The organism is Thiocapsa sp. C2-2m (assembly GCF_041903745.1).
In the GTDB taxonomy this organism is placed as follows: Bacteria; Pseudomonadota; Gammaproteobacteria; order Chromatiales; family Chromatiaceae; genus Thiocapsa; species Thiocapsa roseilacustris.
Window position 1 is genome coordinate 1 of record NZ_JBBWVD010000016.1, and the last position, 57,060, is coordinate 57,060.

Annotated in this window: 50 protein-coding genes, 2 tRNA genes and 2 pseudogenes (1 of these 54 only partly in view); 19 read left to right on the plus strand and 35 right to left on the minus strand. The window is 65.1% G+C overall.

Annotation, left to right across the window (positions count from 1 at the left end):
* Nucleotides 1-209 (plus strand): IS4 family transposase (locus AADX97_RS13580; protein ID WP_374234133.1); only part of this gene is annotated, 209 nt, incomplete at its 5' end.
* Here the strand turns inward: AADX97_RS13580 and AADX97_RS13585 are convergent.
* Both AADX97_RS13585 and AADX97_RS13590 read right to left on the minus strand, forming a co-directional pair.
* Nucleotides 160-1,119: an Rpn family recombination-promoting nuclease/putative transposase gene (locus AADX97_RS13585; RefSeq protein WP_374234134.1), complete on the minus strand. Its 960-nt coding sequence runs from the start codon at nucleotides 1,117-1,119 to the stop codon at nucleotides 160-162. The genes AADX97_RS13580 and AADX97_RS13585 overlap by 50 nt on opposite strands.
* 691 nt (nucleotides 1,120-1,810) lie before the next feature.
* A complete protein-coding gene (locus tag AADX97_RS13590) occupies nucleotides 1,811-2,932 on the minus strand; it encodes a helix-turn-helix domain-containing protein (RefSeq protein ID WP_374238812.1) in 1,122 nt (373 codons plus the stop codon).
* 623 nt (nucleotides 2,933-3,555) lie between these two features.
* Between AADX97_RS13590 and AADX97_RS13595 the strand changes: the two genes are divergently transcribed.
* The 5 genes from AADX97_RS13595 (at nucleotide 3,556) to AADX97_RS13615 (ending at nucleotide 10,583) form a co-directional block, all read left to right on the plus strand.
* Entirely contained in the window at nucleotides 3,556-5,508 is a 1,953-nt protein-coding gene (locus AADX97_RS13595; RefSeq protein ID WP_374234138.1) for an amidohydrolase, read from the plus strand.
* A 262-nt stretch (nucleotides 5,509-5,770) separates the two neighbouring features.
* Nucleotides 5,771-6,418, plus strand: coding sequence for a hypothetical protein (locus tag AADX97_RS13600; protein WP_374234140.1), 648 nt, complete (start codon nucleotides 5,771-5,773; stop codon nucleotides 6,416-6,418).
* Nucleotides 6,419-6,517: 99 nt separating this feature from the next.
* Nucleotides 6,518-8,311, plus strand: coding sequence for an amidohydrolase (locus AADX97_RS13605; RefSeq protein WP_374234141.1), 1,794 nt, complete (start codon nucleotides 6,518-6,520; stop codon nucleotides 8,309-8,311).
* The gene (locus AADX97_RS13610; RefSeq protein WP_374234142.1) at nucleotides 8,308-9,312 is read left to right on the plus strand and encodes a GTP-binding protein; all 1,005 of its coding nucleotides are present in this window, start codon (nucleotides 8,308-8,310) and stop codon (nucleotides 9,310-9,312) included. The genes AADX97_RS13605 and AADX97_RS13610 overlap by 4 nt, the downstream gene beginning before the upstream one ends.
* Before the next feature lie 491 nt (nucleotides 9,313-9,803).
* Nucleotides 9,804-10,583, plus strand: coding sequence for a DUF4239 domain-containing protein (locus tag AADX97_RS13615; protein WP_374234143.1), 780 nt, complete (start codon nucleotides 9,804-9,806; stop codon nucleotides 10,581-10,583).
* 791 nt (nucleotides 10,584-11,374) lie between these two features.
* Here AADX97_RS13615 and AADX97_RS13620 read toward each other — a convergent pair.
* From AADX97_RS13620 to AADX97_RS13680, 13 genes are all read right to left on the minus strand, one after another.
* Nucleotides 11,375-11,755: a DUF6398 domain-containing protein gene (locus tag AADX97_RS13620; protein ID WP_374234144.1), complete on the minus strand. Its 381-nt coding sequence runs from the start codon at nucleotides 11,753-11,755 to the stop codon at nucleotides 11,375-11,377.
* 45 nt (nucleotides 11,756-11,800) lie between these two features.
* On the minus strand, nucleotides 11,801-12,325 hold the full coding sequence (locus AADX97_RS13625) for a GNAT family N-acetyltransferase (protein WP_374234145.1): 525 nt from the start codon (nucleotides 12,323-12,325) through the stop codon (nucleotides 11,801-11,803).
* Entirely contained in the window at nucleotides 12,322-12,615 is a 294-nt protein-coding gene (locus tag AADX97_RS13630) for a hypothetical protein (protein ID WP_374234146.1), read from the minus strand. The genes AADX97_RS13625 and AADX97_RS13630 overlap by 4 nt, the downstream gene beginning before the upstream one ends.
* 710 nt (nucleotides 12,616-13,325) lie before the next feature.
* Nucleotides 13,326-13,402: transfer RNA gene (locus tag AADX97_RS13635), tRNA-Pro, on the minus strand.
* A gap of 37 nt (nucleotides 13,403-13,439) precedes the next feature.
* A complete protein-coding gene (locus AADX97_RS13640) occupies nucleotides 13,440-13,814 on the minus strand; it encodes a MerR family transcriptional regulator (protein ID WP_374234147.1) in 375 nt (124 codons plus the stop codon).
* Nucleotides 13,795-14,094, minus strand: a complete 300-nt coding sequence (gene ihfA / locus AADX97_RS13645) for an integration host factor subunit alpha (RefSeq protein ID WP_007194180.1) — start codon at nucleotides 14,092-14,094, stop codon at nucleotides 13,795-13,797. The genes AADX97_RS13640 and ihfA overlap by 20 nt, the downstream gene beginning before the upstream one ends.
* A gap of 4 nt (nucleotides 14,095-14,098) precedes the next feature.
* A complete protein-coding gene (pheT, locus tag AADX97_RS13650) occupies nucleotides 14,099-16,477 on the minus strand; it encodes a phenylalanine--tRNA ligase subunit beta (protein ID WP_374234148.1) in 2,379 nt (792 codons plus the stop codon).
* 211 nt (nucleotides 16,478-16,688) lie between these two features.
* Nucleotides 16,689-17,720: a phenylalanine--tRNA ligase subunit alpha gene (gene pheS / locus AADX97_RS13655; RefSeq protein WP_374234149.1), complete on the minus strand. Its 1,032-nt coding sequence runs from the start codon at nucleotides 17,718-17,720 to the stop codon at nucleotides 16,689-16,691.
* Nucleotides 17,721-17,836: 116 nt separating this feature from the next.
* Nucleotides 17,837-18,193, minus strand: a complete 357-nt coding sequence (rplT, locus tag AADX97_RS13660) for a 50S ribosomal protein L20 (protein WP_374234150.1) — start codon at nucleotides 18,191-18,193, stop codon at nucleotides 17,837-17,839.
* Nucleotides 18,194-18,229: 36 nt separating this feature from the next.
* Entirely contained in the window at nucleotides 18,230-18,427 is a 198-nt protein-coding gene (rpmI, locus tag AADX97_RS13665; protein WP_007194184.1) for a 50S ribosomal protein L35, read from the minus strand.
* A 148-nt stretch (nucleotides 18,428-18,575) separates the two neighbouring features.
* Complete coding sequence (gene infC, locus AADX97_RS13670) at nucleotides 18,576-19,109, minus strand: translation initiation factor IF-3 (RefSeq protein ID WP_374234278.1); 534 nt, start codon at nucleotides 19,107-19,109, stop codon at nucleotides 18,576-18,578.
* 58 nt (nucleotides 19,110-19,167) lie between these two features.
* Nucleotides 19,168-21,087, minus strand: coding sequence for a threonine--tRNA ligase (gene thrS / locus AADX97_RS13675; protein WP_374234151.1), 1,920 nt, complete (start codon nucleotides 21,085-21,087; stop codon nucleotides 19,168-19,170).
* Between the two features lie 124 nt (nucleotides 21,088-21,211).
* Nucleotides 21,212-21,288: transfer RNA gene (locus AADX97_RS13680), tRNA-Val, on the minus strand.
* 92 nt (nucleotides 21,289-21,380) lie between these two features.
* Here AADX97_RS13680 and AADX97_RS13685 point away from each other — a divergent pair.
* The 3 genes from AADX97_RS13685 to AADX97_RS13695 all read left to right on the plus strand — a co-directional run bounded on the left by AADX97_RS13685 (nucleotide 21,381) and on the right by AADX97_RS13695 (nucleotide 24,681).
* On the plus strand, nucleotides 21,381-21,893 hold the full coding sequence (locus tag AADX97_RS13685; RefSeq protein ID WP_374234152.1) for a DUF29 domain-containing protein: 513 nt from the start codon (nucleotides 21,381-21,383) through the stop codon (nucleotides 21,891-21,893).
* 219 nt (nucleotides 21,894-22,112) lie between these two features.
* Nucleotides 22,113-23,636, plus strand: coding sequence for a fumarate hydratase (locus tag AADX97_RS13690; RefSeq protein ID WP_374234154.1), 1,524 nt, complete (start codon nucleotides 22,113-22,115; stop codon nucleotides 23,634-23,636).
* A gap of 13 nt (nucleotides 23,637-23,649) precedes the next feature.
* Nucleotides 23,650-24,681 carry a YhdH/YhfP family quinone oxidoreductase gene (locus tag AADX97_RS13695; protein WP_374234155.1) on the plus strand — a complete coding sequence of 344 codons (1,032 nt, stop codon included), beginning with the start codon at nucleotides 23,650-23,652 and terminating at the stop codon, nucleotides 24,679-24,681.
* Between the two features lie 234 nt (nucleotides 24,682-24,915).
* Here the strand turns inward: AADX97_RS13695 and AADX97_RS13700 are convergent, their stop codons facing one another.
* The 4 genes from AADX97_RS13700 to AADX97_RS13715 form a co-directional block, all read right to left on the minus strand.
* Complete coding sequence (locus AADX97_RS13700; RefSeq protein ID WP_374234157.1) at nucleotides 24,916-25,155, minus strand: acetyltransferase; 240 nt, start codon at nucleotides 25,153-25,155, stop codon at nucleotides 24,916-24,918.
* A gap of 94 nt (nucleotides 25,156-25,249) precedes the next feature.
* Nucleotides 25,250-25,492 (minus strand): BolA family protein, encoded by a 243-nt coding sequence (locus AADX97_RS13705; protein ID WP_374234158.1) that lies wholly within the window; start codon nucleotides 25,490-25,492, stop codon nucleotides 25,250-25,252.
* Between the two features lie 169 nt (nucleotides 25,493-25,661).
* Nucleotides 25,662-29,204, minus strand: a complete 3,543-nt coding sequence (locus AADX97_RS13710; protein WP_374234159.1) for an AAA family ATPase — start codon at nucleotides 29,202-29,204, stop codon at nucleotides 25,662-25,664.
* A complete protein-coding gene (locus tag AADX97_RS13715) occupies nucleotides 29,201-30,472 on the minus strand; it encodes an exonuclease SbcCD subunit D (RefSeq protein ID WP_374234161.1) in 1,272 nt (423 codons plus the stop codon). The genes AADX97_RS13710 and AADX97_RS13715 overlap by 4 nt, the downstream gene beginning before the upstream one ends.
* A 166-nt stretch (nucleotides 30,473-30,638) precedes the next feature.
* Between AADX97_RS13715 and AADX97_RS13720 the strand changes: the two genes are divergently transcribed.
* Nucleotides 30,639-31,706: a RibD family protein gene (locus tag AADX97_RS13720; protein WP_374234162.1), complete on the plus strand. Its 1,068-nt coding sequence runs from the start codon at nucleotides 30,639-30,641 to the stop codon at nucleotides 31,704-31,706.
* 127 nt (nucleotides 31,707-31,833) lie between these two features.
* Here the strand turns inward: AADX97_RS13720 and AADX97_RS13725 are convergent, their stop codons facing one another.
* Genes AADX97_RS13725 through AADX97_RS13735 form a run of 3 tightly spaced genes read right to left on the minus strand, consistent with a single transcriptional unit; the run spans nucleotide 31,834 to nucleotide 34,179 of the window.
* Nucleotides 31,834-32,709: a class I SAM-dependent methyltransferase gene (locus tag AADX97_RS13725; RefSeq protein ID WP_374234163.1), complete on the minus strand. Its 876-nt coding sequence runs from the start codon at nucleotides 32,707-32,709 to the stop codon at nucleotides 31,834-31,836.
* Entirely contained in the window at nucleotides 32,702-33,766 is a 1,065-nt protein-coding gene (locus AADX97_RS13730; RefSeq protein WP_374234164.1) for a glycosyltransferase family 4 protein, read from the minus strand. The genes AADX97_RS13725 and AADX97_RS13730 overlap by 8 nt, the downstream gene beginning before the upstream one ends.
* Nucleotides 33,763-34,179: a 6-pyruvoyl tetrahydropterin synthase family protein gene (locus tag AADX97_RS13735; RefSeq protein ID WP_374234165.1), complete on the minus strand. Its 417-nt coding sequence runs from the start codon at nucleotides 34,177-34,179 to the stop codon at nucleotides 33,763-33,765. Before AADX97_RS13735 ends, AADX97_RS13730 begins: the two co-directional genes overlap by 4 nt.
* A 144-nt stretch (nucleotides 34,180-34,323) precedes the next feature.
* On the opposite strand from AADX97_RS13735, the gene AADX97_RS13740 reads away from it, so the two are divergent.
* Nucleotides 34,324-35,874, plus strand: coding sequence for an ATP-binding protein (locus AADX97_RS13740; protein ID WP_374234166.1), 1,551 nt, complete (start codon nucleotides 34,324-34,326; stop codon nucleotides 35,872-35,874).
* Here AADX97_RS13740 and AADX97_RS13745 read toward each other — a convergent pair whose 3' ends face one another.
* Genes AADX97_RS13745 through mdoH form a run of 3 tightly spaced genes read right to left on the minus strand, consistent with a single transcriptional unit; the run spans nucleotide 35,875 to nucleotide 39,494 of the window.
* Entirely contained in the window at nucleotides 35,875-36,864 is a 990-nt protein-coding gene (locus tag AADX97_RS13745) for a zinc-binding alcohol dehydrogenase (RefSeq protein ID WP_374234168.1), read from the minus strand.
* A gap of 25 nt (nucleotides 36,865-36,889) precedes the next feature.
* Nucleotides 36,890-37,660 (minus strand): FkbM family methyltransferase, encoded by a 771-nt coding sequence (locus tag AADX97_RS13750; protein ID WP_374234169.1) that lies wholly within the window; start codon nucleotides 37,658-37,660, stop codon nucleotides 36,890-36,892.
* The gene (mdoH, locus tag AADX97_RS13755; RefSeq protein WP_374234170.1) at nucleotides 37,650-39,494 is read right to left on the minus strand and encodes a glucans biosynthesis glucosyltransferase MdoH; all 1,845 of its coding nucleotides are present in this window, start codon (nucleotides 39,492-39,494) and stop codon (nucleotides 37,650-37,652) included. Before mdoH ends, AADX97_RS13750 begins: the two co-directional genes overlap by 11 nt.
* A 258-nt stretch (nucleotides 39,495-39,752) precedes the next feature.
* On the opposite strand from mdoH, the gene AADX97_RS13760 reads away from it, so the two are divergent.
* On the plus strand, nucleotides 39,753-41,258 hold the full coding sequence (locus AADX97_RS13760; protein ID WP_374234171.1) for a L,D-transpeptidase family protein: 1,506 nt from the start codon (nucleotides 39,753-39,755) through the stop codon (nucleotides 41,256-41,258).
* Nucleotides 41,255-42,388, plus strand: a complete 1,134-nt coding sequence (locus AADX97_RS13765) for an aminotransferase class V-fold PLP-dependent enzyme (RefSeq protein ID WP_374234172.1) — start codon at nucleotides 41,255-41,257, stop codon at nucleotides 42,386-42,388. The genes AADX97_RS13760 and AADX97_RS13765 overlap by 4 nt, the downstream gene beginning before the upstream one ends.
* Nucleotides 42,389-42,658: 270 nt before the next feature.
* On the opposite strand, the gene ubiG is transcribed toward AADX97_RS13765, so the two are convergent.
* Entirely contained in the window at nucleotides 42,659-43,405 is a 747-nt protein-coding gene (gene ubiG / locus AADX97_RS13770) for a bifunctional 2-polyprenyl-6-hydroxyphenol methylase/3-demethylubiquinol 3-O-methyltransferase UbiG (RefSeq protein ID WP_374234173.1), read from the minus strand.
* Nucleotides 43,406-43,695: 290 nt separating this feature from the next.
* On the opposite strand from ubiG, the pseudogene AADX97_RS13775 reads away from it, so the two are divergent.
* Nucleotides 43,696-43,956: pseudogene (locus AADX97_RS13775) on the plus strand (SulP family inorganic anion transporter); the annotation flags it as partial.
* Between the two features lie 20 nt (nucleotides 43,957-43,976).
* Here the strand turns inward: AADX97_RS13775 and AADX97_RS13780 are convergent.
* Entirely contained in the window at nucleotides 43,977-44,177 is a 201-nt protein-coding gene (locus AADX97_RS13780; protein ID WP_374234174.1) for a hypothetical protein, read from the minus strand.
* 154 nt (nucleotides 44,178-44,331) lie between these two features.
* Between AADX97_RS13780 and AADX97_RS13785 the strand changes: the two genes are divergently transcribed.
* The 3 genes from AADX97_RS13785 to arsD all read left to right on the plus strand — a co-directional run bounded on the left by AADX97_RS13785 (nucleotide 44,332) and on the right by arsD (nucleotide 47,785).
* On the plus strand, nucleotides 44,332-44,565 hold the full coding sequence (locus AADX97_RS13785) for a TraR/DksA family transcriptional regulator (RefSeq protein WP_374234175.1): 234 nt from the start codon (nucleotides 44,332-44,334) through the stop codon (nucleotides 44,563-44,565).
* Between the two features lie 265 nt (nucleotides 44,566-44,830).
* Nucleotides 44,831-46,744 (plus strand): acyltransferase family protein, encoded by a 1,914-nt coding sequence (locus AADX97_RS13790; RefSeq protein WP_374234176.1) that lies wholly within the window; start codon nucleotides 44,831-44,833, stop codon nucleotides 46,742-46,744.
* A gap of 69 nt (nucleotides 46,745-46,813) precedes the next feature.
* Nucleotides 46,814-47,785 carry an arsenite efflux transporter metallochaperone ArsD gene (arsD, locus tag AADX97_RS13795; RefSeq protein WP_374234177.1) on the plus strand — a complete coding sequence of 324 codons (972 nt, stop codon included), beginning with the start codon at nucleotides 46,814-46,816 and terminating at the stop codon, nucleotides 47,783-47,785.
* Nucleotides 47,786-47,889: 104 nt separating this feature from the next.
* Here arsD and AADX97_RS13800 read toward each other — a convergent pair.
* The 5 genes and pseudogenes from AADX97_RS13800 to gpmI all read right to left on the minus strand — a co-directional run.
* Nucleotides 47,890-48,486 (minus strand): annotated as a pseudogene (locus AADX97_RS13800) (ISNCY family transposase); the annotation flags it as partial.
* A gap of 349 nt (nucleotides 48,487-48,835) precedes the next feature.
* Nucleotides 48,836-49,123: a hypothetical protein gene (locus AADX97_RS13805; protein ID WP_374234178.1), complete on the minus strand. Its 288-nt coding sequence runs from the start codon at nucleotides 49,121-49,123 to the stop codon at nucleotides 48,836-48,838.
* A 97-nt stretch (nucleotides 49,124-49,220) separates the two neighbouring features.
* Entirely contained in the window at nucleotides 49,221-50,237 is a 1,017-nt protein-coding gene (sohB, locus tag AADX97_RS13810) for a protease SohB (RefSeq protein ID WP_374234179.1), read from the minus strand.
* 225 nt (nucleotides 50,238-50,462) lie between these two features.
* Entirely contained in the window at nucleotides 50,463-51,302 is an 840-nt protein-coding gene (locus AADX97_RS13815) for a thymidylate synthase (RefSeq protein ID WP_374234180.1), read from the minus strand.
* 3 nt (nucleotides 51,303-51,305) lie between these two features.
* Nucleotides 51,306-52,853, minus strand: coding sequence for a 2,3-bisphosphoglycerate-independent phosphoglycerate mutase (gene gpmI, locus AADX97_RS13820; RefSeq protein ID WP_374234181.1), 1,548 nt, complete (start codon nucleotides 52,851-52,853; stop codon nucleotides 51,306-51,308).
* A gap of 191 nt (nucleotides 52,854-53,044) precedes the next feature.
* Between gpmI and AADX97_RS13825 the strand changes: the two genes are divergently transcribed.
* Both AADX97_RS13825 and AADX97_RS13830 read left to right on the plus strand, forming a co-directional pair.
* Nucleotides 53,045-54,304: a glucose-1-phosphate adenylyltransferase gene (locus AADX97_RS13825; protein ID WP_374234183.1), complete on the plus strand. Its 1,260-nt coding sequence runs from the start codon at nucleotides 53,045-53,047 to the stop codon at nucleotides 54,302-54,304.
* 23 nt (nucleotides 54,305-54,327) lie between these two features.
* A complete protein-coding gene (locus tag AADX97_RS13830; RefSeq protein WP_374234184.1) occupies nucleotides 54,328-55,206 on the plus strand; it encodes an SDR family oxidoreductase in 879 nt (292 codons plus the stop codon).
* 60 nt (nucleotides 55,207-55,266) lie between these two features.
* On the opposite strand, the gene AADX97_RS13835 is transcribed toward AADX97_RS13830, so the two are convergent.
* From AADX97_RS13835 to AADX97_RS13845, 3 genes are all read right to left on the minus strand, one after another.
* The gene (locus tag AADX97_RS13835) at nucleotides 55,267-55,476 is read right to left on the minus strand and encodes a DUF2061 domain-containing protein (protein WP_374234185.1); all 210 of its coding nucleotides are present in this window, start codon (nucleotides 55,474-55,476) and stop codon (nucleotides 55,267-55,269) included.
* A 362-nt stretch (nucleotides 55,477-55,838) separates the two neighbouring features.
* Nucleotides 55,839-56,954: a sulfur reduction protein DsrS gene (locus tag AADX97_RS13840; protein ID WP_374234186.1), complete on the minus strand. Its 1,116-nt coding sequence runs from the start codon at nucleotides 56,952-56,954 to the stop codon at nucleotides 55,839-55,841.
* 21 nt (nucleotides 56,955-56,975) lie between these two features.
* Nucleotides 56,976-57,060 carry the 3' end of a HesB/IscA family protein gene (locus tag AADX97_RS13845; protein WP_374234187.1) on the minus strand. Its footprint extends 230 nt past the window's final position, so 85 of the gene's 315 nt are visible here — the last part of the coding sequence; its start codon lies off the right edge, out of view — the gene reads right to left on this strand; the stop codon is at nucleotides 56,976-56,978.

Sequence of the window (57,060 nt, forward strand, 5' to 3'; positions counted from 1 at the left end):
TCTGCCATCATCAGCGCTCGCCCATCCCGCCGGAGACCCCGCCGAGCCTCGGCGAGGCCATGCGCATGGTCGCCCGGCTCGGCGGCTTTCTCGGGCGCAACGGCGACGGCGATCCCGGGGCCACCGCGTTGTGGCGTGGCCTGAACCGGCTCACCGACATCACCGAGACCTTTGCCATCTTTTACCCCTCGATCCCGGCTGGACCCTGAGGGCTGTGTCCAGTGTGGGTAATAGATAGGCCCAGGCCGGCAGGGGTCCGAAGCGCCGCACCAACTGCCGGCGCAGCAGCCTTGCCTCTCCCCGGGACAATCCTTCCTTGATACCTTGCTGAATCCCTTGCTCCAGTCCCTGTTGTTTCCACTCCTCGGTCCAGGTCTTTACCCGTTCGGCCAACATGGCGCGCATCTCCTGAAGATTGTTGACGTTCGGTAGCTCGGCGCCCGGCACTCGAGCCGGCAGCAGCACGCGCTTGAGCCAGACGACGAAGGCACGGCGCAGACTGTCCTGCTCGGGTGCGGCGAGCCAATCAATCAGACTCGCCAGGACCCTGTCGATATCCTCGGGCCGGCGACTGTTCTCGAGCCGGAACAAGGCGGCGGCGACATTGCGCTGTCCCGCCAGCTCGTTATCGGCAAGCCGCTGCTCGTCGAGCAGCAGATAGCGGATCTGCGGCTGCCATCGGCGCAGCTGCTCGGGTAAGTCCGGCTCGATCAGCGCGTCGAGACTGGTCTTGGCCCACCAGGATTTCTCGCCATTGTAGAGGACGATCGGCAGCACGGGAGGCAGCGGGCTTCCAGAGGGGATCTCGCCGGCGGCGGCCAGGTCCTGATAAAGCAGTCCGACATAAGTCAACAGCCGCACCGCCATGAGGCGATCGACGCTCGACTGAAACTCCAGCAGCAAATAGACGTAGACCCAGCGCTCGCCCCAGCGCAGCCGCCAAATCATGTCGTCCTCGCGCTCGCGTAGGTCGTGGCTGATGCCGATCTCGCTGACGCGCTGTAGGGTCGTGAAGTCCAATTGCTCGACCCAGTCCTCATGCACGAAGCCTCGGATCAAGTCCGCGACCAGATCGCGATGCGAGAACAGGAGCTTGTAGGAAGGATCGTGGTCGGCCATCCGGGAGAGCGGGATAATTCGGTTGTTTCAGAACAATACCCCAAACCGATCCGCATGACAGCGTGCGCGCAAGGCAGATGCCTCAAGAGGGTCGGCAAGCCGCCGCTCAGGACAGACCGCTGCCGGGCAGGTAGATCCTGATAGCGGTCACCTGTCATCTGGCGACCGACGGGCCAGTCGCGACCCAGCGCAGACATAGGTGCTTCCCCTGCCGGGGTCCGCAGTCGAGTGGACAGCGGCCGCTCGCCGAGCCCTTGGGGTGCAGATACTGTCCACGGAATTCTAGTCCGGCGCGAGTGTTCCGCCAGCGGATGCAGTTTGAGCTCAGTTTCGAAGATGGGAAAAGCGAGCACTTCGGTGATGGTTTTGAGCGCAATGCCTCCAGCAGGACCGGGCGCTACACCGTACTGGTGCTGATCGCCACGCTGGCGGCGATCCTGCTCTGGCTCATCGGCGCGGCGGCCGGGGCAGGGGCCGCGCGAGCGGCTGCACACCCGTCGCCGTATACATCGCACATACTCGCGCAGGCTCCTGGCTCGGCCGCTGCTGTAGCCGGAGCCGTGCAGGACGGCCGCCGCAGGCCTGGTCGGTGCCACTAGATCAATGGGTGGCGAACGAGCATGCAATACAGACATGCTCGCCGAGTGACTCGGGCGCTGGTAGGTGGGGATACGTCAGGGTCTGACTTTGCTCACTGTGAGCGAGTGCCGGCCATCGCACTGCCGGCGGGCGGCATCCGACACGTCAAACTGCGCGAGGATGGCAACCCGATGGCGAGGCTGGGTGGCGGCTCCACTGGCGCCCGGGCCAGGGTGACCGAGGGACGCTCTCCGAACAGACGGGCGTACTCACCGGCGAAGCGACCGAGCTGGTAGATGCCGTTCTCTGCGGCGGCGCGTGCGACCGTGGTCTGCTCCGGGTGCGCGGCGAGCAGGGCCCAGCGGGCCGCGTGCAAGCGGCGACGGCGGATGAAGGCTTGGGGCGTGAGACTGAAGGCATCCAGGAAGGCGTACTGGAGGGTACGCTGGCTCACGCCCGCCGTGCGGCACAGCTCGGGCACGCTCACCGTTCGCGAATCCGCATAGCGCAGGTAATCCAGGGCCCGCCGCAGCCCAAGCTCCCGTGCCGGCAGGGACGGGCGCTGGGGCTGATGCGTCAGGCCCTCGGCCAGCCCCGCGAGCCGCCCGAGGAGGTCTTGGCCGACGGCACCGATCGCCGCGGCCTCCCTGGTCACCTCGGGGTGGATCTGGGCGCTCGTCACGGTCGCGGCGATCCATCGGGCAAGCTCGCCCACGCAGGACCGGGCGGCCGGGATGCGGTGCCTCGCCAGGGCTTGGAGCAACCGACCGAGGGGGCCCTCGGGGAGGTTGCTGCGCAGCAGGTCCAGTTCCACCAGGGCCAGGGCGTGCTCGTAGCCGGCGGCGAAGCTCACATCCACACACCCGCCATCGGTGCCCACGAACCCGCTGCCCAGGTGGCGCCGACCCCAGAAATCGGTGCCCTCGGGCAGGCAGATGGGGGCCGAGATAGCCACCATGTTGGGCGGGGTCAGGCCCTGCACCCCGGTGGCGGCCGCGAACCCCGCCCGGTAGATCACGAAACCCGGCGCCTTGAGAAACTCGGTCCGGTAGCCCAGGGGTCCGGCGGAGAGTGGCCGGCAGAGGACCTCCCAGGGCGCCATCTGCCGCTCAAAGACGCTGGGGTCGTTCACGGACACAGTGCCCGCCGCGGCGGGATGGTGCTTCGTGTCGATCGGGTCCGTGCGACCCTGAAGAATCGCGGGCAGCTCGCTTGAACCTGGATCAGGGGCCATGGGCACGGCGTCGGTCCTCATCGCATCGGGTCGGCGGCCTTCGGCGCTGCCCCCGACTCGGCTGGCGTTGGGATTCTTGTGATCGGTGCTGTCGTCGAAATGCTTTACCGCAAGGTTTCTGCGGGCTTGGGCTCCCCCTGGACACGACGCTCGAAAAAACCGGTGGGCGGGGCACGGGCGGCTGATTTGCGAATATTGCACAGAACGCCGTGGAAGCGCAGACCCGTTTGGGTACTATCCGGGGCACACCATCCTGGAGCCCGCTTGCCTGCCGTCCCCCGGGTGCAGCCGAGGATGAGGCACAAGGTCGCGGGTCGCAGGGCGCCTGCGCCGAGCGCGAATCCACGGCGCCGATCCGATCACTGCACCGACGCGTTCCGTCTATCGTGGGCGCAGCACGCCCCTGCAAGGCCGATCGAGGTTCCAGTGGCGTTGTCCATCGGGTGCTTGCGTCGCGGGAACCAGTCTGATCGACTCGATCACTACCGATGGCGCTCCGCACGGGGGCCGTCAGGCTTGCCCCAAACCGTCGCCCAACAGAACCCGAGGCCGTTTACGCCCGCTCGCCTCCAACGTCCACCTCGGCGGCCAGCCGCCGCGAGTCTTTTCAAGGAGACATTGCCATGTGCCAGAGTTCCGGAACGCCAATATACGCCGCCTCGGCGGCCCTCGCGGCCAGCCTCGTCGTCCTGATCGCTGCCACTGGGGCGACGGCCCAGACCCTGACCCTGCAGGAGATGTCGGGCATCGCCGGGGCGCCGAGCGAGGCGACGACCATCTACGTCGCTCGCGAGGTCATCACCATGGACCCGGGCAAGCCACGCGCCGAGGCCGTGGCGGTGCGGGATGGGCGCTTCCTCGCCGTTGGCACCAGGGCCGAGGTCGAGACTGCGGCCGGCCAGGGCGCGAAGGTCGACAGCACCTTCGCCGACAAGGTGGTGATGGCGGGATTCGTCGAGCAGCACGTCCACCCGGTGCTCGCCGCCCTGACCATGAACACCAAGGTCATCTCGATCGAGGACTGGGACGCCATCGACGGCTTCTCGCCCGCCGTGCGCGACGCAAAGGTCTACCAGGCCAAGCTGGCGCAGGCGATTGCCGCCCACCAGGACAAGGCCAAGCCCTTCATCACCTGGGGTTACCACCACTACTTCCACGGCGAGATGTCGCGCGCCCTGCTCGATGAGCTCGCACCGGACTTCCCGGTGATCGTCTGGCACCGCTCCTGCCACGAGTTCTTCCTCAATACCGCCGCGCTCAAGCTGACGGGCATCGACCAGGCCGTCTTCGATGCCTTCACGCCGAGCCAGAAGGCGCAGTCCACCTTCGAGAAAGGGCACTTCTACGAGCAGGGCGCCATCGCCATCCTCGGCAGGCTCGCCCCGGTCCTCGCCTCGCCCGCCCAGTTCAAGGCCGGTCTCGAGTTTACCGAGACCTACTACCACCGAAACGGCATCACCCTGGCCTGCGAGCCCGGCGGCTTCTTCTCCAAGCCCCTGCAGGACGCCATCAACGCCGTCTACGGCGATGAGGCCACGCCCTTCAACCACTGCTTCATGGCCGACGGCAAGACGTTTGCCGCGCGCAATCCCAAGGACGCCAAGGCGCTGCTCGCCGATACCCGCCAGGTCCTGTCCTGGGGCAGCGGCCGAACCTGGTACCTGCCCAAGCAAGTCAAGCTGCTGACCGACGGCGCCATCTACAGCCAGCTCATGATGCTCAAGGGCGGCTACACCGACGGGCACCAGGGCGCCTGGATCATGGACCCGCCGGTCCTCGACTACGCCTTCCAGAGCTACTGGGACGCCGGCTACCAGATCCATATCCACAACAACGGCGATGGGGGCCTGGACGTGCTGCTCGCGAGCCTCGAGAAGGCGATGGCCCGCAACCCGCGCCAAGACCACCGCACCGTACTCGTCCATTTCGGCTTCGCGGCGCCCGAGCAAGTCAGGCGCTGGATCGAGCTCGGCGGCATCGTCAGCTCGAACCCCTACTATGTGACGGCCCTAGCGGGTCGCTACGCGAAGCTCGGCGTGGGGCCGGAGCGTTCCGCCAACATGGTGCCCCACGGCGAGGTGCTGAAGCACGGCGGTTCGCTCTCCTTCCACTCCGACATGCCGATGGCGCCAGCCAAGCCCCTGCAGCTCGTCTGGGCCGCGGTCAACCGCCTGACGGCGGAGGGTGAGGTCATGGGGCCGGACCACAGGGTGCCCCTCGACCTGGCGCTCAAGGCCATCACCCCAGACGCTGCCTACTCGATCCAGCAGGAGGAGGAGGTCGGCTCCATTGAGGTGGGTAAGCGGGCCAACCTCACCATCCTGGAGCAGAGCCCCTACGAGGTCCCGCCCGGCGAGCTGAAGGACATCGCCGTGTGGGGCACCATGCTTGATGGCCGTGTGCAGCCGGCCCCGGCCGCGCCCGCGGCGGCGGGCGTCACGGGGGCGACGGCGGCGACCCAAGACGGCGCCGAGGTCTCGGATGCCGCGATGCGTCACCTCGCCCAGCTCCTGAGCCACAACCACATGCAATGCGCCCTTCCGCGCGACATTCGGCGGATGAGAAGGCCCGGCTGACAAGGGGATGACCATGGGAGCAGAAATCGAAACCTCGATGCCCGGCGCGGCCGCCGCGGTGGTCCCGCCACCCGACTCCGGGTCCGATGGGCCAGGCCCTGCTGCAATCCAACCGCGGGGGGGCGCAAGGGCCCGCGGGCGAAGCCTCCCGCGGTGCGCGGCGGTCGCACTGGCCCTGCTCACCTGCGCTGTCCCCAACCTGTCGCGGGCCGACAACGGGTCCTGGGACCTCTGGCTCGCCCCATACCTCTGGGGCCTGTCCATGAAGGGCAAGGTTGGCGTGGGGCACCTCGAGGCGTATGTCGATGTGCCGTTCTCCGACATCGTCAAGGACCTGGACTTCGGCCTCATGGTCTTCCTTGATGCCCGCAAGGACCGCGTCGGGTTCTTCCTCAACCCCATCGTCTCCCGGGTCAGCAGCGAGGAGACGGTGCACGGCCTGGGGGTCAAGGCGACCAACGACTCGGCCATCGTCGCCGCCGGGGCCTATTACCGGCTCATCGAGACCCATTGGGATGCCGCCGCCTCCCGGCGCTTCATCCTGGAGCCCTATGTGGGGGCGCGCTGGAACTGGCTGCGGGCCAAGATCAAGGTCAACCGCGTCGGCGACGCCGAGGACACCGTCGATTGGCTGGACCCCATCGTCGGGGCCAGGGTGCTCTTCGACCTCAGCCCGCGCTGGGACCTGGCCCTGGCCGCCGACTACGGGGGCTTCGGTGTGGGGTCCGATTGGGCCTGGAACGCCCAGGCCTTCCTCGGGTACCACCTCAAGCTCGGCGGTCACGATGCCGTCCTGCGCGTCGGCTATAGGGCACTGAGTCAGGACTACTCGACGGGTTCCGGGGACGGCCGCTTCGTCTGGGACATCACCCAGCAGGGCCCGGTCCTGGGGCTCGCGGTGCGGTTCTAGGCCCGCTCAGGGCCACCGCAGCCACGGGCAACCCAGGCGCCTGCGCTTCGCCACTCTCAGTTTGTTTCACAATTTGAATCCACCGCGGAGACCCGAGAGATGACCGACAAGATCGACCGACGCGAATTCGTCAAAACCGCCGTCGGGGCCGCCGCCGGGGCCCTGGTCGCCGCCCACCTCCCGGCCGGCGCCGCAGAGCCGCAGGCCGAGGCGCCCCAGGGCGCCGAGACGATCTTCCGTGGCGGTACCATCGTCACCATGGACGACGCCCGCCGGGAGGTGCAGGCGGTGGCCATCGCCGGCGGCAAGATCCTCGCCGCCGGGGACGAGGCCGAGGTGATGAAGACCAAGACCGACGCCACCGAGATCGTCGACCTGGGCGGCAAGACCCTGATGCCGTCCTTCGTCGATGCCCACGGGCACTTCATGAATGCCCCCCAGATCGTCAAGTGGGCCAACGTCTCGGGTCCGCCCGTCGGCCCGGTGACCAAGATCGCCGACATCGTCACGGTGTTGCAGGGCCACGTGAAGAAGCAGGGGATCAAGAAGGGCGAATGGATCATCGGCTACGGCTACGACCGCTCCAACCTGGCGGAGGGCCGCGAGCTGTTGGCCTCCGAGCTCGACCCGGCCTTCCCGGACAACCCGGTGCTGCTCATCCACAGCTCCAACCACGGGGCCGTTCTCAATTCGGCCGCCTTCAGCGCGGTCGGCTACGACGAGAACACGCCCACACCGCCGGGCGGCATCATCAACCGTATCGAGGGCACCAACAAGCCGGCCGGCTTCTTGATGGAGACGGCCTTCCTGCCAATCTTCGGCAGCATGCCCCAGCCCCCAGAGCGCGACATGCTGGACACCCTCGACGCGGCCCAGCAACTCTATGCAAGTGTCGGTGTCACCACCTGCCAGGAGGGCGCCACCCACGCGAAGGACCTGGCCTTCCTGCGGAAGGCTGCCGCCGAGGGCCTGCTCTACCTGGACATCGTGTCGCTGCCCCTGATCCTCGAGGTGCCGGCCCTGCTAAAGGAGTATGCGCCGAGCTTCCAGGGCGGTCCCATGGAGCTGCCCGAGACGACGGCACAGGCATTCGGTCACTACAAGGACCGCCTGAAGCTGCAAGGCCTCAAGTTCATGATGGACGGCTCACCGCAGGGCAAGACCGCCTTCTGGAGCCAACCGTTGCTGACCAAGGGCCCGGGTGGCGAGGAGAACTGGCGCGGCCAGCCGCTCTTCCCGCCGGAGGTAGTGAACAAGGCGATGAAGGAGGCCTACGCCAAGGGCATCCAGATCTTCAGCCACTGCAACGGCGACGCCTCCATCGATATGATGATCGACGGGGCCCAAGCCGCTGGTGTCAAGGCCGATGAGGACCGCCGCACCGTCATCATCCACTCCCAGTTCCAGCGCCCAGACCAGTTGGAGGCTTACGCGGAGCTGGGCTTTTCACCCAGCTACTTCACGGTCCACGTCTTCTATTGGGGCGAGGAGCACGTGGCCAACACCGGGCTCGAACGCGCCTCCTTCATCAGCCCCATGAAGTCGGCAGCGGCGAAGGGACTGGTGTGCTCCAACCACTCGGACTTCTCGGTCACCCCCATGGACCCCATGCGCATGATGTGGTCCGCCGTGGTTCGCACCACCCGCACCGGGCGGGTGTTGGGGCCGGATGAGCGCATCGACCGCTGGGAATCGCTCAAGGCGCTGACCACCAACGCCGCCTGGCAGATTCGGGAGGAGGATCGGAAGGGCAAGATTGCCCCTGGGATGCTCGCCGACCTGGTGATCCTGGACGCCAACCCGCTGACGGTGGAGACGGACCGGATCCTGGAGATCAAGGCGGTCGAGACCTTCAAGGAGGGCAAGTCCGTCTACAAGCGTCAGCCCGCATGACCGACGTTGCGCTCATGGGGCAGACCATGGACCTACCCTTCACCGTCATCGGCGGCTATCTCGGCGCGGGCAAGACCACGCTGCTGAACCACCTGCTGACCAACACCGCGGGGATGAGGCTCGCGGTGCTGGTCAACGACTTCGGCAGCGTCAACATCGACATCGACCTGATCCAAAGCCACGACGGCGAGACCATGAGTCTCGCCAACGGCTGCATGTGCTGCAGCCTGGTCGACGGCTTCGCCCAGGCCATCGGCGAGATCGAGAAGCGGGCCGGGGCCTTCGATCATCTGGTGATCGAGGCGAGCGGCGTGGCCCTGCCGGCGAAGATCGCCCAGTACGGCCAGATGTACCGCCTGCCGCTGGACGGCATCCTGGTGGTGGTGGACGCAGAGCAGGTCCGCACCCAGGCGGAGAACAAGTATGTTGGCGACACGGTGCTGCGCCAGCTCGCCCAGGCGGATCTCCTGATCCTCAACAAGACCGACCTGGTCCCGCCCGAGGACCTGGCGGGGCTTCGCGCCTGGCTCGCCGAGCGCTCCCCGGGGACGCCTGTATTGGAGACCGTCCGGGCCGAGGTCCCGCTGGAGGTGCTGCTCGGTGCCCGTGGCGACCGCGGGAAGGGCCGGGGCCCGGCGCCGGATCAGCAGGGCCACGACCACGCCCACGCCGATCAGGACCACGCTGGCGCCTACCGGACCTGGACCCTGGAGCGCGCCGCCCCCCTGACCCGCGCGGAGCTGGAGGGCTTGGCCGCCGGTCTCGGCAGCGACATCTACCGTGCCAAGGGATTCGTCCACCTCGCGAACGACCCCGACCGCCGCCAGGTCTACCAGCAGGTGGGGGCCCGCTGGTCCCTTGAGCCCGGCGCCGCCTGGGGCGCAAGTCCGGGTCGCACCCAGTTGGTCGTCATCGGCCGGGCCGGGGCGGCTCCACCCGAGGCCCTCGGTAGGCTCTTCGCGCCCGCCATCCCGGTTACATCGGCAACGAGAGCCTGTTAAGGGGAAGGGCGGCTTCACGTCACAGGGCAGCCACCCACCAATTCCCGGCCAATGGCGGTTGTGGCCGGCTGAGCGAACCTGACCGGCCTGGAAACGAGCCCGTACGCGTTTCCGCCCGCCAAGTTGAAAAGCACCGGATTGTGGGGAAGGATGACCTACGGCAACCTCCGGCCGGCCTCGGCGCGCCCCAGGGACTGCCCCTGGCCTCGTGAGCGCCGAGGTCGTGCACTCGGCGATGCAAGCACTGGCCAAGCGCCCAGCCAAGAACTCCTGCTCTGGCGCGATTCGGCGACCTACTCGGCGGATAAAAGCGCGAAGCTGGCCAGGGGTTCGCCAGGCGACCGGGGTCGAAACCTCGACGCCCCGCGTGACCCTACGGGCAGCCAGCGCGACCGGACACTCGGCAAGCCACGGTGGTCGGGTCGCAGGTGTGTTCCCGGGCCGACGCGTCTGGCGGAGTTCCCGATCAACCAACTTCGGATCACTTGCATATGAATATGATCGTCATGGCGGCCATCCTGGCACTGGGCCTCGCGATCGGACTACTGGTTTTCCAGGAAGTCGGTCGGCGGCTTGGCGCAGGGCGTCTGGCGCGGGACCCCGATGGCGCTCAGGCTGGAACGGGGGTCGTCGAAGGCGCGGTATTTGCGTTGGTGGGCTTGCTGATCGCCTTCACCTTTTCGGGGGCCGCCACGCGGTTTGATCAGCGCCGGGACCTTATCGTGCAGGAGACCAACGCGATCGGGACTGCCTATCTGCGGCTCGACCTCTTGCCAACCGACGCGAGATCCGCCCTCCAAGAGGATTTTCGACGCTATGTCGATGCCCGCCTAGACGCCTATCGGCAACTACCGGACATTCAGGCCGTCGTGGCGGGCTTGGCCAAGGCAACAGCATTGCAGAATAAGATCTGGACGCAGAGCGTGAGCGCTGGGCAGCGTCCAGACGCCGCACCGGACGCCATTAAGCTGCTGCTGCCCGCCCTGAACGACATGATCGATATCACCACCACCCGAACGCTCGCGGCTCAGATGCACCCCCCGCTGGGCATCTACCTGATGCTAGTTGCTCTGGCCCTCGCCAGTGCCTTGCTCGCGGGGTACAGCATGGCTGGCGGGAGATCGCGCAATTGGCTGCACATGATCGCCTTTGCCGTGGTGATGGCCATGACCGTCTACATCATCATCGACATCGAGTTCCCGCGCATGGGTATGATCCGGGTCGATGCCTTCGATCAGGCCCTCGTTGAGCTGCGAGCGGCGATGACCTGAGTGGGCGATGTTCGCTCCAGCCAACCCGATGTGCACGCGGTCTTACCGAAATGCACCGCTGATGCAGAATCTGGTGGCAGCCCTGCTGCCAAATCCTGACAAGATCCGCGGCGGGACGGGGCATGCGCCCCGTCCCGAACGTTTATTCCATCGCTGACCGTTGGCATGAGCCCCCAGTCCGGAGAAAGTGACAATCTGTGGCTACGGGCGCAGGTCGCTTCGACGGGCAAGTTGCTGCGCTGGCTGCTGGGGGCCGGGGACAAGGTCTCGGTGATCGGGTCCGCGGACCTGTGCCGCGTGGTAGCGGCGCGGCGGCGAAGATGGCGGCCATGTATGGCGCCGGGTGAGGGCTCCATGTTGATCGAGGGCATTGTCTTCGGCGCCCCATGGCCGGCCCGCGCGCCCCCTGGCCTATACTCCCCCCCTTCCAGCGCCGGTCCAGTTTCGGACCGCCGGGGTTGCTGCCCGAGCGACACTTCAGTCTAAGGTCCCGTCATGCCAGATCTAAAATACCAGGGACAGACCACGTTTTCTGAGCCATATTGGCAGATCGAGAAGATCAGTGTCGGCGAGCTGTTTTCGCGGTCAATCGGACGTGCCCGGCCTCGCCTACGGGCTTTGCGGGGGGATGATTTCGTGGGGATACCTCAGGGGCTGTCCCGGTTTACCGTTTAACGTGGTCTGTCCCGGTTTACCCAGTCGAGTGGGCGGCGGACACTCGCCATGGCCATGAGTTACGTATACTGCCCCCGGAATTCGGCCCCCGGAATTCCTGTGTTTGGAAGACATGCTCATGGCAGATAAGGGATCAACCCACGCCGAAACGTTTCCTCCTGCACCTCTCGGGGAGCGTGCCGAACGTCCACGAGAAAACCGTTCACCCTGATCAGCCATGCCATGGGGTTATTCGCGAGTTGGCTCGGAAGGGTCCACTGGGGATCGACCTGCCCAGACTTCAACAACGTCAGGATCGCTGTCGATTTTGCCGAACCGGTGCTTGCGCTGAGGCCGAAGTGTGAGCACAAGTCATCCGCGCGCATGAATGGCATCTGACTTTTATCGAACAGGAAGTTGACCCGACCCCATCGCGTAAACAATCCCGCAGGCCCAACCCAAGTCTGGAGCTTGCCCGTGACCAACGGTGAGGCGGTCCGCGACCAGGAAGCCGGCAAAACCGCGGGCGGGCGGTCGGTCGGCGAACTATGCCCGAGAGTAGATCACTGATCCGCTGGGGGTGGAATCGCCGACAGAGGCAGAAACATCGGCGTCGGCTCCGGGCGATCAAGTAAGGCGCCCTCGAACGTGAACAGCGGCTCGAAGCCGTAGGTAAGGTAAAATCCCATGGCCTCAGGCTTCGCGTCGACGACCACACCGACACACCCGATCTCGTCGGCGGTGCGGCTGGCGAGGTTCAAGGCGAACCGCAACAACGCCTGGCCGATCCCTCGGCCCTGAGCCTGCGCGGAGACCGCTAACCGCGCCACTCGCAGCACCGGCAACGGATACCGCGGCAGCCGACAACGACGCTCGGCCGGGAGGGCGTCGATCTCGATCTCAGATGGCGAGACGGTGACGAAGCCAAGGATTTTGTCGCCGTCCACAGCGACGTAGGTCACGCCGATGTGGTGGCGAAACTGGTTCTGGCCCGCAAAGCGATGGAAGAACCGGTCGAGATCCGGGTTACCGCTGGAGAACTGGCCGCGGTCATCGCCGGGCACTAATGCCCGGATCTGAACGCTCATGAGGTTCCGTCGCGCTCGGGCTCCGAATCCTCGGCGAAAAGCTCACGCATGGCCCGATTGGGCCCTTCCCGCGTCGCCAGCCGTTCCAAAAGGCGCTCCCCCGACTCGGCGGTTACAACGAGCCGCGGCGGCACCAGGGCGTCTTCCGGGAGTTCGCTGAGCGCCTGCAGGTGATGCAGAAGAGCCTGTTCGATCACGAATCCCTTCTTCAAGCCCCGCGCACGGACGTAGCGTTCGAGACGATCCCGGGTTTCGGGGGAGATGTTGGCGGAGATTTGGGTCACGTTCATCTTGATCGTCGTACGCCCTACATAACTGTGGGGAAGTCTAGCATGGCATGGCAGGCAGGAATGCCAAGAGCCGCCCGGCGGGGGTCCCAGACATGGGGCATGGGTTCATTGGGCGGTTCCAGGTCAGCCCAGATGCCCACGTGGTCGGACATCGAGCCATTGTGCTCAGCGAGGCCCGGCCGCGCCAGACCAGATGGTAGGGCGGTGTCCAACCCACTGCTGCCGCTCAGTCCGCAGACCTGAGCGGGTGGTTTGGGTCGTGACCGGCCTATCGGAAGCGTCACCCCCAGCGTCGGCAATGCGCGTAGAAGAGTCACTCGACTTGACTTGTCGTGCGGCGGCTTATGGCCGACTCCAGGCTATCGCCGTACCCCACCCGAGTGACCGTTGCTGGGGCAAAGTGATCGGTCGACTGGCTCGGCTCGGTGGCCGGTCTGGGTCGAGAACGGACCGCCGCCTCTCTGCCGGTGCCGCAGTGCGGAAAGATCGGCGGAAGTCAGGTGAGCGAATCTTAGAAATCCGTGACGAGATCATGTTGGAAACAACAAGACGGGCCTATTCGTGCGGATTCCTGCTGTCGTCATCTGATCTCAGAAGTGCCGCATGTTAGGTCAAGCAGGGTTGCCGATCCATCACGCGACTACAAAATAATTTCTCGGCAGATCACGAAAAACGGCTAGCTGATTTCCCAGCTAACCGCTTGTTTTTATTGGTCGGGGCGAGAGGATTTGAACCTCCGACCACCTGAACCCCATTCAGGTGCGCTACCAGGCTGCGCTACGCCCCGATAAGACGGGCCATAGTAGGTTGAAGCCCTTCTGGTGTCAACGTCGCAGCAACTGAAGGACGTCTTCAAGTTCTGCACGCATCTGGCGTAGGATCTGGTGGGTCTGGCTGAGGTCCTGCTTGGCGCCCTCCCCGCTGAGCTGCAGACGGGCGCCGCCGATCGTGAAGCCCTGCTCGTAGAGCAGGTTGCGGATCTGGCGCACCATCAGCACGTCGTGACGCTGATAGTAGCGACGGTTGCCGCGGCGCTTGACCGGTTTGAGCTGAGGGAACTCCTGCTCCCAATAGCGAAGCACGTGGGGCTTGACGCCGCAGAGCTCGCTTACCTCGCCGATGGTGAAGTATCGCTTTCCCGGGATCGGCGGAAGATCGCCGGGGCCGTTGTCCTCGCCCTTATCGGTCGGTTCCAGCATAGGCCTCCACTCGCTGTTTTAGCTTTTGCCCCGGACGAAAGGTCACCACGCGCCGCGCCGTTATCGGGATCTCTTCTCCCGTTTTGGGGTTGCGGCCGGGACGTTCCTTCTTTTCGCGCAGATCGAAGTTGCCGAACCCGGAGAGCTTGACCTGCTCGCCGCGCTCCAAGGCCGCGCGAATCTCCTCGAAGAACATCTCAACGATGTCCTTGGCCTCACGCTTGTTCAGGCCAAGCTCATCGAACAGGTGCTCGGCCATATCGGCCTTGGTCAATGCCATGGGGTCAGTCCCTCAATCTTGCGCCAAATTCCGAAGCGAGGCGGTCTAGAATCCGCCTCACGGTGTCTTCAATGACAGCATCTGTAAGTGTCTGAGAAGAAGCCTGTAAAATCAATCCAAGAGCGAGACTTTTTCTGCCCGATTCAATGTTTTTGCCGGTGTAGAGGTCAAATAAGACCAGATCGCGCAGCAGCTCGGTCTCCTTGGCCCGAATGCAATCCGCAATCGCAGCGTAAGTCACCGCTTCGTCGACGATGATCGCGATGTCACGACGAATGCTCGGAAAGCGCGAGATCGACGCGTGTTTGGGCAGGACACCGACGCTCAGCGGCGCGATATCCAGCTCGAACAGATAGGCATCGCCCGTGATGTCGAGCTGTGCGGCCAGGCGCGGATGAAGCATGCCGAGCAGGCCGATGGCTCGGCCGTCACATTCCACGCTCGCGGTCTGACCGGGGTGCAGTGCCGGATGCGTGCCGGGAGCGAAACTGAAGCGCCCCGGTGCGCCGGTCAGTGACAGCAGGGCCTCGACGTCCGCCTTCAGATCGAAGAAATCCGACGCGCGGCTCGTCAGGCTCCACTGCTCCGGATCCGGGCTCCCGACGATGAGACCCGCGAGACCCTGCGTCTGGGTCAGACCGGCAGTGCCGATCCGAAAGCGCAGACCGGACTCGAAGATCCGCACCCGCTCCTGTTGTCGCGCCTGGTTGTAGCGCGCGGTTTGGATCAAGCCGGGCCAGAGGCTGGTGCGCATGGTGGAGAGCTCGGCGCTCAGCGGATTCGCAAGGCGCAACACCTCCTGCTCGGGGTCGACCAACGTCTGAATCTCGGGGCTCACGAAGCTGTAGGTGATGACCTCGTGAAAACCGCGATCGACCAGCGCGAGACGCGCGCGATCCAGGTCGAAATCCGTCTCCGGGGTGGATCCCGTCACCGAGGCAGAGCTCGCATGACTCACCGGGATTCGATCGTAACCGTAGATGCGGCCGATATCGGCGATCAGGTCGACCTCTTGAACCAGGTCGAAGCGGGCACTCGGCGGCGTGACGAGCCACCCCTCGGCGGTCGGCTCGGTATGCATGCCGAGACGGGTGAGGATGTCGAGGATGACCTCTTCCGACAATGAGAGTCCGAGCACTTGAGCGATGCGCCCGGGACGGAGCGTCAGCGTCTCGGACCTGGGCAAATCGGCCTCCGAGAGCGCCTCGACCACCGGACCCGGCTCGCCCCCGACGATCGCGGTCAAGAGTCGGGTCGCACGCTCGATCGCGCGGATCTGGAGGCCGGGATCGACACCGCGCTCGAAGCGATGCGACGAATCCGTGTGCAGACCGTAGGAGCGCGCCTTGCCGCTGATGGCGAGCGGCGCGAAGAAGGCGCTTTCAAGCAGCACGTCGCGGGTCTCGGGACCGACCGCGGTCTCGGACCCGCCCATGATCCCGGCCAGTGCGACGGCGCGGCCGGCATCGGCGATCACCAGGGTGTCCGCGCGCAGGGTCGCTTCCTCGCCGTTGAGCAGGGCGATGCGCTCGCCCTCGGCGGCCATGCGCACGCGGATCTCGCCGTCGAGCTTGGCGAGATCGAACCCGTGCATCGGCTGGCCGAGCTCGAGCAGGACATAGTTGGTCACGTCGACCACCGGGCTGATGGCGCGGATCCCGCCGCGGCGCAGGCGCTCCTGCATCCACCAAGGCGTAGTCGCGCTCGGATCGATGTTGCGGATGATCCGGCAGACATAGCGCGGGCAGGCGGCAGGCGCCTGGAGCTGTACCGGAAGGGACTGGTCGTGCACGGGCGCGACCGGCTGGATCGCGGGCGTCGCGAGCGGCGCTCGATTGATCACGGCGACCTCCCGTGCGAGTCCCGCAATGCTGAGACAATCGCCTCGATCCGGGGTCAGATCGACCTCGATGCAGTGGTCGTCGAGCGCCATCCAGTCACGGATGTCTTCGCCCACCGGCGCATCCGCCGGTAACGGCAGGATGCCCTCGGAGGACTCGGCAAGGCCCAATTCTTTGGCCGAGCAGATCATGCCGAAGGACTCCACACCCCGCAGCTTGGCCTTCTTGATCTTGAAGTCGCCGGGCAGCTCGGCGCCGACCGTCGCGACCGGGACCTTCATGCCCTCGGCGACGTTGGCGGCCCCGCAGATGATCTGGAGAAGCGCGTCCTCGCCGAGATCAACTCGACAGATCCGCAGCTTCTCGGCATCCGGATGGGGTGCGACGGACTGCACCCAGCCGATTCGCACGCTGCTGAAGACCGGAGCCGCGGGCTCGACCGCGTCGACCTCGAGACCCGCCATGCTGAGCTGGTCGGCCAATTGTCGGGTATCGACCGGGGGATTCACCCACTCCCGCAACCACGCCTCGCTGAATCGCATCTGCTGCTGCCCTGTTCTCTAATAGTGGTTAGTGGTTAGTGGTTAGTGGTTAGCCGTAGGTTGGGCAAAGCGCAGCGTGCCCAACCCGCGCCCTCATCGCAGGGATCAGTTGGGCACGCTGCGCTTTGCCCACCCTACAGGTTCATGGTGGTTTTGAATCGTTCCTTAGTGGCTAAAACGACTATGGATTGAAAGAGGTTGACGCCGAATCTCATGAAAATTGGCGCAGATATCTCAGATCGTTCTCAAAATTTAGGCGGATGTCGTCGATTCCGTAACGAAGCATCGCCAAGCGCTCCACCCCCATGCCGAAGGCGTAGCCCAGATAGCGATCGGGGTCGATGCCGACGTGCCGAAACACCTCCGGATAGACCATGCCGCAGCCGAGCACCTCGAGCCATCCGGTCTGCTTACACACCCGACAACCGCTGCCGCCGCAGATGACGCACTGGATGTCGACCTCGGCCGAAGGCTCTGTAAAAGGGAAGTAAGAGGGTCGGAAGCGAAGCTCCAAATCCCGCTCGAAAAAGTTCCGCAAGAAGTCGTAGAGGACACCCTTGAGGTCGGCGAAGCTGACCTGCTCGTCGACCAGCAGACCCTCGACCTGGTGAAACATGGGCGTATGGGTCAAGTCCGAATCGCAGCGATAGACGCGACCCGGCGCAATGATCTTGAGCGGCGGCGCCTGCTCTTCCATCACCCGGATCTGGACCGGGGAGGTGTGGGTGCGCAGCAGCAGCTCGGCATCGAAATAGAAGGTGTCGTGCATCGCCCGCGCGGGGTGGTGCTCCGGGATGTTGAGCGCCTCGAAGTTGTGATAGGCGTCCTCGACCTCCGGCCCTTCCGCGACGGCGAACCCGGCATTGGCGAACAGGCGCTCGATGCGCCGCATCGCGCGGGTCACGGGATGCAGTCCGCCGGGCCGCCGGCCGCGTCCGGGGAGACTCACGTCAATCCGCTCGGCGGCGAGGCGCGCGGTGAGTGATGCCTCTTCCAAGACGACCTTGCGCCGGTCGATGGCAACCTGGACCGCAACCTTGGCCTGATTGATCTCCTGACCTGCTGCGGGTCGCTCATCGGCCGGCAGCGTGCCGAGCTGCTTGAGCAGCGCGGTCAGCTCCCCGCTCTTGCCGAGATAGCGCACGCGCACTTGGTCGAGACCGGCGAGATCGGCCGCGGCCGCGATGGCTTCGAGCGCAGCGGTCTGCAGTGCCGCGAGACCGAGTCCGATGTGTTCAGCCATAGTCGAGTCTTCCGGCTGGGTGTCTGGTCCGCCGCGAGGCCGTGAAACGAAAAAGGGAAAGACCGGGGCCTCTCCCTCTTATATCGCCGCGAAACCCGGGCGAGAAAGGAAACAGCTTAGGCCAGTGCGGTCTTCGCTTGATCGGCCAGCGCGGCAAAGGCGACGCTATCGTGATAGGCGATGTCGGCGAGCACCTTGCGATCGACATCGACCCCGACCTTCTTCAGCCCGTCGATGAAACGGCTGTAGGAGAGACCGTTCTCGCGCGCGGCGGCATTGATGCGCGCGATCCAGAGCGTACGGAATTGGCGCTTCTTCTGGCGGCGATCGCGGTAGGCATATTGACCGGCCTTGATGACGGCCTGCTTGGCGACCCGATAGACCTTACTGCGGGCACCGTAGTAACCCTTGGCCTGATCAAGGACCTTTTTGTGACGAGCGTGGGCGGTAACACCCCGTTTAACGCGTGGCATTCTTTGACTCCTGGGATTCGTTCAAGCGCAATGCGATCAGCAGTATGGGATCATCCGCAGCGCGGCCCGCACATCCGCCTTATGGAGCCGCTTGGGCGCACGCAATTGGCGCTTCCGCTTGGTGCTCTTCTTGGTCAGGATATGACGCCGATGAGAGGAATTGCATTTGACCGAACCGGAGGCAGTGCGCTTGAAGCGCTTCGCCGCCCCGCGATTTGTTTTCAGCTTGGGCATGGGTTTTTTACTCCGCGATTTGCCGAATGATTGTATTGCGACGCCTGTCGAGCCGAGGTTTTTTCAAGACGGCATCTGTCATATCGACCAATGCCGTCTCCTTGAGACACTCAGTGTGATTCGCCCGTTGGCTTGACGATGCGCGTCGCTATTTCTTTTTGGGGCCCAGCACCATCACCATTTGGCGTCCTTCCATCTGGGGTTGTTGCTCCACGATGCTGAGGGCTGCAAGGTCGTTTTCGATCCGCTTCAAAAGCTCCAGGCCGAGCTCCCGGTGCGCATGCTCGCGCCCGCGAAACCGCATGGTGACCTTGCCCTTATCCCCTTCGTTGAGGAAACGCGTCAGGCTGCGTAGTTTGACCTGATAGTCTCCTTCGTCCGTTCCCGGACGAAATTTCACTTCCTTGATCTGAACCTGCTTCTGCTTTTTCTTGGCTTCGTTCTTCTTCTTCTTCTGGTCGAAGAGAAATCTGCCGAAGTCCATGAGACGACACACCGGAGGCTCCGACGTCGGAACGATCTCCACAAGATCGAGGCCCGCTTCCGTGGCCATCTCCAGTGCCTCGCGCGTATTGACGACTCCGACCTGGTTTCCGTCCGCGCCGATCAGACGCACTTCCGGTACGTTGATCTCCTTGTTGACGCGGTTTCTCTTTGGTGCAGCGATAGCAGGTTCCTCCAAAAGCACTGATAGACACGACGCGCACGACGCACTCGCGGCCCCTTGGTTAGGCCGGGCGTCAGTGGGTCCGGTTCGCGATCTCTTCGCTCAGACGGTCGATAAAGGCATCGAGCTGAAGGATTCCGAGATCCTGGCCCGCGCGGTCGCGAACGGCAACGGAGCGGGACTCGACCTCCCGATCACCGACGACGAGCAAATAGGGTACTCGTTGCAGGGTATGCTCGCGGATTTTAAAGCCGATCTTCTCGTTTCTCAAGTCCGTCTCGACCCGGAAGCCTTTACTGCGCAAGGTCTTAGAGACATCTTTGACATACTCCGCCTGCCGATCCGTGATATTCATCACGATCGCTTGGGTCGGCGACAACCAAACCGGCAATTGACCCGCATAGTGTTCGAGCAGAATCCCGATAAACCGCTCCACCGAGCCCAAGATCGCGCGATGGATCATCACCGGGACCTGCTTGCTGTTGTCCTCGGCGATGTAGTGCGCACCCAAGCGTCCGGGCATCGAGAAGTCCACCTGGATGGTGCCGCACTGCCAGGCGCGACCGATACTGTCGTGCAGGGTGAACTCGATCTTGGGGCCATAAAAGGCACCCTCGCCCGGCTGCACCTTGAAGTCCAGGCCCTTCGCCTTCAACGCCTGGTCGAGCGCCGCCTCGGCCTTGTCCCAGAGCTCATCGCTGCCGACGCGCTTCTCCGGCCGCAGCGAGAGAGCCAGATCGATCTCGGTGAAGCCGAAGTCACGGTAGGTCTCGAAGACCATATCGATTAGGGTCGCGACCTCGTCCTGCAGCTGCGCCTCGGTACAGAAGACGTGCGCGTCGTCCTGGGTGAACCGGCGTGCCCGCATCAGCCCGTGCAAGGTGCCCGAGGGCTCGTTGCGATGCACCACACCGAACTCGGCGATGCGCAGCGGCAGATCTCGATGGCTCTTGAGACCCTGATTGAAAAGCTGGATATGACCGGGACAGTTCATCGGCTTGATCGCATAGTCGCGATCGTCCAAATGGGTCGTAAACATGCCGCCGGCGAACTTGTCCCAGTGACCCGAGCGCTCCCAGAGCGAACGATCGAGCACCTGCGGGGTCTCGACCTCTTGGTAACCGTACTCGTCGAGCTTCTCGCGCATGTAGCCTTCGGCGAGACGGTAGATCACCCGCCCCTTGGCATGCCAGAAGGCCATACCCGGCGCCTCGTCCTGGAAATGGAACAGATCGAGCTGTTTGCCGAGCTTGCGATGATCGCGCTTCTCGGCCTCTTCCAAACGATGCAGATAGGCCGCCAGCTCCTTCTTGTCGCGCCACGCGGTGCCGTAGATGCGCTGTAGCATGGGGTTCTTCGAATCGCCGCGCCAGTAGGCACCGGCCAGCTTCATCAGCTTGAATCCGTTGCCGAGCTTGCCGGTGCTCGGCAGATGGGGTCCGCGGCAGACGTCGAACCAATCGCCCTGGCGGTAGACGGAGACCACCTCGCCCTCGGGGATGATGTCCTCGATGATCTCGACCTTGTAGTGCTCGCCGAGATCGGCGAAAACCTGTTTGGCCTGCTCGCGGTCCCAAACCTCGCGAACGATCGGAAAATCCCGCTTGACGATCTCGTGCATGCGCACCTCGATCGCATCGAGATCCTCGGGTGTGAAGGGCTCGTCGCGGGCGAAGTCGTAGTAGAAGCCGTGCTCGATGGCAGGGCCGATGGTCACCTGCGTGCCGGGATAAAGCTCCTGCACCGCTTGGGCCATCACATGCGCGGCGTCGTGACGCAACAGCTCAAGCGCCGTCTCCTCGTCCTTGGCGGTGACGATCGCCAGCTCGGCATCCCGCTCCATGACAAACGAGGTATCCACCAGAACGCCGTCGACCCGACCAGCAAGCGCGGCCTTGGCCAGGCCGGCTCCGATGGAGGCGGCGACGTCCCGAACGGAAACAGGGGAATCGAACTGACGCTTGGAACCATCTGGCAGGGTCACGACGGGCATAACGAAACCTTCAAGGTGCTCAGTGGTGATCGATACGAGGGATCACATGAAAAAACCGCCAGCTTCAGCGCGGTGACGCCGACGTGAGTCGAGCGGCCAACGGCCGGAGCTGGCGGCTGATGTTTGGTAGGCGCGATTGGACTCGAACCAACGACCCCCACCATGTCAAGGTGGTGCTCTAACCAACTGAGCTACGCGCCTGTCGCTGCGAGCCCGGAATAATACAGCCCCCAACGATCTTTGCCAAGTCCTTTTTCATCGACCCTGGGCTGCCTGTATGGAGGTTCGGAGCTATGCTTCACTCGACCAACCCACAAGGCGATGCCCGAGAGCACTCCGACATGACACGCGCGGCAAAGATCAACACACCCGCCACCTCGCCCGACACCGACTTTCATGCTTGGGCGCTCCAGACGGCCGAGGCCATTCGTGCACGGCGATTTGCAGGGATCGATTGGGATGCCGTTGCCGAGGAGGTCGAGGATATGGGACGAAGCGAACGGCGTGCGCTGGAGAGCCGACTGGAGGTTCTCTTGGCGCATCTCATCAAGTGGCGATTCCAGCCCGAGGCGCGATCGAGCTCTTGGACCGGCACCATCAAGGAGCAACGACGCAAGGTACAGCGCCTGCTGACTCAGAACCCGAGCCTACGTCCACGGCTTCCCGAGATCGTGGCGGAGGTCTACGGCAGCGCCCGTGCCATGGCCGAGCGCGACACCGGGATCGACGAATCGACCTTCCCCTCATCCTGCCCGTGGAGTCTCGGCAAAATCCTGTCGGAATCCTTCCTGCCCGATCACGGCTGAAGCAGCGACCCGCCTCCTCGTCCGGATCCGAGCGCTTTTGCCTTGTCGTGCGGGCCCGCGTCGAACCCGGCTCGAAGCTCTTTGCTATCCCCTATACGCACCGGCTTTTCCGTTTTCAGGTCGCTAAGTCACTGTTCAAAAATTTGTTTCCAACCACCCACAACTATCCACTATCCACTATCCACTGCGTTGATGTCCGAAACGAGGCGCCGCAAGAACATGACCATCATCCGCGAAACCGATTTTGTCCAAAGCATCGCCGACGCGCTGCAATTCATCTCCTACTATCACCCGCACGACTATATCCAAGCCCTGACTGCGGCTTACGAGATCGAGGAATCGCCGGCCGCAAAGGATGCGATGGCTCAGATCCTGGTCAATTCCCGGATGTGCGCGGAGGGTCACCGGCCGATCTGTCAGGACACCGGCATGGTCGTGGTCTTTCTGAAGATCGGCATGGAGGTGCGCTGGGACGCGACCATAGGGATTCAGGCGATGGTCGATGCGGGCGTGCGCAGAGCCTACAGCCATCCCGACAACGTGCTGCGCGCATCCATGGTCTCGCCCCCCATCGGTGAGCGCAGGAACACGGGGGACAACACGCCGGCCGTCGTGCATGTCGAGCTGGTGCCCGGCGATCAGGTCGAGGTGCGTCTGGCGGCGAAGGGAGGCGGCTCCGAGAACAAGGCGAAGTTTGCGGTCTTGAACCCGAGCGAAAGCCTGGTCGACTGGGTGCTCAAAACGGTTCCGACCATGGGTGCGGGTTGGTGCCCACCCGGAATGCTCGGGATCGGGATCGGCGGATCCGCCGAAAAGGCGATGCTGCTCGCAAAGGAGTCGCTGATGGAGCACATCGACATCCACGAGATCAAGGCGCGCGGGCCTGCGAACCCCATCGAAGCACTGCGCCTGGAGCTGCACGAGAAGGTCAACGGGCTCGGCATCGGCGCGCAGGGTCTCGGCGGGCTCACCACGGTGCTGGATGTGAAGATCCTGACCTATCCGACCCATGCCGCCTCGCTCCCGGTCGCCATGATCCCGAACTGCGCGGCGACGCGACATCTGGAATTTACGCTCGACGGCTCCGGGCCGGTTGCGCTCGTTCCGCCGAGCCTGGACGATTGGCCGGCGATCACCTGGGACGCGGCCGCCGGGGCGCGTCGCGTCCATCTCGACGGCCTGACCCGCGAGGAGATCGCGACCTGGCAGCCGGGCGAGCGTCTTCTGCTCTCGGGCAAGCTGCTGACCGGCCGGGATGCCGCGCACAAACGCATCGCCGATCTCCTGGATCGGGGCGAGCGCCTGCCCGAGGGTGTGGATCTCACCAACCGCTTCATCTACTACGTCGGCCCCGTCGACCCGGTGCGCGACGAGGTCGTGGGTCCGGCCGGACCGACCACGGCCACACGGATGGACAGGTTCACCGACCAACTGCTCGAACGCACCGGACTGATCGGGATGATCGGCAAGGCCGAACGCGGTCCCGCGGCGATCGACGCCATCAAGAAGCACGGCGCCGTCTATCTGATGGCCGTCGGCGGCGCGGCCTTCTTGGTCGCCAAGGCGATCAAGTCGTCGCGACTGATCGCCTTCGAGGAGCTCGGGATGGAGGCGATCCGCGAATTCGAGGTCGAAGACATGCCGGTCACCGTCGCCGTCGACAGCCGCGGCGAATCCGTGCATCAAACAGGTCCGGCCAAGTGGCGGAGCAAGATCGGGTTGATCCCAGTGCAGATCATCTAGCGGAGGTGGTTTAGTGGAATCCTATCGCGCATTCCGGATCCATCAAGACGCGCAGGGTCACCGCGCCGGCATCGAGACGCTCCAGAAAAAGGCCCCCGACACGGACGAGGTCTTGGTGCGGGTCACCCATTCGAGCGTCAATTACAAGGATGCACTCGCCGGCACGGGACGCGGCAAGATCCTGCGCACCTTCCCGCTGGTCGGCGGGGTCGATGCGGCCGGCATCGTGGAGCAATCCAACGATCCCGCCTACCGAGCCGGCGATGCGGTCGTAGCCACAGGTTGGGGCCTGAGCTTCGACCACGACGGCGGCTATGCCGAGTCTCTGCGCGTGCCTGCGACCTGGCTGACCCCGATTCCGGTCGGGCTGGACCCGCGCTCGACCATGATCATGGGCACCGCCGGATTCACCGCGGCGCTCGCGGTGCACCGAATGCAGGTCAACGGTCAGCGACCCGAGATGGGCCCGATCCTGGTGACGGGCGCAAGCGGCGGGGTCGGCTCCATGGCGATCGCGATCCTCGGCCGACTCGGCTACGAGGCGGTCGCGCTCTCGGGTAAACCGGAGCTTGCAGACTGGCTGAAGGCGATCGGCGCCGCTCGCATCATCGGGCGCGATGCACTGGCCGAGGCAAAGCGGCCGCTGGAGAAGGCCCTCTGGGGCGGTGCCATCGACAATGTCGGCGGCGAGATCCTGGCACAGATCACGCGCACCACGGTCCCGAACGGGAACATCGCCAGCATCGGGCTCGCCGGCGGCCATCTGCTGGAGACCACCGTGATGCCCTTTATCCTGCGCGGGGTGAGTCTGCTCGGCTGCAACTCGGTGGATGTCCCGCAGGCGCTGCGCACCGAGCTGTGGGGTCATCTAGCGAGCGACTGGCGCCCGGCCGACCTGGACCTGCTACTCGGAGAGACCGTCGATCTGGATGGTCTGCCACGGGTCTTCGAGGAGATACTCGCGGGTAAGACGCACGGGCGGATCCTGGTGCAAATCGCGCCTCTGTCTGGCGCGGATGGCGGCTCAGGCGCGAAGAACGCGTAGGGCCGTAGGATGGGTAGAGCGAAGCGACACCCATCCTCCCCGCGCCAACGCCCCAAGAGAAGCGGACGGCCCCGTAGGTTGTGCCGAGCCGTGCGAGGCATAACCAACCGTTGGCGAACGTTGTGCTTCCTAGCGTCAGCACAACCTACGGACTGAATTCGTGCACCGGCAATGTAAAGGCGCGCAGGACGCGCAGACGAGGGCCCGAGCATGCTCGGGCCACTCTGCATCCGTTCAGGATGCCTGCTTGTAGTAGTGGTGAATCTCGTCGTCGCGATAATGGCTGTCGGTCCAGCAGCGCGGCAGCGACTCGTCCGAGATGAACATCAGCTCGGCCTTGTCGAACGTCTCCGGCTCCTGGGCCTCTTCACCATAGTGATAGCGCCCGACGATCTTCGGGTGCATCGGATTAAACAGGTCCCGCTGACTCAGGACCTCGAGCATCTTGCCGGTAGTGCGATGCTTGAGAAACATGGCTTGACCTCCTGCGCAAGGGATTGATCCGTCGTCTTCAAGTATGACACCGGTTCGGCCCTTGACAAGGTCCGGCAATGCCCTCCGGCTCGCCTCAGCCACCTTGCTCGGCCGATTGCGCCGGGGTCAAGGTCTTGATCGACAGGGCGTGCAGCTCCCCGCTTGCGATCTGCGGCTTGACGGTATCCATCACCAGACGCTGCTTCTTGATCGGCGTAAGGCCCTCGAAGAACTCGCTGACGACGACGGCATCGAAATGGCTCCCGTCTCCGGAGACCTGGACCACGGCGCCGGGGATGCCCTGGCGGATGAGTTGTGCAACTGCTTCGATTTCCAACGGTAACTCCCGATAGCCTGGATTCCTGTTGACGACCCGGCGAGCCGGCGCGGTCGCGCGCTCGCCGCCAAGCCTGGTAGATAGGGCTTTCCAGTCACGGAGCAAGCACAGGAGCCCGCCACGCGGCATGGGCGACGCTACGCCGAGCCCGCAGACCGGCCAGCGCGCACTACCCCAAACGGTGGACCCAAACCCGCTCTTCGCCCGGATCGAGCTGCCGGGCCTGGGCGATGTCGCGGCCGTGGTGCGTGAAGAGGATCACCTGCGTCTTGGCCGAGAAGTCGGCCAGGGTCGCGAGTGTGGCGAGCGCGCGCTCGTCGTCGAACTGGATGAGGATGTCGTCGACGACGAACGGCATCGGCTCGGCGGCTTGGAGATACTGCTCCAGGTTGGCAAGGCGCAGCGCCAGATAGAGCTGATCGCGGGTGCCCGTGCTCATCGCCTCCACGCGCAGTCGCTCGCCGCTGTTGCGCAGACCGACCAGAACGGGCTGGTCGGCCTCGTCGAAATCGGTCTCGACCGCACTGAAGGCACCGCAGGTCAGGCGCGCGAAATAGCGGCTGGTGCGCCCGAGGATCGGGTCGCTGTTTTGGCGGCGGAAGCGCTCGATCTCGTCGCGCAGAATGCGCGCACCGAGCTTGAGGCGGACATACTGCTCGGCATGGGTGCGAATGCCGGCGAGGAGCTGTTGGGCCTCCTCGGCGAGTGCGGCGGCGGTGCCCTCCCCGCCCATCGCCTTAAGCGCACGATCGGCGTCGGCCTTCTCTTCGATCAGCGCGCGGTGCGCGGGACGCAGCTCCTGCTCGAGGCGCGCGTCGATCTCGGCCAGCCGCATGACGACCCGATCCTGATCGACGGCGACCGCCTCGTGTGCGAGCGCATCGATCCCGAGGCCGTCACCGGCGCGCATGAGTGCGCGCTCGACATCCGCAAGCTCGGCGGCAAGTCGCCGTCGGTCACGGACGCGCTCCTCGATCAGCGGCAATTGCTCCGGCGCGTCGCACGCGGCCTGACGACAGAGCTCCGCGAGGACGCGATCGGCCGCCGCGATCGCCGTCTCCGACTCGCGAATCTCCTCCTCCGTGCGATTCGCCTGGGCACGCAGCTCGTCGAGTCGCGTCTTGATGGCGCGTTGCTCGTCGAGCCGCGCATGCAGCGTCAGGATCGCCTCCGCCACCGGACGATCCAGCAGATCGACCGCAAGCCGACCGAGACATTCACGAGTTTGGGCGACAAAGGCCGCGGCATCCCGATCGATGCCGACAATGCGCGACCTCAAGACCGCCCCGGCCTCGACCTTCGTCACCGCATCCGCAATCACCTGAAGATCGTCCGAGACATCGCCCGGGCCGGCATCCGGCGCGAGTCCGAGCTCGGTCATGAGGGCGGTCCAGTCCGTCTGCCATGCGGCGTGCGCGGTCTCTGCATCCGACAGATCGCGGCTCAGGTGTCGAGCACGCCCCTGCAGCTCCGCGACCTCATGCTCCAGCGCAAGACGCGCACGCACGCCCTCCTCCGCGGCGCGCAGTCGCCCCTCGGCCAACCCGATGAGTCCGCCGAGCTCAGTCGTGGTCAGCCCCGTGGATCCGAGGTCGAGGGTCGCGTCCGGGGGGCCGAGTGCGCGCAGGAGCGCCGCGCGATGCGATGCCCGCACCGCCTCGCGGGTCGCGATGCGTTCGCGCAGCTCCTCGGCCTGACCGATCCGCTCGCGAAGCCGCGCGGCACGCGCGAGCCAGGGCAGCATCTCGGCCGGCGGGAGCGGGGTCAGGCCGCAGGGCGACCAGAGCCCATGCCATGCCTCCTCGGAACGGGTGACAGACAAGGTCAGCTCGGCCAGTGCGCGCTCGGTCTCGTCAAGCTCACGCTGCGCGGCCTCCAGTCGTGCGCGGGTCGTCGCCCGGTCATGGACGCGCCCGGCCTCGCGACGCAGCCGATCGGCGACCTCGTCGGCCCCGGCCAATGATCCCTCGAAGGCATCCGCGAGGGGGGTTTCGACGTCGTACAGCCGTGCCTCGGCGCCGACATCCTCGCCGCCGAGCCATGCCCGCTTCACGAGCGACCAGCCCCGATCGCGATGCGCGCGGGACTGCGACAGATCATCCTCGGACGGCACCGAGCCGCTCAGCTCCAGCACACGCAGGACCTCTTCGCACCTTAGTCGCTCGCCACTCACCTCCGAGCTCTTCGCCTCCAAGGTCTGCCTTTGCTCATTCAGCGCGCGGGTGTCGTCCGCGAAGCGTCGCAGACTCTCCTCGTCCGGGAGCGGTGCAGCGAGCAGATCGGCCAACCCGCCCGACCAGAGCCCGAGTGCGGACAGCCCCTGCTCGCACGCCTTCATCTGTGCCGCCAACGCCAGGCGTTCCTCGACAAGCGTTTGATCCAGGTCGCCGGTGCGGCGCGCCGCATCGAGCGCGGTCTGCAGATCGGTCGAAACGACCGCCGGGGGCAGCTCGGCAAGCGCCGCGGTGCGCAACCCGAGGCGCTCTTGCGTCTCGGCGAGATCGGCACGGGTCTTGGCGAGTGCGTCGATCACGGCGGCCTTGCGGGCGCCGAGCTCGGTCGCACGGCGTCGGCGCGCGAGAAGCGGCTTCAGTCGGCTCACATCGGCAGGAACAGGCCCCTGCGCGAGGTCCGGCCGCACCTGCAGCAGCAGCGCGCTCGCCTCGGATTCTCGGCGCACCAGCTCGGCGACCAGCTCGGTGCGATCCTGCGCGGCCTTGCGATAGCTGCCGAGCCGCTCGCGCAGGTCGTCGATCGACTCGGACTCCCGAAGCAGATCGTCCGAAACGGCACCGCTCAGCTCGCGAACGAGCACGCGCAACCCGTCAAGCCGGTGTTGTGCATTGGCCTGGGCTTCGGCGGCGCGGGCCAGTTTCGCGACCGACTCCTCCCGGCGTGTGGCGAAATCCTCGGCAAGCACGGGCACGACGCCGATCCCCTCCACCTGCTCCCGCAGCCGGGCCATGCGCACCAGATCCGGGAGCGTGCGCCGAATGCGTTCGAGCCGGCTGCGCTCGAGTGTCATCTGCGCGATCTCCGTGTCCATCGCCGCCAGCTCTTGAATCGCCCGATCGAGCGACGCCTTGGCCTGTTCCCAGTCACGGACCGAGAGGCTCGCATCGCGCACGCGGCGTTCGGTCTCGCCGAGCTCGCCGATCAAGGCATTGATCCGCGGCTTGGATGCGCGCGGCAGAAAGAGTCCGTTGGCCTCTTGATCGAGTCGATCCAGAACCCGGTGAACCGCAGTTGCGCCGAGCGCGGTCCCGAACAGCGCCTCGGCCTCCCTGCCCCGCTCTTCGAGCAGGGTTTGGCCGCCGCCGACCAGGCTTTCGTAGTCGACCCCGAAGAGGCGCTCGAACAGGCCGTCGTCCACCTCGCCCAGGAAGGGCAGCAGCGCATCCTCGCCGATCGCCTTTCCGTCCGGATCGAGCAGGGTGCTCTTGCGGCCCTTACGTCGGAGGAATGCAAGCTCCTCCCCGTCGTGGTTGCGCAGACGCCCGCCGAGACGCAGCTCTTGCTTGCCGTGTCGAAAGTCATCGCGGGTGCGCTCCTGGATCCCGAAGAGCAAGCCCCGCAGTGCACGCAGGGCCGAGCTTTTTCCGGCCTCGTTGGGACCGAAGACCAGGTGCAGGCCCTCGCAGCCGCCGCTCAGATCGAGACGGCGGTCGGTGAAGGGGCCGAATGCGCGCAGGTCCAGCTCCAGGATCTTCATTCTTCGTGCTCCGGGCCGGCGCCTTGCCCACGCAGCCGCTCCACCAGGAGCGCCTTCACGTCCTCGAGGCAGCCGGCGAGATACTCGGGGTTCGATGGATCGAACGGATCATCGCCGCCGCGTAAAGCGGGTGGCAGCTTAACGGCCAGCGCCTCGACCTCCTCGCTCAGTGCGGAGAGACGCTCGCCGTCGACCTTCAAGGCGTGGATGGTGCGCAGCAGGCCGCCGAAGGCATCCTCGCGCGACAGCTCTGAGACCGGCGACGTTGGATGTGTCTCGACGACCAGTTTCTCGATCCAGACATCCGCCAGGCCCCCGGAGGAGACCAAGGCGCGACACTCGTTGAGCAGGCGCTCGTGCTCGGCATGCAGACGCGAATGGATCGGACTGCGTCCGGTCAGGCGCAGGCGCGTGGCGAGGAGACGGCCCTCGGCCGCGTCCGACGCCGCGGCGAGCGAATGCTCGACCAGCGGCAAGATCTTGTCCAGGCTGCGCACGTCGGTCACATTCACCGGGCAGATCGTCCAACGCACGACATCGAGCGCCCGCGGCTCGATCTCCACGACCTGGCCCTCCTCGACCCGCACCAGGGTGCAGCCTTTCGGCCCCGTCTCGCGGATATGGCGGCCCTGGATGTTGCCCGGAAAGACAATGAAGGGGTCATCCGCGATCAATTCGCGCTGGTGGACATGCCCGAGCGCCCAATACTGGTACCCTTTTGCTCTCAAACCATCCAGGGTGCATGGTGCATAAGGCTCATGGCCGGGTCGCCCGTCGAGCGAGGTGTGAAGCAACCCGATGTTGAAGAGTGCGGGATCGCCTTGCGGATAGGCCCGGCTCAGGTCGTCCGTCACCGCGCGGCTCGGAAACCCTTGACCATGGATGGCCACCCCGAGGTGCTCGAGGACCCAGGTCTCGGGCGCCCGTGTGGCGAAGACCGAGAGATTCGGCGGCGGGCGCAGCGCCCGGGTGATCTGGCTTGCAGCATCGTGGTTGCCGGCGATCAGGAAGACCGGGATCCCGTGATCGTTGAGACGACCCATCTGGCCGGAAAAGAAGAGTCCGGTGTTGTAGTCCCGCCAGTCCCCGTCGTAGATGTCGCCGGCCAGCAGAACGAAGTCGACCGATTCCTCGATCGCGAGTGCGACCAGATTCTCGAAGGCCCGGCGGGTCGCGCCGCGGATCTCCTCGACCGGTGCGCCCTCGTAGCGCTCGAGTCCACGCAGCGGGCTGTCGAGATGCACATCGGCGGCATGCAGGAATCTCAAGGCGACCTCCTCGTTCCGTGGGTTTTGGTCCCTGTCACCGAGGGTGCGTCGGCGGCGAAGACCGATTCGCTCGGCTCGATTTCCAGGTGCGCAGCGCCATATCCGCGGAGTGCGCTTGCCGTTCAACCGCGTGTTCCGGGATCAACTCAACCAGAAGAGGCCGCCGATGATCCGCTCCAAGATCACTCAGCGCGAGCGATCCGATCCGCCGCCGCATCGGCACGACACCGACTCCGCTCGCGCCTGGTCGCTGATTCTGAGTGCCGCACGACTGGCGCGCAATGCCGCCTGGTCACTCGAGCATCCGCTGGCCTTGCGTGCCGGCCCCGACGGACGGGTCTCGCCGGTCGACCCGGGGCATCGCTCGCAAGCGGATCTGCTCTGGCTCCCTCACGCGGGCTGGCGCGCCGGAGATCGGGAAGCGGATCGCACCGAGGTTGACCATGACGAGGATCCGGCGCTCGCACTCTTCGATCTCTATCTTCCTTTGTGCCGCCCGCATCCGGGTCCGGTCGAGGTCATCGCCCATCTCGGTCAGAGCATCGACGGCTACATCGCCACGGCCGACGGGGATGCCCGCTTCGTGACCGGCGAGGCCAATATTCGCCACCTGCACCGCATGCGTGCGCTCAGCGACGGCGTGCTGGTCGGGGCCGAGACCGTCGCCGCGGACGATCCGCGCCTGACCACGCGGATGGTCCCAGGACCGAATGCGGTACGGGTGGTCTTGGACCCGCGACGACGTCTGTCCTGCGAGCGTCATCTGTTCAACGACGGCGAGGCCGAGACACTGCTGTGTTGCGATCGCGCCCGCATCCGGCCCGGCGAGAAACACCACGGGCAGGCCGAGCTGATCGGGGTGCCGGCCGAGTCCGACGGGCTCGATCTGGGTGCGCTTTTGAACGCGCTCGCCGAGCGGGGTCTGCGCAGGATCTTCATCGAAGGCGGCGGGGCGACGGTCTCGCGATTCCTGCAGGCCGGGCGGCTGTCGCGCCTGCAGATTGCGGTCGCCCCGCTCGTCATCGGCAGCGGCCGGCCGGGTGTGCGACTGCCGCCGACCGAGCGCTTGGCGGATGCCTTGCGCCCGGCGACGCGCCTCTTTCGTATGGGCGAGGATGTGCTTTATGACTTCGAGCTGTGCGCGGGAGCGCCTGATCATTCCCCCGATGCGCCACCCCAAATTACGATCAACGAAGTTGCAATCAGCCGAGCGGAACTCTCCCGCATCCGCTAGGCCCGCGGCGGGATGGCGAGAAGCGGCGTAGGTTGTGCCGAGCCGTGCGAGGCACAACCAACCGTCGGCGGAAGTTGTGCTTCCTATCGTCAGCACAACCTACGAACGTGGTTTTCTCGGAAACCGCCTAAGCCCGCCGCGGGATGGCGAGAAGATCGCGATGACCGACGTTGATTCGGGAGCAACCGCGCTCGACGGCGGCGAGCCGAACCGCCTCCCAGTGGACGATCGCCGCCTGATCCGATGCGGGTACCTCTTCGCGGGCTGCACTGGACCAGCCGCGGATCAGGGCCGCCTGCAGCTCCCGCTCCGAGCGCCGGATCCGCCAGTCGCTCGTCCGCACCTCGACCCAATAACCCTGCGCGGCCGCCAGGATCGCCAACCGACCGTTCGCGCTCGGTCCCAGGGCCGGGCCGAATCCCTTGTCGCGACCCTGGTGGCGATTCACCGCCTCGATCACCTCGCGATCGAGGCTCAGGGCGGGCTCGAAGGCGACACGGCCGTCGTAGGTCAAGGCCGTTAGGATCGGCGCGCGGACCTTCGCGCACTGCGAGACCAACGCGGCGAGCCAGGTCTCCGACACCAAGTCGAGCAGCGCCGAGGCGGTGACCAAACCGATGCCTTCGATCGGAAGCTCGGCCGAATCGCGCGCGAGGTCGAAGCGACGGGTCGCCAGCGTGCAGGTCAGGTCAGGCTCGGCCCCCGTGACCCGTTGATCGGTCCCGTCCCAATCAAACCCCGATGTCTGCGCCCAGGCTTGGGTCTCGTCCGCCAAGCGATCCAAGAGCTCGGCATCGGCATCCAGGCAGAGCCATGCTTGCGCCCCTCCCAAGGCCGGCGCCAAGGCACGCAGGTTGGAGCCGGTGCCGCACCCCAGGTCGAGCACCTTCAAAGGCGCTATCTTCGGAAGATGCGGACGCAACAAGACCGGAAGATCCGGCGCGCGGGCCCGCCGATCCGCAGGCCCGCGCAGTCTCAACCAAGCCACGTCGAAGTCACCCATTGCACACCTCGTCGAGGACGTCCATGAAATCGCCGCTCGCATCGTCCCATGAGCGCAATCGAGAGCGCGCCGACCGCGCGCCCGAAGCAAGCCCGGCGCGGAGTCCGGGGTCGTGGAGGACCCGCGCCAAAGCGGTGCGAAGCGCCGCAGGATCGTCCGGCTCCACCAAGAGCCCCGAATCCGCGGGCACCAGGTTCGGGATCGGCCCGATCCGGGTGCTGACGATCGGCAGACCGCGCGCCAGGGCCTCGGTTAGGACCATCCCGTAGCCCTCGAAGCGCGTCGGCAGGACGAAAAGGTCGGCCCGATGATAGAGCGCCGCGAGACGAGACTCCTCGACCTCGCCGGTAAATCGAACGCGCTCGCTCAGGCCCAATTGCTCGGTCAAACGCTGCAAGGCCGTGCTTGTCGCGGGACAACGGGTCAGACTGCCGACACAGTCGAGCCGCCAGGATCGGTCCGCCAGAGCGGCGAGCGCCTGCAGGAGGATGTCGTGGCCCTTACGAGGTGTCATGGCGGCGACGCACAGCAGGTTCGGCTCGGACGCCCCGGAGCCGACTGCAAGAGGTGCGGCATCCGTTCCGGGCTCCACCACTCGGATCCGGGCCTGCGAGACCCCGTAATCGCCGGCGAGCAGATCCGCGGTGGCGCCGCTGGTCACCACGATCAGACGCGCAGCGGCCAGGGCAGCGGTCTCGCCGATGCGCAAGGCTTCGACGCGCGTCGCGGCGAGTCCTGTTTCCAAGGCGAGCGGGTGATGGACGAGCGCGATCAGACGCAAGCGCCCTCGATGGCGCGCGGCACTCTCGCCCAGCAACCCGAAGGCCAGTCCATCGACGACAACCCCGGAATCGTCCGGGATACCGGCGAAACAGCGATCCGCATCGACCAATGCCTCGACAGTCGGCCGAGGAAAGCTGTCGTCGAGACGCTCGATCTTCACCGACCGGCCTGCATTGATCAGGCCGTCGATGATCCGCCGATCATAGCGATAACCGCCGGTCGCTGTGCTCGGATCGCCCGGGATCAGGAACCTGAGCGGACCCGAAGCGCTCACGGGCGCGCCGGAGGCGGCAGCTCCGACGCATAGGCCGCCCAAGCGACGTGTGACTCGTTCAACTGCACGCGCATACCCGTGATTGCACGGGCACCCTCGCCGAGCGCGCCTGCGCTCAATTGCGCGGCCATGCGATCGAAGATGACACGCGCGAGGAATTCGGTCGAGGTATTGCAGCCTTGAAAGGCCGGATCCTCGTCCAGATTCCGATAATCCAGATCGGCCAGAAGCGTGCGCAGTGTTTGGCTGGCGAGCCCGATGTCCACCACCAGCCCGTCCGCGTCCAACTCGGGACGACGGAGCTCGACATCCACCACATAGGTGGCCCCGTGCAGCCGCTGTGCCGGTCCGAAGACCTCCCCTCGAAAACTATGCGCGATCATGATGTGGTCGCGAACACAGACGCTGTACATGCTGTCTTCTGCCCCGGTTGTTGTACACGCAGAAAGAATAACCGAAACGGCGTCCGTCGGCTCAGTGATCCGCGGACGAGATCCGCCCGGGATCCGTAGGGGTATCATCCGGACCATCGACAGAGTCCCGACCGGAGTGCAGCCATGCCGCGCAAGACCTTGCCCATCGGTATCCAGACCTTCCGCGAGATCCGCGAGGAGGACTATTACTATGTCGACAAGACCGGATTTGCGCTGAGACTCATCGAAACCGGCAAGTATTACTTCCTCGCGCGCCCGCGCCGATTCGGCAAATCGCTGTTTCTCGACACCCTGGGCGAGCTGTTCTCCGGCAACGAACCGCTGTTTCGGGGGCTGTACGCGCATGAGCGCTGGGACTGGGGACGGCGCTTTCCGGTGGTTCGATTGAGCTTCGCCGACGGGGTGATCCGCAGCCGCGCGGAGTTGGACGAGAAGATCGGCGAGCTGCTGGACGAGAACGCGCGGGACCTGGGTGTGGAGATGACGCATCGCAGTCTCTCGGGGCGATTCTCGCAACTGGTCCGCCTCACCGCCGAAGCGCACGGCGAGCGCGTGGTGGTGCTGGTAGACGAGTACGACAAACCGATCCTGGACAACCTACTCCAGCTCGAACCCGCCCGCGAGATTCGCGACGGTCTGCGCAACATCTATTCCGTGATCAAGGGATCGGATGCCCACATCCGCTTCGCCTTTCTCACCGGCGTGTCGAAATTCAGCAAGGTGAGTCTCTTCTCGGGTCTGAATAACCTCAACGACATCACGGTCGATGCCCCCTATTCGGCGATCTGCGGCTACACGGAGGCCGATCTCGACAGCGTCTTCGCGCCCGAGCTGGCAAATCTGGACCGCGACCGGATCCGCGCCTGGTACAATGGCTACAACTGGACCGGCGAACCGGTTTACAACCCCTTCGATCTCCTGCTGCTGTTCGACAAACACGAGTTCCGTCCCTGGTGGTTCGAAACCGCCACGCCGACCTTCCTGGTCGACCTGCTCGCCGCGCGCCACACCTTCCTCCCCCGGCTCGAAGGCCTGCTCACCAGCGAGCATCTGCTTTCATCATTCGATGTCGATCACATCGCGACCGAGGCCCTCTTGTTTCAGACCGGGTATCTCACCATCGACGCCGTTGTGCCCGTCGGCGATATCCTCCGATACCGACTGCGGTATCCGAATCAGGAGGTCCGTGCCAGTCTCAACGGGGCCCTGCTCGAGCAGCTCACCGCGCGCGACCCCGCCACCATCGAGCACGGAACGCGGCTCTACTCCCTGCTCCTAGCCAACGACTTCCCCGGATTGGAGCAACTCTTCGCCGCTTTTTTCGCCGGCATCCCGGCCGACTGGTACCGCAACACTCCGATCGCCCGTTACGAGGGCTACTACGCCAGCGTCTTCTACGCCTATTTCGCCTCGCTTGGACTGGACCTGACCCCGGAGGACACCAGCAATCAAGGTCGGCTCGATCTCGCACTGCGTTTCAACGGCCAGGTCTATCTTTTCGAGTTTAAGGTGGTGGAGCTGGTCCCGGAGGGGCGCGCGCTTCGGCAGCTCAAGGATCGTGGCTATGCCGAGAAATACCGCGCCTCAGGTCAGCCGATCCATCTCGTGGGCGTCGAATTCAGCCGCGAGAAACGTAGCGTGGTCGGATTCGAGGTCGAAACCCTTCGCGCTTGATCATGGATACCGGATGCGATGCATCAGCACATCGCCCGGATCCGTTGCCAAACGTACCTGCAAAGCCGGCAGATCGTCGAACGCATCCTCGCCGCTGATCAGGCCGTCCAATGCTGGATCCGTAAGCAGTGCCAGCACAAGACCGAGACGCCGCCGGTAATCCCAACGTGCACGCTGTGCGGTGGCGACCTGACCGACTTGGGAGGAGCGCAAGGTCAGGCGGCGCCGGTGGAAGGCCGCGCCGAGCGGCAGGATCACCTGCTTGGTGCCGTACCAGCTCAGCTCCAGGACGGTTGCCTCGAAGCCGGCCAGCGCAAGCGCCTGCTCCAAACCCGCCGAGGCGCCGCTGGCATGGATGACGAGGTCGGCATCGCCGCGCGCATCCGCGGGCGCGGCAAAGTCGACGCCGAGCCGCTCGGCGATCTCGGCGCGGCGCGGATTGATGTCGATCAGCTCGACCCCGCAGCCCGGGATACGCGCGGCCAACCAGGCGCAAAGCACGCCGACCGACCCGGCGCCAATGACGGCGATGCGATCGCCGATGCGGGGTGTGGCATCCCAGAGCCCGTTGACGGCGGTCTCAAGGTTCGCCGCCAAGACCGCACGTCCCGGCGGAACCGCGTCGGGGATCCGATGCAGAGCCTCGAGCGGGACGCAATAGGCGTTTTGATGCGGGTAGAGACAGAAGACCGTCTGCCCGATCCAGTCCGGCGGACCGGCCTCGACGCGGCCGACGTTGCAGTAGCCGTATTTGACCGGCCAAGGGAAGTCGCCGGCCTGAAAGGGTGCACGCATCCCGGCGTACTCGCTCGGCGGGACCTCGCCGCGCAGAATCAGCGCTTCGGTCCCGCGACTGATGGCCGTGTAGAGGGTACGCACGAGCGCTTCACCGGGGCCGGGCGGCGGAAACGACTCATCGCGAAGCTCGCCTTGCAGGGGGCCGGTGACCCAGTAGGCGCGGGCACACGTCGGGGCTTCTCGCTGCGACAACGTTGGGTTCGATCGGCTCGCGCTCCTAATCGACTCGCCGGGCATAGATGTCTCCCGAGTTGGCGGTGTGCGGCAAGGTATCGAGCCAGCGGCCGATCGCGGCTGCGTCGACCCAGACGTCGTGGACAAAGATATAGGACTCGCCGAAAACGGCGTTGAACCGCGCATAACCCAGCCTCGAACACTCGGCCAAGGCGCTGCGTGCGACGTCCTTCTGGATCGTCGTGAATTCGAACGACAAGGCATCGACCGGCCGGGTCAATCCGCCGAGGACCTCGGCCTCGTAACCCTCGACATCGATCTTGATGAAACGCGGCATGCCGTGGCGCTCGATCAGATCGTCCAACCGCGTGCAGGCGACCTCGATCGCGCCGTCCCAATACTGCGCCTCCCACCCCGGCGCATCCCGCGCCGCCGAGATGAAGCCGGTCGAGAGCGTGCTCACCGTCGGGTTGTCGCGGTTCAGGCGCAGATCCGCCCGACCAGACGCTCGCCCTACCGCCGTCGCCTCGATCCGCACCGCCGGGTCGCGTCCGTAAAGCCAGCGCAGCGTGCGCACCAACATCGGCTGCGGCTCGACCGCCAGCACGCGGGCGCCAATCCGCCGAAAGCAGCCGATCCGATCGCCGACATGACTGCCGATGTCGAAGGCCAGATCGCCCGGGGCGAGAAAGGCGCGATAGAAGGCGTCCATACGGGACCGACGTCGATGCAGATAGTAGATCCTCAAGGATCGCACCACGCCGAGGGCGGCCCGCAGGCCATCCCTCCGGGCGGAACTGCGGTCAGTCGCCACCGATCGAATCCGCCGCAACCTGATCCGTTGCCGGCACATGCGCTCGTTGCCGGTCAACCGCGGGAAGCCCGAGCGATTCGATCAAGGCCGGCGGATCGACTTCCTCCGGGATCCGCCAGAGACCGATCCGCGCCAGCCAGGCGCCGAGGGTCGGCCAGGCGGTCAGCACGGCGATCGGCACGGCGAGCAAGGCGCCGAAGATGAAGGGAGAGACGAGAACCGCCCCGGCGGCGTCGGTCGAGATCAACCAGAGCATCGCCGCTAGCCCGAAGAGGGTCTGCGGCCAGAGCCGCCGCATGGCCTGCGTGACCTTCAGGCGATGGGTCTCGCGACGCTGCGGTGACCAGACGATTGCCTTGCCGAACAGGAGTCCGCCCATGAAGAGGGTATGCGCCAAGGCCATGACGGGCGCGATCAGGGTCGAAAAAATGATCTCGCCGATGGCGCCGGCCGTCAGACGGAGGCCGCCGCCGAACTCGGCGCGCCCCTGTCGGGACAGCAGCAGGCTGCCCAGGGTTGCGAGCTTCGGCGCGAAGACCATCGTCATGACGAGAGCGAAGATCGACCAGCCGAAGATCGGATCGAACATCGGGCCGGACTCGGGCACGCGTCCGATCTGCAAGGCCGCAAGCGTCATGAAGAGGACCCATGCCGGCGAGCCGATGAACATGAGGATCGCCAGCACCAACTGGACCCGCCCGATCGGGTGAAGCCCCGGCGTTCCGAGTAGGCGAAAATACTGCAGGTTGCCCTGACACCAGCGCAGATCGCGTCTGATGAACTCGATCAAGGTGGGCGGATTCTCCTCCCAGCTTCCGCGCTCTTGCGGCAGCACCCGCACCGCATAGCCGGCCCGACGCATCAGCACCGCCTCGACCTGATCGTGGCTCAGGATCCAACCGCCGAGCGGCGGGCGACCCGGCAGCGGGTCGAGTCGACAATGCGCGCGAAAGGGCTGCACGCGCAGGAGCGCGTTGTGTCCCCAGTAAGGACCGCTGTCGCCTTGCCACCAGGCACTGCCGAGCGAATAGGAGCGCATCCCCAGACGCATCCCGAACTGGAAGATCCGTGCAAAGGCGCTCGTCGACGGCAATCCGACGACCAGGCTCTGCAGAATGCCCAGACGCGGGTTGCGCTGCATGATGCCGACCATGCGCAGGATCGTCTCGGGCGCCATCAGGCTATCGGCATCCAAGACCAACGCGAAATCGAACCCGTCGCCCCAGCGTGTCATGAAGTCCTGAATATTACCCGCCTTGTAACCGAGATTGTCCGGCCGGCGCCGATACCGGATGCTCGTCAGCGGCGACCAGCGCTCCCGCAAGCGCTGCACCCCCGCCTCTTCGGCCTCGATACATTCAGGCCACGTGGAGTCGCTGAGAACGAAGATCTCGAATGCCTGTCCATAACCCGAGTGCTGAAGACCCTGAATCATGAGATCGAGATGACGCACGACCCGCTCCGCATCCTCGTTGCGGATACAGCTCAGGATCGCGGTCTTGGCGATGACCGCATTCGACGGATCGACCTCGAGGCGACAGACTGCGGCGGCCGGGTCGCGATGTCGACGCATCAGAGCAAAACCGACGACGGCATTCCAGAAGCCGATGACCGTCCATGGCAAGGTCAGCCCGAAGCACAGGGTAAGAATCGCATCGAGAAGGTCGAAGCCGCCGCTCGCCAGGGTGGCGACCATGAGGGCGACAGCCAATAGGATCGTAGCGACGACCGCAAAGAAGAACAGGGCACGCCGACGCGAGATGATCGCCGCAGCGGCCTTCACGCCTTCCGGGTCGGTGACATGCGTAAGGGGAGAGGCGCGATCCGTCAGCATCCGATACTCCGTATGAGCCGCCGCCACATCAGCGGGCTGGAGGGTTTATGTCACCGGTCTCAAGGCATTCGGGCCGCGACCGCATGTCGGCTCGGACAGCAAACCTCCTCGCCATGAGGCTAGGTCGGTACAATGACGAGGAAGTCAAGAAACGACCGATCGGCGTGCCCTTCGACCTGCATCGCGTTATCCTTCACCTGAATCGACCCATCGCAATGTCCCGGGCTTGGTCGGGACCCCGGCAAAGAACACGACGCTATGAGCCAGATGCAACGACGGGGCTTGCCCCACGCCTTCTCCCTTTCCATCAAGGCCCTGGGTGCCTGCGCGCTGCTTCTGACCCTCACGGGTTGTACGGAGCTGGCACGCTTCATCGGCAAGGCCGATCAGAAACCCGAAGAGCCGGTCGTCGCCGAGCAGCCGACACCTGTGCAGACCGAGGAGCGGGTCGAAGGACCCGTCGAGAAACCGAAACCTTCCAAACTCTACGAGTGGAACGGCGACGGGCGCAAGGTCTCGCGCATCGTCATCGATACGGACAAGCAGAGGGCAAGCTTCTTCGTCGGCGAGGACGAGATCGGCTGGAGCACCGTCGCCAGCGGTCTGCCCAAACACCCGACGCCGACCGGCAAGTTCGCCGTCATGGAGAAGGTCGAGAACAAGCGCTCGAACCTCTACGGAAAGGTCGTGAAGAACGGCAAGGTCGTCCGCTCGAACGCCAAAGCGGGCCGCGATCCGATCCCGGCAGGCGCGCGCTTCGAAGGCGCACACATGCCCTATTTCATGCGCCTGACCTACGACGGGATCGGTCTGCATGCAGGACCCATTCCGCGCCCCGGTCAACCGGCCTCGCACGGCTGCATCCGTCTGCCGAGCACGCTCGCCCCAGTTCTGTTCAAGCATGTCTCGCATGGTACGGAGGTCACCATCGTCGGATCCGGACCGAGCTACGGCAACTATATCGAGAAACAGCGTGTCGCCGCCGCGCGCACCAAACGCGAGGCTGAGCAGCGGCGGATCACCCAGGCCAACGCAGCAGCGGCGGCAGCGACCAGAGCCGAGGTCACGCCTGCCATGGCAAGCGCCGCGCCCGCGCCGGCAACGGCGGAACCTCAAGCCAATTCACGCCCGACCGAACAGGCGGCGGCGAACCCAGCCGCCGCACCGTCGCAGGCATCCGATGCGGGTGCTCCGGCTGCCGATCCAGCCGCCGCGCCGCCGCCATCTGCGCCTGCAACCGCGCCTGAGACATCGACCGCGTCTGCCGCACCTCGCGACCCGAGCCCGACAGCCGGTGCGACGGCGGCCGAGACCCCGCCGGCAACGTCGGTCATGACTGCGCCGGCCGCAGCGACTGAATCGCCCGCGAGCGCATCCCGAACCCTCGCGGAGCCGGCCGCCGGGCCCGCACCTGAGCAGGCAAGAACGGAACCCAGCCCGGCTGCGCCGCCGGAAACCAAGACAACAACCATTGCGGAGACGGCATCAGCGGCCGATGTCGCAAGCCCGCCGCCACAGTCGTCGACACCGACACCGGCACAGCAGGCAGCGACACCGGCACAACAGGCACCGACACCGGCGGCCCCCGCGGCAGCCCCGGAGCCGGCTCCTGCACCGGCGGCCGAGGCACCGCAGAGTCCGCCCCCCAGCGGCAGCGCGACGTCGCCGGCTCCCGCACCTGCCGCACCGCCTGCCGCACCCGCAGCGCAGCCGGCCCAGGCGCAGCAGGCGCCGGCTGCCGCGGCACCGGAGAGCGACGGTTGAGTCTCGCCCCGAACGAATTCAACCTCGACCCGACCCTTTGCCACCTGAATCACGCGGCCGTCGGACCTTGGCCGCGGCGCGCGGCGGAGGCCGTCGCACGGTTCGCCGAGGAGAACGCTCGACTGGGGTCGCTGCATTATCCGCAATGGCTGGCGACCGAGCGTCGTCTGCGCGAGCGCCTGGCGCGTCTCGTCGGAGCCGAGTCGGCGGCGGACATCGCCTTGGCGAAGAACACCTCCGAGGCACTCTCGATCATCGCCTACGGTCTATCGTGGCAACCCGGCGACGAGATCGTCGGGATCGCGCAGGAGTTTCCGTCCAACCGGGTCGTCTGGGAGTCGCTTGCGGCCCGTGGGGTGGTCTGGTCAGCGCTCGACCTGGATGAATCCACCGATCCCGAGGCCGACCTCTTCGCGCTCTGCAACCCGCGCACCCGCATGATTGCGGTCAGCTGGGTGCAATACGCGCGCGGCCTGCGGCTGGATCTGGAGCGTATCGGCGCCTTTTGCCGCTCCAACGGCATCCTTTTCTGTGTCGATGCCATCCAGGGCCTCGGCGCCCTGCCCTTCGACCTCACGCGCACCGACGCGGACTTCGTCGTGGCCGACGGACACAAATGGATGCTGGGTCCGGAGGGCGTCGCCCTACTCTATGTTCGCCCCTCCCTGCGGCACAGGCTCACGCTGCACCAGTTCGGATGGCACATGCTCGAGCACTCGGGAGATTTCGATCGCCGGGACTGGCAGCCCGCCGAAGACGCGCGGCGCTTCGAGTGCGGTAGTCCAAACCTACTCGGCGTTCATGCGCTCGAGGCCAGTCTCTCGCTGATCGAAGAGGTCGGCATCCAGCAGGTCAGGGATGAGCTGAAGATGCGGACTGCCTACCTGATCGAAGCGATCGATCGACATGGCTTGGAGCTGCTGTCGCCGCGTGCGTCCGAGCGACGCGCAGGCATTGTCACCTTCCGAGTCCCCCGGACACCCTCGGCGGCGCTGTATGCCGGGCTGATGGAGCGCAGGGTTCTCTGCGCCCAACGCGGCGGTGGAATTCGCTTCTCGCCTCACTTCTACACCCCTTTCGAGGTCATCGACCGAGGTCTTGAAGAGGTGCTCGCGATCGCTGCGGGTTAGGCCGCAGCGGCCTTCGGCTTGATTTGCAAAGGAGGCAGGAACACAGTTCCCTTGCCGAATCGATTGATCGCCGTGTTTCGGACCCACTCAGGTGCGTCGGCGTATAATCGGATGTAGGTGAACCCGCAGTCCCCCCGAGACACGGAGGCGACCCAACCCTCGAACTCGTCTTCTCTGCACATCTCCCATCCTCCAAACCCGATCGATCCCGAAAGGGATTCGTCTCGGCAACCCGTATCGGACAAGATCGCCCCACCTTTTGTTTCGCCGTCAGCGACGTCGCATGAACAATATATAGTTCACCCCCATCCAGCGTGTATAGCTGAAGACGCGATTGAAGGGATTCACTCTGACACCCGTGCGGTCCTTGACATCGAACTCCTTCCCCAGCAACGCCTCGACCTCCCCGGGAGGGACCAGCTTGCGGTAGTGATGCGTGCCTTTGGGGAGCCAGCGCAGTACGTACTCGGCACCGACGATGGCCACGATGAAGGCCGCGACCGTTCGATTGATCGAGGCTATGAACATCACCCCGCCGGGTCGCACCAAACGGCCGCAGTCGGCGAGAAAATCGGGGAGATGCTCGACGTGCTCGATTACCTCCATGTTCAACACCGCATCGAACAACTCCCCGCCGCGCACCAGGTCCTCGGCCGTGCCCAAGCGATACTCGATCTCCAGACCGCTCCACTCGGCGTGGAGCTGCGCCACGCGCACGTTTTTCTCGGTGATCTCCAGGCCGGTCACCGAGGCGCCGAGCCGGGCCATGGACTCGCTGAGGATGCCACCGCCGCATCCGATATCCAGTAGCCTCAACCCTTCGAACGGTCGCTCGTCCTGCGGGTCGCGTCCAAACGACGCAGCGAGGTGCCGGCGAATGTAGTCGACGCGAAAGGCGTTGAGACGGTGCAAGGGCCAGAACGGACCCTCAGCATCCCACCAACGGTGCGCGAGTCGCTCGAAGTAGGCGACCTCGTCCGGATCGATCGTGGGCGCGCTCAGATGCACGACGCTCATTTTCCAGCTCCTTTTGATCTCTAATTAGTGGGCGAGATCGTGGTGACCGCGCGGGATTCCAACGGGACAGGTCCACTGATAGATGGCAAGAGGAACAGCTTTGCGAGTAGAATCGCGCGACCGCTTCAAGACACCCATGCTCGCCCTCCGGAGCCCTCCGCCGATGTGGGTATCACGCGCAAACCGAGTCCCCGGACTCTCGCCGTTGTTCACGCGATGCCGCGCGCCCGGTGCTTGCGTCTTCTTCACGACCTTTAAGGTCATCCGATCGCCTCCCCCCGGACAGCCGAGCGGCCTTCGCGATCGCGACCATCACCGCCTTCGTCGGCGGCCGGCCAGGCATGATCTCGGGTGCGACCGCGGCGATGGCCCTCCAGATGGTGACCCTGGTCAAGGACCACGGCCTGGAATATCTGCTGGCCGCAACCATCCTGACCGGGATCTTGCAGATCCTCGCCGGCGCGCTGCGCCCGGGCAACCTGATGCGCTTCGTGTCGCGCTCGGTTATCACCGGTTTCGTCAACGCACTGGCCATTCTCATCTTCATCGCGCATGAAGGCCGGCTGCGTGTCTAGGTCATCACGGGCCAGGTCTTCTTTGCCTCGGCCGACCGTTTCGTGGCCTCGTTCGACTGCGCGAGCGCGCCATCGGCGTCCCGGCGCCGGATGCACGCCAGCGTTACGGTGATCTGGAGGAGGTCCTGCTCGAGCAACAACCGGGGGTGCGCTTGTTCGTGCTCGGTCGACGCGAGAAATCGGCCGAGACGACGCAACGTGATCTCGGCCGCAACGTCGAGCGCATGGTGCGCGCGCTGAAGGAGCCAAGTCGCGTGATGATTGCCTATGACGGCGGCAGCATAACCCGGCGCGGCGTGGAGATGATCGCTTCCAGCCCCCCTCTTCCTGGGGTTGCCGATCCATCTGCTGGTGTCCGGCGAGCCTCGCAAGGACGGCCCGCGCCAGCTGGAGTGGGCGAAGACGACCCTGGAGGCCAGCGGGCTCGAGGTCGCGGCCGCACTGGCACGGATCGACGCGGGAACCTTCGGCCTCTGCTGCCTGTGTCGCGACCCATTGGACACCGAGCGAATCGACTCAGATCCGGCCGTGGTCTATTGCGCGGACTGCGCGGAGGAGCGTGAGCTGGAACGCGGGCAGTGCTGATTCTCTGTCGACCGACGCGGCTCAACCGCGGCTTAGGTGATTTCCGGGGACAAGCACACCGATTGCGCATGCCCGGAAGACCTGAAGGGCTGTGCGTGCGGAAGGGCTATGTGTGCGAAGAAATTCGCACCTACAGTCCGGTAGCTCTTTTCCCGGCAATCACCTAAACCCGATTGGAGGACAACCCCGTCGAAGCGATCGAGCCGAGATTCAAACCGGTCGGGGACGGTAGAGAGCATCGGCTGCGCCGGAGGGCGCATTCCGGATGATCGAGTCGCACCCTTATCGCGCCGACATCGACGGGTTACGCGCCCTGGCCATCTTACCCGTGGTGCTCTACCACGCCGACGTCCCGGGGTTCGGGGGCGGCTTCGTCGGGGTCGATGTCTTCTTCGTGATCTCCGGCTACCTGATCACCTCGATCATCGCGCGTGAGCTACAGACGGGCTGCTTCTCGCTCGCGCACTTCTACGAGCGACGCGTGCGGCGCATCCTGCCGGCCTTGTTCGCGGTTCTGCTGGCCAGTGCACTGGCGGCCGCCCTGATCCTCTATCCCGGCGATGCACGCGGGTTCGCCCGCTCGTTGATCGCCGCGACTCTTTTCGTCTCGAGCATCTTCTTCAATCGCGAAAGCGGCTATTTCGATCAGGATGCCGAGCTCAAGCCCCTATTGCACACCTGGTCGCTCTCGGTCGAGGAGATCTTCTATATCCTCTATCCGCTCCTGCTCTGGCTGGTCTGGAGCCGAGGTCGGATGACTCGAATCGCACTCGTCGGCGCGATCGCCGCGCTCTCCTTCGCGGCCTCCGTGATCGCACTCCGGCTCGACCCTGACTCGACGGCCGCCTTCTTTTTGCCGCATCTTCGCGCTTGGGAGCTGCTGATCGGCGCGCTCGTGGCTCTGGCCCCGCTGCGTCTGCCGCGCGGGAGGGTCTTCTCCGACCTGATCTCGATCCTAGGCCTGATCCTGATCGCCTGGCCCGTCCATGCCTATTCGCAGGGCACCGTCTTCCCCGGGCTCGCTGCCCTGTCGCCCTGCCTCGGCGCGGCGCTGCTGATCGTCGCGGGCCAGCGGCGGCCGTCGCTGATCGGACGGGGTCTGTCCTGGCGGCCGATCGTCCTGATCGGCCTGATCTCCTACTCGCTCTATCTCTGGCATTGGCCGATCTTCGTCTTCGCGCGCCACCTGATGGGTCCGGACCTATCGCTCGGGGTGTCGCTGCTGCTGGTGTCGGCAAGCCTGATCTTGGCGCTCCTCTCATGGCGGTTCATCGAGCGCCCTTTCCGGGGCCGCTCCGGCGTCCTGCCGCGGCCCCTGCTCTTCGGCGCAGCGGCCCTTGCGGCCGTGATCTTCGTCGGCATTGGCGTGCATGGCGAGCGCACGGACGGCTGGCTCGGCCGTTATCCTCCGGAGCTCGCGACCATCCTCGCCGCCACGGATGACCGCGATCCGCGTCAACCAGAATGCGAGAGTGTCCGCGCCGATACGGCCGGCTGCCGCTACGGCGATCCGGACGCCCCTCCGGTCGTCGCGCTCTTCGGCGACAGCCATGCCGCGACCTACGCGACCCTGCTTGGCGAGCTCGCGCTCGAACGCGGAACCTCCGTACTGAGCCTGGCGATGCCGATCTGCCCGCCGGCCCTGGGCTGGCAAGGCGAGCCCTTGTCCTGGCGGGAGGATTGCGAGCGCTTCCAGCAGCTCGCACTGGAGCGAATCATCACGACGCCGAGCATTCACACGGTGGTGCTCTCGGGCCGCTATCGGATCTATCCTTTCGATCATCCCGACTCAGGACTCATCGAAGCCATGGACGCCGCCATCGACGCCCTGGCCGCAGCCGGCAAGCGGGTCGTGCTGGTCTATCCGGTGCCCGAGCCCGGCGTGGATGTCCCGAGGGTGCTGGCCGAAGCCTTGTTGGAGGGGCAGGATCCGGAAGGGGTCGGTCAGCCGCTCGAGCAGCTCATGGAGGATAATCGGTGGGTCACGGCTGCCCTGGATGGCCTCGGCGCGCAGACGCCGCTGATCCGTCTCCATCCGCATCGGATCCTGTGCCCGGACGGCCAATGTCTCTTCTACCGCGACGGGCAGGTGCTCTACTACGACGACAATCATCTGAGCGTGAGCGGGGTGCGCCTGTTGCGACCGCTCTTCGCGCCGTTGTTTCGATCACCGAGATGACCACGCTTGATCCTGCGTCGTTTCCGGATCCGCCCGGAAACGATTTCAAACAACCCCTGGAGGCACACCATGACACACATCCAAGTCTTCGACCCCGCCCTCTGCTGCAGTACCGGCGTCTGCGGCGTCGATGTCGATCAGGCACTCGTCAGCTTCTCGGCCGATGTCGAATGGGCGAAGCAGAACAGCGCCCGGATCGAGCGGTTCAACCTCGCGCAGGAACCGCTGGCCTTCGCGGAGAACGCGGTCGTGCGGGGCTTCCTGGAACGGTCCGGTCAAGAGGCTTTGCCGCTCTCGGAGTTGACCAGGGACTACGACCACATCGTTTTCGATACGGCACCGACCGGCCACACCATTCGATTGCTCCACACGCCCGGTGCCTGGAGCGGCTTTCTCGAAGCCGGCAAGGGCGACGCCTCTTGCCTCGGCCCCTTGGCGGGGCTGGACAAGCAACGCGCACAGTACAGTGCCGCTGTCGATGCCTTGGCCGATCCCGAGCGGACCCGCTTGGTCTTGGTCGCCCGCGCCCAGCAGGCGACGCTGCGCGAGGTCGCGCGGACGCATGAAGAGCTCGCGGCCATCGGCCTGAAGCAACAGTACCTCGTCGTCAACGGCGTGCTTGCGGACACCGCAGCCGTGAATGCCGACGGGGCCGGGACCGGGGCCGACGCCCTGGCGGCCGCCATCGGTCGGCGCGAGCAAGAGGCGCTGGCGACGCTTCCGGACGTGCTCAAAACCCTGCCCATGGACCGCATCGCGCTGAAACCCTTCAATCTGGTCGGGCTCGACGCCTTGCACGGCTTGTTGACCGACACCGTACCGATAGACGCCCCGGAGGAGATCGAGGCGCCACCGCTGGAGGCCCCCGATCTGTCAACCAGAGCCTCGCGGCCGCGCGGACCCGATCGTCCTTGCTGCGCCGACGCGCCGCGAACGAGCGCGGGCAGATCGATGCGGTGGCCGAGCGGCATTCGCGGCGCTATGCGGTCGTGGCGCTTCAAGAGGCCGAGCCGATCGGTGCTGAGCGATTGCGACGTCTGACGAACACATCCGAGGAGCGCGCGACCAATGAGGACCGGATCGAGCCTGCGCAGTACAGCGCAACGTGAAGGATGTCGCGGGCGAGGCGCTCACATGATCTTGGCCTTGCGCGCGGCATCGTCGAGCAGGTTGATATCGGTCGGGTAATGGACCTGGGTCTCGACCACGAAGGAGTCACACCGCACCGCGAGGGGATCGTCCGGGCTTGTGTTGACCAGGGCATGGCCGGCACCCACGACCGCTTGGTTGATGCGGTCGAGCAGCTCGGGCGTGAACAGGCTCAGGTTGTCTTTGAGCGTCTGCAGGCTGTCGGTCGTGTCGTCGGCCCAGTCGGCATGGCCGAGCATCTTGCGCAGGGTGGTATGTTGGTTGGCCAGCTCGAGAATCCGATCGTCGTCGGCATTGAGCCCCAAGCGCAGCACCCCGAGCCCCGGGATCGCCCACTGCGACAGACCGGGTCAGCCGGTCTCGGGACGCGCCTTGCCGTCCTCGCCGCCGCCCGGCGGGCGCACCTCGGCGAGGATCGCGAACACCGGCTCGCGCACCTGCGGGGTGGTGTAGAGGTGCTGCAGTCCACGCACGAGCTGCGGGATATCGTCGCGCGAGCGCAGATCCAGAACGACGGCGGCGATGTCCTCCTCGCCGAGTTTCAATTGCGGATCGATCACGTTGCGCATCGCGGTTCGAATCACGACGTTCATGAAGACTCATGGCGTGCCTCGGCAAAAATCCGCCAAAATCGCCCTCGAGTCATCGGGAAGTCAATAGGTTAGCGCCTTCCCTGCCCCTCTCGATCGAAAATCGGCATGATCTTCGATCATGGGAGCATATTATAACCCACTGTTCGGAAATAGAAAACGTGGTTTCTGTTCAGGCACTACTTACCTCGCCACCAGACCAATGGGTTGCTAGCGACCATGAGGGCCTGCTCGCCGGTGGTGCCGGCAGGGGATGAGGTCGTGGGGGTACCTCAGGGTCCAGCCCCGGCATTTGCGTTTTACCGCTCCCTTGGCCCCGCGCCCAGACTCCGAGGTTTTTTCACCGCCTCTCTCATTGGTCGCACGCTGCCGTCGCGACCTCGTTCGCCAGACCTCGCCCCACGGCGATCAAGGCCGGCTCCAGCGTCGCTCCTTTGCCGGCGTGGCGGGGATCGACTAGACGCCGCGCCTCCCCCGCGTTGATCCCCGGCCGCCGCGCAAGCTCGCCGAGGCTCAATCCAAGCTGCCTGAGCATTGCACGCAGGGTGCCGGTCGTCAGCTCTTCCTTGGGGTTGCGAACGATGGCGTCCCGCGACGGTAGATCCGGCCCTTCTGTTGGCAGGAGCTTCGGACGGCGCATGGGCCGCATCAACCCCCCCAACCGTCGCCGTCCAGCGCGTGGTATTGCCCTCAAGCATGGGCGAGGATCTGCCAAGGGCGCGGCTCGAGACGAAACCTCAGCTCGCGTGGCGCCAGGTTGCAAAGGCGCCGTCAAGGCTCGCTCGGATACTCGAGAGGAGTCGCTCAATCGGCTTTTTGCGGGCGCTGTATTTGAGTTTGAGGAGATCCATATCGTCGGTCGCGGCGAGGAGAAAGTCGTCGCTGGTCTGGATGGCATCCACTAGACCGAGCTCGACCGCACGTTGACCGTGCCAATACTCGCCGGTGGCAACGCGGTCGAGATCGAGCGTGGGGCGATAGGTCGCGACGAACGACTTGAAGAGTGCATGTGTCTCCTCCAACTGCTCGCGCAGCTTTTGGCGACCCTCGTCAGTGTTCTCGCCAAAGACGGTCAGGGTACGCTTGTACTCCCCGGCGGTGTGCAGCTCGAAGTCGACCCCGTAGCGTTCCAGCAAGCGATGAAAGTTGGGCAGCTCGGCGAGCACGCCGATCGAGCCGATCACCGCAAATGGCGCGGCGATAATGCGCTGGGCCACACAGGCCATGAGATAGCCCCCACTCGCGGCGACCTTGTCGACCGCGACCGTCAGCGGGATCCCCTTCTCGCGGATGCGGGCCAATTGCGACGCGGCCAGCCCATGATCGCTGACCAGGCCGCCCGAGTTGTCCAGACGCACCAGGACCTGATCGCCCTCGCGCGCATCCATCAGGAGCGTTGTCACCAACACCCGCAGCGCACCAACCTCGCTGGCTCGGATGTCGCCGTTGAACTCGATGACAAAGAGCCGCTTGCGATCGGCATGTCCCTCCTTCTCGCGGGCCTTCTCTTCTTTGTGCTCGGCCTTGCGGTACGCCTTGAACGCCTTCTTCGAGAGCGAAAATGCCTTCAACTCCGAGCTCAGCTCGCGATAGCGCTGGTTGAGATCGGTAATTTCCAACTGCTCGGAATCGCCGTGGCCGCCGTGTCGAAGCCGTACGGCAAGGATCAGCAACACGGCGATTCCGAGCAGGATCGTGATCGTCTTGGCCAGAAACAGTCCGTACTCAAGCAGGACTTCAATAAGTGATTCCATCAGCGGCAACTCCTCGCCCGGAAAGTTCGTGAATGTTGCGCAAGGCCGCGCAACACAAAAGACATCCTTCAGAAACCAACACAACCCGCCATCCGATCGCCCACCCCGCGCCAACAGCCTGATCCAGATTGAAACATCCTGAATCGCGCAGCTCAGTCACCGCAAGAACGCGACAATGCCACACCCCGCTCAAGCCAACCATACCGCTCCGAGCGCGATTCAGCCTCAGACTGCAATAGGGGCGCGAATCCCGGGGTCCGGCTCATACCCAAGAATCTCGATATCCTCGAAGCAATAGTCGAACAGGGTGGGCGGACGACGCAGCAGGCGCAACTGCGGCAGCGCCCGAGGCTCGCGCCCGAGCTGCTCGAAGACGATATCGTCGGTCAGATGATTGCGGTAGAGATGCAGGTCGCCAAAGGTGTGGATGAATTCGCCGACCTCCAGATCGCACTGATGCGCGATGAGATGGGTCAGCAAGGCGTAGCTCGCAATATTGAAGGGCACGCCGAGAAAAAGATCGGCGCTGCGCTGATAAAGCTGGCAGGAGAGCCGCCCCTCAGCCACGTAGAACTGGAAGAGACAATGGCAAGGGGCAAGCGACATGCGCCCGGCATGGACGTTGTCGCGCGGACTGAGGGTCTCGTCGGGCAGATCCGCCGGATTCCAGGCGGAAACCACCAACCGACGCGAATCGGGACGCGTCCGGATGGTGGCGACCAGCTCGGCGAGCTGGTCGACGACGCGGCCGTCGGGACAAGGCCAACTGCGCCACTGGGCGCCGTAGATGGGACCGAGACGGCCGTCCTCGGCCGCCCACTCGTCCCAAATGGTCACGCCGCGGTCCTGAAGCCAGCGATTGTCGGTCGAGCCGGCCAGGAACCAAAGAAGCTCATGGATCAAGCTCTTGGTATGGATCCGCTTGGTGGTCAGCAGCGGGAAACCCTGTCTCAGATCGAAGCGTACCTGACGCCCGAACACCGAGCGCGTCCCGACACCCGTGCGGTCGGCCTTGTCGATGCCGTTGTCGATCACGTCGCGCAGCAGATCGAGATAGACGCGCATCCGTCAGACCGTCGCCGGCCCGAGCAGGAGCGAGTGTCCGTCCATCTGCTCCGGGATGGGGATACCCATCAGATGCAGGACGGTGGGTGCGATGTCCTTGATCCCGCCGCCGACCGACAGACGCCAAGGCACCTCGTCAATGACCAGACAGGGCACCGGATAGGTGGTGTGCTGGGTATGGGGATCGCCCGTGACCGGATCGACCATCTCGTCGCAGTTGCCGTGGTCGGCGCTCAGGATGACCGAGTAGCCGCACTCGACGGCAACGTCCAGCACGCGACCGACCTCGCGATCCAGCGTCTCGACAGCGGCGATCACCGCCTCGCGTACGGCCGTGTGACCCACCATATCGCCGTTGGCGAAATTCACCACGACAAAGGGAAATTTGCCCCCGCGAAGCGCATCAATGACCGCATCAGCCACACCGTGCGCGCTCATCTCGGGTTTCAGATCATAGGTGACGACCTTCGGCGAGGGGATCAGGACGCGCTCCTCACCGGGGAAGGGGTCGCCGCGCCCGCCGTTGAAGAAGAAGGTCACGTGCGCGTACTTCTCGGTCTCCGCACAATGAAACTGGGCAATGCCGTCGTCGCTCAAAATCTGCCCGAGCGTGGTCCTTGGCGTGTCGGTATCGAAGGCGAAGGGCAACCCGAACCAGGGATCGTATTCCATCATGCCGGTGACCTGGACCCGGGTGACGCCGCGCCGGTCGAACTTGTCGAAATCGCCCTGGTGCAAAGCCGAAACCAGTTGTCGCGGACGGTCCTTGCGGAAGTTGATGTGGATCACCTGATCGCCGTCGCGAATCGGCTCGCCTCCGGCGACAATCGTGGGGCGGATAAACTCGTCGTCCTCGCCGGCGGCATAGGCCGCCTCGATCGCCGCTTGCGCACTCTCGGCGTGCCGGCCCTCGCCGTCGACCATGGCACGCCAGGCCATCTCGGTGCGATCCCAGCGATTGTCCCGGTCCATCGCGTAGTAGCGTCCGCTGACGGTGGCGATTCGCCCCCCCGAGGTCTCCAGCGCCTCGTCGAGACACTTGAGATAACTCAGTGCCGAGCGTGGAGGGGTATCCCGACCGTCCGTGAAGACGTGGACCATCGGGCGAGCACCCTGGCGCTTGCACAACCGGATCAGGGCGGCCAGATGGCGGACGTGACTGTGCACGCCGCCGTCGGAGACCAGGCCCATCAGATGGATCGGACGACCCTGCTCGGCCGCCGCACGCGCCGCGTTCACCAGGGCGTGGTTCTCGAAGAAGCTGCGGTCGTCGATCGCACGATCGATCAAGACCAGATCCTGGAGCACGACGCAGCCGGAGCCGATACACATGTGCCCGACCTCGGAGTTGCCCATCTGTCCGTCCGGGAGCCCGACCGCCAGCCCGGACGCCTGGAGCGCGGTATGTGGATAGCTCGAGAAGTAGCGATCGAGGTTCGGTGTATCGGCGAGCGCGACGGCGTTGTTGGCCTTGGCCGGGTTCAGACCGAAACCGTCCAGGATAATCAGGATGACCGGACGTCCCGGGACCTTCTTCCTCGGTTGACTCATCTCTCGCTTACTCCTCTGCCGTCGGGGTTGCACATTGTAGACGTTCGGGACGCCGCCGGGGCCCGATCGAGAGGGCCTTCGATAATCGGGAAAGCTCCCGTCGGCGGGTTTATCATTCTCGATGTGGATCCAGTGGCCGGACCCACGTCATCACAACAAAAGCTCCGACAAGCGGGGCACGCGGAGGAACCATGCAGACCGATCGAATCATCGCCTTCGTCATGGCCGGTGGCCAAGGCTCGCGACTCCAGCCGCTCACAACGGCGCGCTCAAAACCGTCGGTGCCCTTCGGAGCCCGCTACCGCATTGTCGACTTCGTGCTGAGCAACCTGGTCAACTCCCAGATCCAGACCATCTATCTGCTGGTCCAGTACAAGTCACAGTCTCTGATCGAGCATGTACGCAAAGCTTGGACCATCTCGCCCTTACTGCAGAGTCAGTTCGTGACCGTCGTCCCACCGCAGATGATGTCCGGAACGCATTGGTTCCAGGGCACAGCCGACGCGGTCAATCAGAACATCGCCCTCATCGAGGAGCATCGGCCTGATCTGGTCGCCGTCTTCGGGGCCGACCACATCTATCGGATGGACATTCGCCAGATGGTCGATTTCCACAAGGCACGCAATTCCGACGTGACCATCGCCGCCTTGCCCGTCCCGCTTGCCGAGGCGTCGAGCTTCGGCGTGATCGCCGCGGACGAAGAGGGTCGGATCAACGCCTTCGAGGAGAAGCCGGCGAATCCCTCGCCGTTGCCAGGCGATCCGACCATGGCCTTCGCCTCGATGGGTAATTACATCTTCGACGCGAAGGTCCTGATGCAGGCACTCAAGGAGTGCGAGGCGGCGGGCGAGTCGGACTTCGGACAACATGTCCTGCCGCGGCTGCTCAACACCCATCGACTCTTCGCCTACGACTTCGCGACGAACGTGGTGCCTGGCGTGCATCCCTACGAGACGCCGGTCTACTGGCGCGATGTCGGCAGCATCGATGCGTACTTCGACGCCCACAAGGACGTCCTGGGGGCCGAGCCGGCCTTCGATATGTTCAACCCCGAGTGGCCCATCTTCTCCAGCAGCTATCAGGGTCCGGTGGCTCGTGTGCTGGGCGGCGAGCTGCGTAACACGCTCCTGGGTGCGGCGACCATGATCCACGACGGTGCACGCCTGACCAACTCCATCATCCGTCGCGAAACCGTGATCGAGGAGGATGTCGTCCTCGAGGACTGTATCATCATGGACTATGTCCGCGTCTGCCGCGGCGCCCATCTGCGCAATGTCATCGTTGATCGGCACAACGTCATCGAGGCCGGAGATCGAATCGGTTTTGATCCGGTCAAGGATCGGCAACGCTTCCATGTCAGTTCAGGTGGCATCACTGTGGTTCCGATGGGACGCGTCAGCTATTTCGCACGCGACACCCGAGGCACCGGGCGCGGCGGCTACTCCGAATAAACACCGTCGACCGGAGGCCGCGTATGACCGATGCGAATCGCAGGACCGTTCTCGTCACGGGGGCAAACTCAGGTCTGGGAAAGGCGCTCGCAATCGCTTTCGCCCGTGACGGGATGCGCGTCGGCATGCTGGTCCGCAACGAAGAACGCGGTCGGGCAGCCCGAGACGAGATCGTCGTCGCCACCGGGAACCAAGACATCCATCTCTTCGTCGCGGACCTCGGCAGTCAGCAGGAGGTACGCCGAGCGGCAATGCAGATCCTCGACCGTTTCGAGCGCCTGGACGTCCTGATCAACAATGCCGGAACGGCTTATGCGAGCCGCCGGACAAGCCCCGAGGGTCTTGAGCGCTCGCTGGCGGTCAATCATCTCGGCCCATTCCTGCTCACGGGCCTCCTGCTGGAGCGTATCAAGACCAGCGCACCGGCCAGGATCGTCAACGTGGGCACCAAGATGGACGCGGCGATGGACTTCGAGGATCTCCACTGGACCCGGCGCCGCTATCGGATGCTGCAGGCCTACGGTCAGTCCAAGCTCGGGAACCTCCACTTCACCTTCGAGCTGGCACGGCGGCTCGAAGGCACCGGGGTGAGCGTCAACTGCGTCTTCCCGGGCGTCTTTCGATCCAACCTCGGCGGGTCCGACGGCGCACAAGGGGTCTTCTGGAAAGCGCTCGACCTGCTGCTCGGCTGGGCCCTTCCGACGCCGACGCGGGCTGCCGAGCGCGTGCTCTATGCGGCACGATCAACCGACCTCGACGGGGTCACGGGCCAGTATCTCGGTGACCGTCGTTCGCTCAAGGCACCCGCCCAAGCGCTCGATGCGGATGCCAACCGACGACTCTGGACCATCAGCGAGAGACTTGTCGGTTTCTCGTATAACGCGGCACCGTCGAGCGCTTGAGCCGGGCCGCCCGTTTCCGGGAGGCCCGACGACGGGGCAGCCAAGGATCGGAGCGCGACTTCAGGCGGGCAGCAGGCCGCCGTGAGGCCCTTGCGCTCGGTGTTGCCGGATGTGGTCCCACACCTTCTCATGGAAGAAGTAGACAACCGTGTTGATCGCGGGCTCGACCAGGGCGATCGCCCCGCCGACCAGGAGGCTGCCGCTCAACAGGTAGGCCACGCTGAAGGCGACCGTCATGTGCAGGATCGCGAACGTCATCGTTTTGGCCATGTGAGTGCTCCTCTTCAAGTGTTGGTTAGGAGCATAGCGACTGCACATGAATCTTAAAAATCGATTGTTATTAACTTATCGATCGTCAATAACGATCATAGAAGACGAAGGGACACAGGTAACGACGTGACCCGTCGGCCGCGGCCGGTCCAAACCTCGAATCTCTCGACTCTCTCGACTCTCGGATGACGCCCTCGTTAACCCGACAAGGGCCTCGTTCGGAAATTCGGCCATGGAGCCCCGTGGCGCGGAGCGCCAGTGGGCATGCGTGACACCGCAGAGCGGATGTCACGAGTCCCTGAAGGTTGGTGTGGTCGCTCTTTGGTGTGGTCGCTCTAATGAGCGAGGCCACGCGGAGCACCTCAGCGTCTTGCGAGAAGGCCCAGGCGAACCAGGAGCGGGTCGATGACAGGGGTCAGCTTCCGGCGCATGAGGCTGCCGATGACGCTGGGATCGATCGCGACGGCGCGGATGAGTCCATAGCCGACACCCGATAGGATGCGCATGGCGGCGACCTCCGGGGCCATCTCGGGGCACTGGCGCAGCAGCCGTGCCGTGCCCGGATCCGGGCTCGTCGGTGTTGCGAAGTGCTCGGCCTCCGCGATCAGATCCGAGAGCGGAAGGTCGGGATCCCCCTCCGGGCGCAGCGCACCGAAGTAGTCTCTCAGCAGGTCGAAGGTCGCCGTCACCACGTCCTGGCTGGGCGGCTTGGACAACACGGTGGTGACCGTTGCGAGGAAGGTCTGTCCAGGGGAGGAAAAGACCCGACCGAGCAGCCCGGCGCATGGATTTCCCGCCGCGGCGAGCGCGGCGATCGGCTCGGGAACCGCGCGCGCCGTGGACTCTCCTGATCCCGGGAGGTCGTCCGGAACGGCCTGAAGGAACCCAACAAGATAGACCTGCTTGCGTGCGGCCTTCTTCCACAGGTCGCCGCGCCGATCAGCGTCGAGGAGACCGGTCCGGAGCACTAAACGGATCGACTCGGTCATCTTGTCGCTCTCGGTTTCAAAGGGGAGATAGTCGATCAGATAGTCCACGAGAACGGAGCCCATGGTACCCGCAACAATTGCCGGATTGCCCAACATGCGGCGGGCATTCTCGGCGTCCTCCATGGCCCACCAAGCACGCCGCGCCAGCTCGTCGGTGAGTCCGGGCGAGCAGACGGCCGCCACGACGGCCTCCGACTCGCCGAGCAGGAGCAATTGCTCCAGGCTCTCGTCGCGCATCTGGCCCATACGGGTCCAGCGGCTCAGATAGATGGGGTATCCGCCGGGCGAGCCCAGGACGTGACCCGAGATGAGCTCTTTGACACGCCGCAGATATTGCTCGGGACGCGCGTTCGGGTTGAGACGCACCGTCGCCTCGCCCTGCGGACCGAGACCGTAGACGATCAGCTTGGATTCATCGATGCGAATGGCCTGCGGACGATTGGCCAGCAGCACGTTCAGCCGGAAGCTGTCTTCGTTGCTGAGATCCATGCCGATTCGCTGCGATCCGGATCAGACCTCGGTCGGCGGCGTGTAGTGCGGATCCTTGGGATTCATGAAGATAAAGCGGAACTGACCCGGCTCCATCTCCACATAG

Excerpts from the sequence above, each read along its gene's own strand:
- AADX97_RS13630 (WP_374234146.1), bottom strand. The coding sequence starts at position 12,615 with ATGAACGTGACCCAAATCTCCGCCAACATCTCCCCCGAAACCCGGGAT.
- AADX97_RS13625 (WP_374234145.1), bottom strand. The coding sequence starts at position 12,325 with ATGAGCGTTCAGATCCGGGCATTAGTGCCCGGCGATGACCGCGGCCAG.
- rplT (WP_374234150.1), bottom strand. The coding sequence starts at position 18,193 with ATGCCACGCGTTAAACGGGGTGTTACCGCCCACGCTCGTCACAAAAAG.
- AADX97_RS13805 (WP_374234178.1), bottom strand. The coding sequence starts at position 49,123 with ATGCGCCGTCCGAAGCTCCTGCCAACAGAAGGGCCGGATCTACCGTCG.
- AADX97_RS13710 (WP_374234159.1), bottom strand. The coding sequence starts at position 29,204 with ATGAAGATCCTGGAGCTGGACCTGCGCGCATTCGGCCCCTTCACCGAC.
- AADX97_RS13815 (WP_374234180.1), bottom strand. The coding sequence starts at position 51,302 with ATGCGCGTCTATCTCGATCTGCTGCGCGACGTGATCGACAACGGCATC.
- arsD (WP_374234177.1), top strand. The coding sequence starts at position 46,814 with ATGACACACATCCAAGTCTTCGACCCCGCCCTCTGCTGCAGTACCGGC.
- AADX97_RS13595 (WP_374234138.1), top strand. The coding sequence starts at position 3,556 with ATGTGCCAGAGTTCCGGAACGCCAATATACGCCGCCTCGGCGGCCCTC.
- pheS (WP_374234149.1), bottom strand. The coding sequence starts at position 17,720 with ATGGCTGAACACATCGGACTCGGTCTCGCGGCACTGCAGACCGCTGCG.
- AADX97_RS13690 (WP_374234154.1), top strand. The coding sequence starts at position 22,113 with ATGACCATCATCCGCGAAACCGATTTTGTCCAAAGCATCGCCGACGCG.
- AADX97_RS13600 (WP_374234140.1), top strand. The coding sequence starts at position 5,771 with ATGAAGGGCAAGGTTGGCGTGGGGCACCTCGAGGCGTATGTCGATGTG.
- AADX97_RS13590 (WP_374238812.1), bottom strand. The coding sequence starts at position 2,932 with ATGGCCCCTGATCCAGGTTCAAGCGAGCTGCCCGCGATTCTTCAGGGT.
- gpmI (WP_374234181.1), bottom strand. The coding sequence starts at position 52,853 with ATGAGTCAACCGAGGAAGAAGGTCCCGGGACGTCCGGTCATCCTGATT.
- AADX97_RS13790 (WP_374234176.1), top strand. The coding sequence starts at position 44,831 with ATGATCGAGTCGCACCCTTATCGCGCCGACATCGACGGGTTACGCGCC.
- AADX97_RS13720 (WP_374234162.1), top strand. The coding sequence starts at position 30,639 with ATGATCCGCTCCAAGATCACTCAGCGCGAGCGATCCGATCCGCCGCCG.
- AADX97_RS13840 (WP_374234186.1), bottom strand. The coding sequence starts at position 56,954 with ATGGATCTCAGCAACGAAGACAGCTTCCGGCTGAACGTGCTGCTGGCC.
- AADX97_RS13760 (WP_374234171.1), top strand. The coding sequence starts at position 39,753 with ATGAGCCAGATGCAACGACGGGGCTTGCCCCACGCCTTCTCCCTTTCC.
- AADX97_RS13835 (WP_374234185.1), bottom strand. The coding sequence starts at position 55,476 with ATGGCCAAAACGATGACGTTCGCGATCCTGCACATGACGGTCGCCTTC.
- mdoH (WP_374234170.1), bottom strand. The coding sequence starts at position 39,494 with ATGCTGACGGATCGCGCCTCTCCCCTTACGCATGTCACCGACCCGGAA.
- sohB (WP_374234179.1), bottom strand. The coding sequence starts at position 50,237 with ATGGAATCACTTATTGAAGTCCTGCTTGAGTACGGACTGTTTCTGGCC.
- AADX97_RS13700 (WP_374234157.1), bottom strand. The coding sequence starts at position 25,155 with ATGTTTCTCAAGCATCGCACTACCGGCAAGATGCTCGAGGTCCTGAGT.
- AADX97_RS13735 (WP_374234165.1), bottom strand. The coding sequence starts at position 34,179 with ATGTACAGCGTCTGTGTTCGCGACCACATCATGATCGCGCATAGTTTT.
- AADX97_RS13825 (WP_374234183.1), top strand. The coding sequence starts at position 53,045 with ATGCAGACCGATCGAATCATCGCCTTCGTCATGGCCGGTGGCCAAGGC.
- AADX97_RS13830 (WP_374234184.1), top strand. The coding sequence starts at position 54,328 with ATGACCGATGCGAATCGCAGGACCGTTCTCGTCACGGGGGCAAACTCA.
- pheT (WP_374234148.1), bottom strand. The coding sequence starts at position 16,477 with ATGCGATTCAGCGAGGCGTGGTTGCGGGAGTGGGTGAATCCCCCGGTC.
- AADX97_RS13605 (WP_374234141.1), top strand. The coding sequence starts at position 6,518 with ATGACCGACAAGATCGACCGACGCGAATTCGTCAAAACCGCCGTCGGG.
- AADX97_RS13685 (WP_374234152.1), top strand. The coding sequence starts at position 21,381 with ATGCTTCACTCGACCAACCCACAAGGCGATGCCCGAGAGCACTCCGAC.
- AADX97_RS13740 (WP_374234166.1), top strand. The coding sequence starts at position 34,324 with ATGCCGCGCAAGACCTTGCCCATCGGTATCCAGACCTTCCGCGAGATC.
- AADX97_RS13610 (WP_374234142.1), top strand. The coding sequence starts at position 8,308 with ATGACCGACGTTGCGCTCATGGGGCAGACCATGGACCTACCCTTCACC.
- AADX97_RS13615 (WP_374234143.1), top strand. The coding sequence starts at position 9,804 with ATGAATATGATCGTCATGGCGGCCATCCTGGCACTGGGCCTCGCGATC.
- rpmI (WP_007194184.1), bottom strand. The coding sequence starts at position 18,427 with ATGCCCAAGCTGAAAACAAATCGCGGGGCGGCGAAGCGCTTCAAGCGC.
- ihfA (WP_007194180.1), bottom strand. The coding sequence starts at position 14,094 with ATGGCATTGACCAAGGCCGATATGGCCGAGCACCTGTTCGATGAGCTT.
- thrS (WP_374234151.1), bottom strand. The coding sequence starts at position 21,087 with ATGCCCGTCGTGACCCTGCCAGATGGTTCCAAGCGTCAGTTCGATTCC.
- ubiG (WP_374234173.1), bottom strand. The coding sequence starts at position 43,405 with ATGAGCGTCGTGCATCTGAGCGCGCCCACGATCGATCCGGACGAGGTC.
- AADX97_RS13585 (WP_374234134.1), bottom strand. The coding sequence starts at position 1,119 with ATGGCCGACCACGATCCTTCCTACAAGCTCCTGTTCTCGCATCGCGAT.
- AADX97_RS13640 (WP_374234147.1), bottom strand. The coding sequence starts at position 13,814 with ATGCTGGAACCGACCGATAAGGGCGAGGACAACGGCCCCGGCGATCTT.
- AADX97_RS13725 (WP_374234163.1), bottom strand. The coding sequence starts at position 32,709 with ATGGGTGACTTCGACGTGGCTTGGTTGAGACTGCGCGGGCCTGCGGAT.